We start from the raw sequence: 57,671 nt of genomic DNA, 5'->3' as shown, positions 1-57,671 counted from the left end.
TAAGCCTTCGCAAATAGTGTCTTGCAAAGCCATTAAATACGTTTTTACTTGTTCAAGCAGATTACTGTGCATGTTCATCCTCTAAATATTTTACCGGTCATTACGTCTTTAATAGTGCTTGGCTGAGTTCGGCCACCTAATGGCTCATCAACATAAAACGCAACCTGTTGATCAAATTCACTCTTCGCCATTTCAATGCTGGTTACTGTATCTTGCCCTGATAAATTAGCACTTGTTGACACTAAAGGCTTACCAAGTTCTTGGCATAAACGCTTAACCGTTGGGTGATTTGTTACACGTACCGCAATGGTATCAAACTGCCCTGTTAACCATTTTGGTGTATTTTTAGCTGCAGGCATTACCCACGTAATCGCCCCTGGCCAACTAGAAAAAATATCAGCGCGTTTATCCATAGGAATTTTTGCGTCATCAACATATTTTAGTAACTGACCATAATTATCAGCAATTAAAATTAAGCCCTTTTCGACTGGGCGTTGCTTGATCGCTAATAATTTTTCAACGGCGTGTTGGTCGTCTGGGTCGCAACCTAACCCATATACTGCTTCAGTTGGATAAACAATAACACCTCCTTGCTGCAAAGCAGTAAGGGCGGTTTTAGGCACAGAGGTTGAATCGGCCACAGGAATTCTCCACATACAAAAAGTTAAAGCTGCTAATTAGTCGCTCACCGTCAATTTATGCGAGCAGTTTTTCTGGGGGCATTGTAACACATCACTGTTCGCCATCTTCTTTTGTGTCATCACTGGCCACTGGCATTGTGGGCAAGTGTGTTCAATAGGTTTGTGATTTAAAGTGTACTTACAACTTGGGTAGCTGTTACATGAGTAAAAGATTTTTCCAAATTTATTACTACGTGCAACTAGCTGCCCTTTAGTACATTTAGGACATGCAGGTAATACGTCTTCATTTTCTTTAGGCTCGTCATGGGCAATATAATGACATTCAGGGTAGCCTGTACAACCAATAAACATGCCATAGCGACCATTTTTAACCACCAGCGGGTTTGCACATTCAGGGCAAGGGCTATCTTCTAGAACCTTGATTTGCTGAGTATCATGCTGTACTAAAGAGCGAATAAAGTCACATTTAGGGTAACTTGCACAGCCAAGAAAAGGACCTGACTTGCTATTACGAATAACTAACTCAGAACCACATTGAGGGCACACTTCGTACTCTTTTTCTAAGGCGTGTTGGTTTGCAGAGAAAAGTGAATGATCAATTTTGCTCATGTGTTTCCAAAGCGGTTGGTTAATTTTCGCCTAATATACCCAAACTAATTTAAGATACAAGCATACCCACCTAAATCCTCTAAAAGCACACGTATTGAAAAAGTCGATGTTTAATGTAAAACCTCAGCAGGCTCATTAAAAATAATTTTTTCCATTTGAGAATAAGCAAACTCGGAACCAGGCACATTAAATAGCACCATTAGTATTACCCATTTTAAATCATCAATCGTTATAAAAGGTTTATCTAAAGCACGTAAGCGATCCACGACCATTTCACGAACCGCACTATTTATAACCCCAATCTGCTCTATAAACATTAAAAAACCACGGCACTCAACACAAAGCATCTCACATTCACTCTCTGTAAAAATACGTACCGCATGTTGTGGATAAGCATTGAGATAAGGAATTTCATCACTGTGCTGTAGTTCAGCTAATTGCTCTAGCCAATTCAATGCTTTGTATATTTCGGGCTTATTGAAGCCCGCACGTAATAACTCATCTGTGAGTTCATTATGCTCAGCATAAATTTCAGCTTCACTATGAATATAATTTTCAAAGAGGTACATGAGGATATCGAACATGTTACTTCCCTTATATAAGTATCTATAATCTAGCGAACTCGGATATAGCCATCTAATACCCGCTCGACCCGGTCTTCAAGCTCAAGATCAAGTAAACGTGCTTGTACTTTATCTATCGGCCATTGGCTACGCTGAACAATTACATCGACTGCAGTCACTTCAAAACCTACACTACAAAGTACTTCGCATGTGGGTTCGTTAGTCTGCGCTTTCTCTATATTATATAGACTGTTTTGACAGGAAAAGCTTACTTCATCTAAAATATCACTGACATTTTCGACTAATTTTGCCCCTTGCTTTATTAAAAAGTGACTTGCTTCTGATAGCGGGTTTTTAATTGAACCTGGCACAGCAAACACTTCTTTATTTTGTTCCAGTGCATAGCGTACTGTAATGAGTGAGCCGCTTTTAATTTGCGCCTCGACAATTAATACACCGAGTGATAAACCCGATATTATGCGATTTCGGCGCGGAAAATTATTACCATTAGCGGCTGTGCCAGGTAAAAACTCACTCACTAATAAGCCATGTTCACATACTTTATCTGTAAGCAGCTTATGCCGTTTGGGATAATACACATCAACTCCTGTGCCAAGTACTGCAATCGTTTTACCGTTGCCCGCAAGCGCTCCTTTGTGGGCTGCACCATCAATGCCAAGTGCCATTCCTGAGGTAACAGTTAACCCTGCAAGAGTAAGCTGATGCGCAAACTCAGCCGCTATTTCTAGCCCTGATGGTGTAGCATGACGACTGCCAACAATCGCTATTTGTGGACTATTCAGTAGTTCTAAATTACCGCGGCAAAATAATAACAAGGGTGCACTAGCCACTTCTTTTAATAACGGGGGATATAAGGGGGAATCAAAATAATTAATTGCAGTTATATCTGACTGAGCAATTAATGTCTGATAGTAATCGACTTGCCGCCAATCAGTAGCAAGTAAGTTGCTAGCGATTTGTGAACTAAGGCCGCACTCTACTAACTGCTCGTGGTTAAGTTCAAATAAACACTCTAATGGCTGGTTTTGCGCTAGAGCCAGTAAAGTTTTAACACCCAAGCCTTTACATAAATAAAAGGCAAGCCAGTGTGCAAGCTTGCCTGAAGAATTTTCCATGCTCTCTCCTTAGAGCACTCAAACCTGATTTAATTTATAACTGCAAAATCACCGATGCGGATTGGGTGCTGGTTTTTTACGATTAAAGCGTAGCTAACTTTTTCATGTACTTTAAATACCATTAGCTCGCCAACTTTTTCTTTTGGCATATGCCACACTGTAGAGTTTTTATCTGGCTCAACCCCAAAAAATTCATCGCTCTTTTTCATGAATTTTTCAAGGCTATTAGAATCTTCTTCATAGCGAGGGCCATTACGTCCATCAAACACTGTAGGTGATTGACGTTCAATATCTAAAATATGGCCTGCTTTAATATTCTGCTCTAAACCTAAGTTTAGCACTACAATATCCATTGTGCTGAATTCTCTTAATCTACTTGTTGCTGCAATAATGTTACCTGTAATCGGCTCATCTGGGCGCTGCATTTTAAAATAGGCAGGTAAGGCTTGTCCTTGCATTGCTGGCATTAAGAAATCTGTGGCTCTGATCTCCTGTTTAGCCTCAGTCACTTTAACAGAGGAAGGCACTCCTTGTGATAAATCACCTTCTCTGAATACGCGGCCTATACCCACTAATTGTGATTTATATGCCAGTGCTTTATTCGTCTCAGGATCAATATACGCTTTGCCTTTACGATAAATTGCATAAGCTTCATGCAATTTAAGCTCGCCTTTAACATACACAATATGACCTTCGGTGTTCATTTTAGTGTTTACATTAGCACCTAAAATATAAGGTTTTTCCGCTATCTCTTTTCTACTTAGCGCTTGCTCATAAGTCAAATAAGGGCGTAATAGCTCAAGTGGCAAAGTTGGGATTGCATTACGACCTTTTGGTGTAATTCGTCCATGTGGGGACAATTTTTTATAACCTGAATTAATCACTAAGCGTGGATTTCCGTGCTCATCATAAATCAAAGAAAGGGCATCGCCGGGATAAATAAGGTGTGGGTTATCAATTTGCGGATTCATTTGCCAAAGCTCAGGCCACAACCACGGCTTATTTAGATAGATAGCTGAAATATCCCAAAGCGTATCACCTTTTTTTACAACATACTGTTTTGGCGCATCTTTTTTTATATTTAATACATCGGCTACCGATGGAAATGCAGTACTTAGTGCCAACACTGCTGCGAATAATGGGTATTTCATTGAGCTTCCTTGTGGTGTTTTTTCATTATTATCAACCAAAACCTGTTAAAGGTGAACGCGAATGGCTAAAATAAGAGCATACAATACCCTAAATTAAGCACAAGTGAAAAAGGTTACTATGGCTAGGTTAGAAGTTTTAAGATTTCCAGATGAACGTTTACGTACAATTGCAAAAGAAGTAACGCATGTTGACGACCAAATTCGTCAAATTGTAAAAGACATGCTAGAGACTATGTACGACGAGAACGGCATTGGATTAGCCGCAACCCAAGTTGACATTCATCAACGCATTGTCGTCATTGATGTATCAGAAGAACGCAATGAACCCTTGGTGTTGATCAACCCAACGATTATAACCCAAGCGGGTGAAACAGTCAGTGAAGAAGGTTGTTTATCTGTACCGTATTCTTACGCAAAAGTTGATCGCGCAGAAACAGTATCTGTAAAAGCCCTTAATGAGAAAGGTGAAGAGTTCACTTTAGATGCTGATGAACTTTTAGCTATTTGCATCCAACACGAGCTTGATCACTTAATTGGTAAGTTATTCATTGATTACTTATCCCCGTTAAAGCGTCAACGTATTCGTAAAAAACTTGAAAAAGAAGCCAAGCTTGCAGCGCAATAAGTACCTTAGAATTAATTAGGAAGTTCAGTGACACAACCATTACGCATTATTTTTGCCGGTACGCCCGATTTTGCTGCGCGCCATTTACAAGCTCTTATCGATTCAGAGCATCAAATTGTTGGCGTATACAGCCAACCTGATCGCCCTGCTGGTCGCGGAAAAAAACTCAAAGCCAGTGAAGTAAAAGAACTTGCGCTGGCGCATGAATTACCTGTTTTTCAACCGGCCTCATTAAAAAGTGACGACGCACTCACTGAACTAAACAACCTTAATGCCGACATTATGATTGTTGTTGCATATGGACTGCTGTTACCTAAAGCTATTTTAGATGCACCTCGCTTAGGCTGCTTAAACGTACATGGTTCAATTTTGCCACGCTGGCGCGGTGCTGCACCAATACAGCGTGCTATTTGGGCCGGGGATACTGAGACTGGCGTCACTATTATGCAAATGGATGAAGGCCTAGATACCGGCGACATGCTGCATATTAGCCGTTGCCCTATTGATGCGACTGAGACCAGTGCCAGCCTATACAATAAGCTTGCTGATTTAGGCCCAAGCGCACTTATCAACACCATCACTCAATTGGCTAATGGTGAAATTACACCACAAGTACAAGATGATGAACTGGCTAACTATGCTAAAAAGCTCTCTAAAGAAGAGGCAAACATTGATTGGACAATGGACGCTGCACAGATTGAACGTAACATTCGTTCATTCAATCCGTGGCCAGTGTGTTTTACCCAAATGGGCGAAAACACTGTAAAAGTATACCAAGCCAATGTTGTTGAACAAACAGGCCCTACAGGCACTGTTTTACAAAGCGATAAACACGGCATTGTGATTGCCTGTGGCACTAACGCACTTAATATCACGCAAGTACAACCACAAGGCAAAAAGCCAATGGCCATTACTGACTTTTTAAACGGCCGAGCAGACTGGGTAACTCCTGGTACAATATTAGGCGAAAACAATGAGTAAAGCTCCCAACATACGCGCGCTTGCCGCCGAAACTTTATATAACGTCGTAGATAAAGGCGCATCTCTAAATCAAGAGCTGCCTTTTGCAAGCCAAGGTTTACCCCCTAAAGATAAAGCCTTATTACAGCAAATTTGTTACGGTGTACTGCGTTATTTGCCAAGCTTAGAGAATTATTGCCAGCATTTAGTAGAACAACCTCTCAAGGGAAAGCGCCGTATATTCCAGTTTTTGCTGTATGTTGGCATTTACCAACTACAACATATGCGTGTTCCACCTCATGCAGCTATCAGTGAAACAGTAAATGCTTTAGAGCAGCTAAGAGCTCTGGGTCTAAAAGGTTTGATCAACGCTATATTACGCAGCTTTCAGCGCCAGCAAGAAGAGCTAGAAGAAAAAGCCAAACAAATTCCGGTCTGTTTATACAACCACCCAAACTGGTTTATCAAACAAGTTACCGAAGCGTACCCTGACTCTTGGCAAGCACTGTTAGAAGCCAACCAACAGCAAGCACCAATGTGGTTACGTGTTAATCAAGCGCAATATAACACAGCTGAATATAGCGAGATGCTTACAGCCAATGATATCGCACACACGTTAAATGCTGACTTTCCTGATGGCATTAAGCTAGATAAACCACGAGATGTTTTCTCATTACCCGAATTCGACACCGGCGCATGTTCAGTACAAGATGCTGCAGCACAGTTAGCGGCACGCTTTTTAGATCCAAAAGCTGAAGAGCACATTTTAGATGCATGTGCTGCCCCTGGTGGTAAAACATGTCATATTTTAGAGCTTGCTGATGCCGACGTACTTGCTCTTGATTGCGACGAAACACGCCTTGAGCGCGTAAAACAAAACCTTGTCCGTATTGGTCTAGGTGCTGATTTACAATGTGCTGATGCTTCTCAACCACACAAATGGTGGGACGAACAACAGTTTGATCGCATTTTATTAGATGTCCCTTGCTCTGCAACAGGCGTGATCCGCCGCCACCCTGACATAAAATGGTTGCGCCGTGCCTCTGATATCAATGATCTTGCAACATTACAAGGTGATATTCTAAATAACATTTGGCCGTTACTTAAGCCCGGTGGTACCTTAATTTATGCAACGTGCTCGGTATTACCACAAGAAAACCAATTACAAGTTGCTAAGTTTTTAACAAACAACAATGACGTTGAGCATATTCCGCTACATGATAACGACACGCCAGCAAACCCAGGTCTGCAATTGCTGCCCGGTGAAAGCGACGGTTTCTATTATGCCAAACTTGTAAAAAAACACTCATAAGAAGCTCAAGTAAACCATGAAAATAATCATACTCGGTGCTGGACAAGTAGGCGGAACGCTCGCTGAAAACCTCGTAGGTGAACAAAACGAAATCACGGTTGTTGATATTGATGGCAACCGTTTACGTGAGTTGCAAGATAAGTACGACCTGCAAGGTGTGACAGGACACAGTGCACACCCAGACGTACTACGCCGCGCCGGTGCGGAAGACGCCGATATGATAATAGCAGTGACCAGTTCAGATGAAGTGAACATGGTCGCTTGCCAAGTTGCTTACAGTATATTTAAAACGCCCACTAAAATTGCACGTATTCGCTCAGAGCAATACCTAAAGTACCGTGAAAAGTTATTTCAAAATGATGATTTACCGGTTGATCACTACATTGCACCCGAGCAATTGGTCACCAAGTATATTCGTCGCTTGATTGACTACCCAGGGGCTTTACAGGTTTTGCAGTTTGGTGATGGCATGCTCTCGTTAGTGGCTGTTAAAGCATACTACGGTGGCTTATTGGTTGGTTATGCGCTATCAGCCTTAAAAGAGCATATTCCTAACGTTGAAACGCGTGTTGCTGCCATTTATCGCCAAGGTAAAGCGATAAAGCCTCTCGGCACCACCGTTATTGAAGCTGATGATGAAGTATTCTTCCTCGCTGCAACTAAGCACATTCGAGCAGTAATGAATGAGCTACAGAAGCTCGAGCGTTCATACAAAAAAATTATGATCGCAGGTGGCGGTAATATCGGTGCAGGGCTTGCCCGTTCACTTGAAAAAAATCACAGTGTAAAGTTACTCGAACGCAGTAAAGAGCGTGCCGAGCAGCTGTCTGAAATGCTCGATAACACCGTGGTGTTTTGTGGGGATGCATCCGATCAAGAGCTGCTATCGGAAGAGCACATAGAACAAGTTGATGTGTTTATTGCGGTGACTAATGACGATGAAGCAAACATCATGTCGGCCATGCTTGCCAAACGCATGGGTGCACAAAAAACCATGGTGCTTATTCAGCGCGGTGCGTATGTTGATTTAGTGCAAGGTGGTGAAATTGATATTGCTATTTCACCGCAGCAAGCAACTATTTCAGCGCTGCTTACTCATGTTCGCCGTGGTGACATTGTAAATGTGTATTCTTTACGTAAAGGTGCGGCAGAAGCGATTGAGGCTGTTGCCCATGGCGACGAAAACACATCAAAGGTTGTAGGGCGTGCAATTGCTGATATCAAGCTTCCTGCAGGGACTACTATTGGTGCAATCGTTCGTAACGATGATGTATTAATTGCGCACGACGACACGGTTATTCACTCTGGTGATCACGTTATCATGTTTTTAATTGATAAAAAGCATATCAACGTCGTTGAAAAACTATTCCAAGTAAGTGCGATTTTCTTATAAGAAAATATGCTTTATATACCGGTTCAATTAAAAAAGCAGCTTAAGTTAAGCTGCTTTTTACGTATATGAAGTGAAGTGTTCATTTTATTTTCCGCTAAGGAAAGCTTATTGTGCCTTGGCGAATTCTTCTTTTGATAACTCACCGTTTTGATCAGTATCTAAGTCTGCAAATATCTCTACAAGGCGTGTATTTACCGATGCCTCTTCTTTGGAAATAGCACCATTACCATCGGTATCAAATGATTCAAAGGTAACCGCAGCAAATGCTGCTGATGAAGCTGCAAGGGCCAAAATAGCAAATGTTGTATTAATATGTTTCATCGTTTTATTCCTCATAAATAAAAAGTAGTATTTTTACTTTTCATTATATTGGTATCGAAAATCTCTTTAAGAAATCACTTTATAAAAATTAAGCTTTTGCAAACTCTTCTACAGAAAGCTCACCATTCCCATCGGTATCTAGTTCAGAGAATAAGCTCATTAGCTCTGCATCCACTGATGCTTCGCTTTGGCTGATTGCGCCACTGCCATCAACATCTAACGTGTCAAAGTCGGTTGCAGCGAATGCTGCTGAAGATGATGCTAATGCGATAAGTGCTAATGTTTTATTTAATGTATTCATCGTTATATTCCTTCAATATTTATGTTTACGAACGCTATATAAACTACCGAGGGCAATCTCATTTCGTTCAATACAAGCTAACTATTACAACTTCGGTGCCAACTCTAAATAGTTATTTAAAATCATGATGTTGATAGTTAAAAAGGAAGAATAAAAAGGTTTAACCACTCTTTTTTGTGGCCAATTAGCAACAAGTCACTTTACATAAAAATTAAATAAATAATAATCAATGGTTTAGGTTTTTAATAAATGACACAGTTTTATCTTTCATACGCTTTTTTAGCTCACTTTTAGAGTGTCTAAAATCGTATTGCAACTGAATAGCCATAGTTTAAAAAATAAACCTGTAAAACAACAAGCTTAAGCCTTTGATTTTAATTGATTTAAAAATATATTTTAACAGAAAAGAAAATAACGGAGCTGGTTTTTGCTTAAAAGTGTGGTTTGTTGCCATTGTGCGAAATCACAATGGCAAAGCGGTTAAATTTTGCTTATAACCGAGTGTCTCTAAAATAAACAATGTCAGTGACTATTTTAGTTTTTACTGAGTTGGCAATAAAACACAATTCATGCGCTTGGTGATGAAAAGATTCCAGTTGCTCAAAGCTCAACGCTTGCCCCTCTGACGGTGTTACCTTCGGCTTTAATGTAACCAGTTTCATAGCGACTTTACCCGCATCGTCTTTTTCCATCACGCCGACAGCATTATCAATATAACTATCAATTTTAATTTTATGTTTTGCAGCAATAGATAAAAAGAACAACATATGGCAGCTCGACAACGAAGCGATAAATGCCTCCTCTGGATCGACATTTTCAGCAACCGAATACGGTAGTGGCACTATATGCGGAGAAGATGATGCCGCCACGCTTAGACCACCATCAAACTCCCACTGATGAGATCGACTGTATTTGTTATCTATAAACAATTCATCTGCTTTACGCGTCCAGTCAATTTTCACTAGATACTCTGACATTTCAATTCCTCTTATTTAGATCACCCACGAAAATGCACTTAGCCACAATAGCTGAATACCATAAGATACACGCTGATAAACCCCTGCGTGCTTTCTTGCCTTAAACGCTTTAGCCAACAACACTAAAAAGTAAATTGTAAATCCGGCCGACACCGCTGAAAACCACCGAAAAATAACCGACACACTCTCACTAAAAACCACCAGCAACGGCGCAATTAGCAATGAAAGTAACATAATAAAACCAGCCCAAGAGTGGATATTACAACTCACAGTTGGCGTTTTTATATAAGGATCTGCATCCATAGGGAAATAACCAGCCACCCAAGTTCCTATACCATGAACAATGACTAGCCAAGCAACTAGATTAATGAGAATAGATGCATCATCAAATGCAAGAACATGCCAGCCAAATAGGCAAAAAAGTATGCCTAGTGGGTAATTGTTTATAAGGGGAGATAATTTTTCTGTAGGGCTACCAGTGGCACCAAGCTCACTGCAAAATTGTTTTCTATGACTGTAATTTGGGTAAAACCGACCAGCCACATAAACACCTACCACAATCCATATACTGGCTATAATTGCGGCGTACGAAGAAATTAGCGATAACATTATTCACCTCCATGTATGAATTAACGCCTTGATAATAAACTTATTTTCAAAACATGTATACCCAAGCCACCTCAATATGCGAGCGTCGCTTTTAAACTAACCCTCTGGGCGTTTCATAGGCGCTTACTCTCTACGTTGTTACTTCTTAAAAGGGACGACCATTATTGCAAAGTAACGCCTTGATATTAAGCCCCTGTGGAACGCTGAATTCTGCATCTTGAGGTGGTTTGGGTATAAACGTTCGATAAACAAACAAAAAAGCAGCCAGGAGGGTGGCTGCTTTAGAGTAAAATGATCAGGGAAGAATCAATTTTAAAAAATCATATTATGCTTTAGAGAACTCTTCTTTTGATAACTCACCGTTTTGGTCAATATCAAGCTCTGTAAATTTCCCCATAAGTTCGGCATCAACTGATGCTTCGCTTTGGCTTATTGCGCCATTGCCATCAACATCTAGCGTGTCAAAGTCGGTTGCAGCGAATGCTACTGAAGACGATGCTAGTGCGATAAGTGCTAATGCTTTATTTAATGTGTTCATAATTAATATTCCTTCAATGTACTATCAAAAAATTGGTTTCAATACTGGTTAAAGCCGTCCTTGCTATCCTTTATCATAGGTTCCTTTCCCATTTAGGTTGTCTTTGGCAACTCAGGATAAACTAAGTATTCAGGTATTAAGCTTGTGAAAACTCTTCTTTTGATAACTCACCGTTTTGGTCAGTATCAAGTTCTGCAAACTTTGCAGAAATAGTCGCATCAACTGATGCTTCCTGCTGGCTAATCACGCCATTACCATCAACATCTAGCGTGTCAAAGTCGGTTGCTGCAAATGCTGCTGAAGACGATGCGAATGCGATAAGTGCTAATGTTTTATTTAATGTGTTCATAATAAATATTCCTTGTAGATAAATTAAGAATGGAAGTCCTTTTCAGAGATCCCTTTAGTAAAAGAATGCCTATATTACGACTTTGAGAACTCGTCTTTAGACAACTCACCGTTACCGTCTGTATCTAGTTCAGCAAACTTTGCCATAAGCTCTGCATCAACTGACGCTTCGCTTTGGCTGATTGCGCCGCTACCATCAACATCTAACGTATCAAAGTCGGTTGCAGCAAATGCTGCTGAAGATGATGCTAATGCGATAAGTGCTAGTGTTTTATTTAATGTATTCATAATAAATATTCCTTCAATGTTTATGGTTTAGAACAAAGTAGTAATCATGTTTTCGTTCAGTACAACTAGACTATTACAACTTCGATGCCAACATTTATAAGCTCAACAAAATCAAAACCTTAAAGAGTTTAGCGCGGAATTTAGAGGTGTTTGTTGTGTTTTTTGTTGCTAAATAGCAACAAAATAAAGGAGGGTAAAATTAAAACTTAATTTATCAGTGACTTACGTAAAATGAAAAAGACACAAAACAGCATCAAAACGAAAAATCATTCTCTATGAGCATCTTTTGAAACACGGAAAAGCTTAATGTATATACAGATAGCTTGAAGTTAAATTTAATTTTAAAAATAAGCCATTGATAAGTAATGACTATTAAAATAATTAAACCGATTTTGAGAAGAGTTACATGATTTTCGCCATTTTGTTGCAAAATAGCGAAAATCATCAAATTTAAACAAGCGGCTCTAGCACTGAGAGGTCAATAAAGTGATCCTTCATGAAGGATTTCATTTCCTCTTCACTTGCCGTTAACTGAATACCAAACTGTGAGCCTGTAGCATGGGTTTTGATACTGCATATTTGTCCACTAAACTCTGTGACGCCTTTGTTATTTTTATCTAATACTATATTGCATTGTGTGTTCTTTAATTTAGTCAGGTCATCTTTGCCTTTTACATCAAACATCACACCCGTCACTGAGATATCCTTAATCACCCCATGTAATTCTCGCTCATCGCTGAGCTTTATTGTTGCAGGTAGTAATGTTGGAATACGCGTTTGTGAGCGTAACCTAAATAGCTGAACTTGGGTTGGGAAGTTTAAATAAATAAGTCGTGCTGGGTGCGATGATACCGACAGTATCTGTTGACGAAAAGCAATAACCTGCCCACCACCGCTTTCGAGCACAGCCCTAACAATGACAACAACACCGTCTTTTAAGTATTCACCAGCATTACTTAAACGCTTGGGCGAGGGATAATTTAATATAACGAATCTATCATTTAAAAAACCGACAAACTCCGTTTTAATACGCTTACTTGTGGTGGGTGTTAAAACCTCTACATCGACAATACTGCCAGCCGTTATGTGCGCTAAATTCTCTAAATTTAATTGTTGTTTTGTTTTTGGCATATCCTTTCCAACTACATATCAATGTTCTAATGCAACAAATGGCCTGAATACTTTTCAAGTCATAACTGATTAACCGCGCCAAAAGGTCGGGGTAAATAATACTAACAAGGTGAATATCTCTAAGCGCCCAAACACCATCGCAATCGTTAATAACCACTTGGCACCATCACTGATCGCGCCATAATGGGCAGCAACATCCCCCAAACCTGGGCCTAAATTATTTAAACATGCAGCCGTAGCTGAAAACGCCGTAATGTTATCCATACCAGTGCCCATTAAGGCTAACATGATTATTACGAACACTAGCGCATACGCAGAGAAAAACCCCCATACGGCCTCAACAACCTTATCAGGCAAGGCTTTACGACCCAGCTTGATAGAATAAATAGCCCGAGGATGAACCAAACGGTTTAACTCTCGCACGCCTTGCAGATAGAGTAAAAAGACTCTCACAACCTTCATACCGCCACCGGTCGAGCCTGCACAGCCACCAATAAAACTCGAAAAAACCAACAATATTGGCAAAAATAATGGCCACGCAGAGAAATTGTCCGTGGCAAACCCCGCGGTAGTACTAATCGACACTGCTTGAAAAAGTGCCTGATCGAGTGTTTCATCACCGTTAGCATAAACATTATTTGAAGACAGTACCGTAAAGCACACAACCACTAGCGCTAACTGTATAAATAAAAACACTTTAAACTCAGGGTCACGTAAATATACGTTGAGATTACGACTCGATACCGCAGCGTAGTGCAACGTAAAGTTAACAGCTGCGATAATTAAAAACACCACGCAGATAAAGTTAATTAATGGACTATCAAAGTGCCCCATAGACGCGTCATAAGTAGAAAATCCACCTATCGCAATTGTAGAGAAAGCATGACAAATCGCATCAAACCATTCCATGCCAGCGGCCCAATAAGCAAGCGTACAGGCAACTGTTAACGCGACATAAATATACCAAAGATGCTTGGCTGTATCGGCTATTCGCGGCGTCATTTTTGAATCTTTAACAGGCCCAGGTGTTTCTGCGCGATACAGCTGCATACCACCAACGCCAAGCATAGGTAAAACAGCCACTGCAAGTACGATTATCCCCATACCGCCCAACCACTGCAGCTGTTGGCGATAAAACAAAACTGATTTAGGAAGGTACTCAATACCAGTAAGCACCGTTGCCCCAGTTGTCGTTAGACCTGAGAATGCTTCAAACACAGCATCTGCTAAAGATAAATTTGGCTCTTGTAAAAAAATTAGCGGCAAGGATGCAAACGCACCTAGTACCAACCAAAATAGCACCACGATTAAAAAGCCTTCGCGAGCTTTTAAATCCCCTTGCTCATGTCTGTTTGGGTAGTACGCAAGTAAGCCAATAACAACACTAAATATAAAAGCGAGAACAAATGGCACACCGCCACCATCTTTATAAATAAGCGATACAATTGCCGGCGGCACCATGGTGATACTAAACAGTACAACGAGTTGGCCGAGAATTTTAATGATGGTACGAAATTGCATTGAGCGATCGCTTTTTATAGGGTAATGGTTAGTGAGTAATGGTTATTGTCTTACTCTTTAATACTTAACTCAACCGCACCATGGCTCAAATCATAAATATCTTTTATGGCTTGCTTAGCTTGGCGGCTATCAATAGTAATAACCCATTCAATATTAGCAGTAAATTGTTTTTCGATATTAAGTACTTGGTACTGTGTTTTCAGCAACTGCTCTATCGCTCCTTGCGCACTGTAATCACTATAACCAATCAGCTCCACACTGGGGACTTTTAAGATTGTTGTTAAATGCGCCAACGCATTATTGAGTGATCCACCATAGGCTCGCACTAAACCACCGGTTCCTAACTTTATACCACCAAAGTAGCGCGTAACCACAGCTGTGATCTCCCCTAAACCAGATCCTACCAGCACATTTAGCATTGGCTTACCCGCCGTGCCGTTAGGCTCGCCATCATCAGAAAATCCATACACATGACTACCGCCCGGGTTACCTGCTACATGTGCCCAACAGTTATGACGCGCATCACTGTACTTTTCTTCAATACTTTTAATGAATGCTTTTGCACAGGCTAAATCGGGCGTATGTGCAATGTGCACAATAAAGGTGCTTTTTTTAATTTCTTCTTGATGAAACACATCCGCTGCGGGGTATTTATATTCTGACATACTTTAGTTAACCAATATTCAACCAAAAAAATGGGGCCATATGGCCCCAATCATTCAAACTTAGAGAATTAAGCTAAGTTTAGATCACGCGTCATATTTTCTAAGCTGTCTTCGTGTACGATAATGTTATCTTCGATACGAATACCACCAAATGGTTTAAACGCTTCAACTTTTTCCCAGTTAATAAACTGTTTGTTGTCGGTTTGCGCTAAATCACCTAATAGTGAATCTATGAAATATAAACCAGGCTCAATGGTGAACACTTGGTTTTTCTCAATCAAACGAGTACAACGTAAGAAAGGATGCCCTTCTGGCGGCGCTTGATGCGCACCACTTTCATCAGCCATAAAGCCGCCCATGTCATGTACTTGCAAACCAAGATGATGGCCAAGTCCATGCGGGAAGAAAGTAGATGTAATGCCGCGCTCAACAATTTCAGCTGCGGGTAGTTTAACAATATTAAAGTCACTCAGTACTTGCGCTACACGCTGGTGGCAATCTAAGTGAAGCTCGCCATATAGCATACCCGGCTTTAACGCTTTCCCTAATGCAATTTGATGATCAGTCATTACATTGATTAAATCAGCAAATTCACCTGATTTTTTAAAATCGTAGGTACGGGTAATATCAGCAGCATAACCGTTAAAATTAGCACCAGCATCAATTAAGAATGAATGATGTGCGTGTGGCGCTTTAGGATCAAAATGCGTGTAATGCAAAATAGCGCAGTTTTCGTTAAGTGCCACAATATTGCCGTACGGCATTTCATTTTCACTTTGACGTGTAGCGATTAAGTAAGCTTGTTGAATATCAAACTCTGAGCCACCATTAAAGAAAGTGTCGCGCGCTGCTTTATGACCATCAACTGCAATACGGTTTGCTTGGCGTAAACATTCAAGCTCATATTGAGTTTTATACGCACGATGATAGTTAAAGTAATTAAGTACTGGCTCAGGGTTCATAATATTAAAACCGAGCGCTTGTGCAACTTCTAAGTACTCACCAATATAAGCATAATTTGCTTTATCGTACGGTAATAGCTTTTCAACTTGATCAGGCTTAAGTAACAGCTCAATATCAAAGTAGTCAGCCCAAAAATCACGCGGCTCATCAGGTACTTTATGCCAGAAATCAACAGGGCGATAAAATATTAACTTTGGCTTATCAGTCCCATTTATAACTATCCAACAATGTGGGTTATCGATTACAGGTAACCAAGCTTTAAAATGCGGGTTAACTTTAAACGGATAATACATGTCATCTAAAAATTGGCGCTTAGCTTGTCCTGAGTGGATCACTAAACCTTCTAATCCTTCACGCTCAACAATAGTTTGAGTACGCTGCTGCAGTGTTGCAATATGTTCGGCGTATAAAACGGCTAATTTATCCATAGTAAACCCATCTGTTAAATTTAACTTGCACTGAGTCTATCATAGACTCATATATCCCCAAACCACCAGCAGATGCACTAAAGCATCTGAGGGGATCTTTACCCACCCATTTTCATTTCTAAAATAGGCGCTAATATATTCCCCTCACGCCCCAAACGCGTGTGGTAAACCTGTCTATAAGCGAATACATTCTTAACATAGTCGCGTGTTTCTCGATACGGAATAAGCTCTACCCATAACTCCGCAGGCATCGCCTCTTTTGGTAACCAACGCTTTATGCGATGATACCCTGCATTATATGACGCTGTTGCAAGCACCTCGTTACCTTTATTTTTCTTTTTTAGATACTCTAAATACTCAGTACCTAAGCGAATATTGGTTTTGGGTTGATTTAAACGACTTCCTGACACCCTACTCTTATTTACATATTTAGCGGTACTAGGCAATAATTGCATTAACCCTCGTGCATTGGCATGCGAACGTGCGTCGGGCGCAAAGGAACTTTCTCGACGAGAAATCGCAATACTCCAGGTTACATCAATGTGGTTACGTTTACTGTAGCGCTCAAATAAATCTTGAAAGGCAAATGGAAAACGCAGCTCCACATAATCCCACGCTTTAATTTGCGCTAAGGTGTAAATAGTACTGTCGTACCAATCAAGTTCGGCAGCCAATTTTGACGCTGCCAATTTCTCTTCTTCACTTGATGTATTCGTTAAATAATTCCACTCTCGTCGTGCTGAAGTAAAGCGTTTTAACTCATACAACGCTTTTGCCCGTTTAAAACCTGGTGCATTAGCAACATTAAGCATCAACTTGTCACTCACTAGTAAAGGTTGATTATTCAACTGCACGGGTAATCCCAAGCGCGCAGCTGCTAAAAAGCCATAATAATCTCGCTCTTGCGCAACTCCCTGCCAAATTGTATTTGCTCTTTCCTTATCACCACGTTGTTCTAAACTATAGGCCAACCAATATTGCTGACCGAGGCTGAGATTTTCTTTACCAGTAAAAAACGCCACAATGCCCGACCAATCTTGAGTTTTGAGCATATTACCCAATTGCCATTGCATCAATTTACGGTCTTGGCGCTCTTTAGGTACTTTACTTAACCAAAAACGTGCTTCTTCATGGCCACTTGAAGCAAGCGCTAACGCAAATGTATAATAAACATCAGCTTTTTTCTCATCAGTGTAATCAAACATCGCGTCTAGTTTTTCCCACGCTTTAAGTGCTAAAGCCTTATCACGCCAAATTAGTCGCTTAATACCATAATGGGCTATTTCACCTTCTTTAACTGATTTGTGCTTATAACGATATAAACCCGCCGCAGAACTTGGATCACTGCGTACTTTACTGTACAGATCGGCCAAATATTGTTCTTTACGAGGCAGCAACGTCTTTAAATAAGGTAATAAGCTACGCGTACCACCTTGAGCAGACAAAGTTATACGTTGCCACACTAACTCTTCACTCATATAACCTTGCTTGCGCCATAGGCTAAATAATGAATCACACTCTTTGGGCTGTGACTTACCTACCACCCATAAATCGGTGACCTGATTAAAAATTGCTTTTTTTGGGGCACCCAAATCCAGCTGGTATTTTAGATAAGTACAAGTCAGCTCATTATTTCTAGTGGTACGGTAATTTTGTATATATGCAGCTTTACGATTATGCTTTTGTAAATGCTGTAACCATGCTTTACGTACTGGCCACTCCAATGGTGTGTGTTCGTAAATTGATAAATAATTTTCTATCTCAGATTGACGCTCAATACTTGGGTTTCGTTGCCAATACATTTTTTCAACGTACGGCTTAAGTGGATGATCGAGCTGTATTGCTGCTTCCTTAAACTCTTGATAACTTCCATTTTTAGCTATTTTTTCAGCGCTTAAAAATGCCTTATGGGCAGAATCGGCTTGGGCAGAAAAAAAAGGAAAGAGTAATGCAGCTGCCGTAAAACCTAACAATTGTTTTTTCATGATGACCTTAAATATTCAAAGGTAAATAAAAGACAAACACTTCACCTACACCTTAGCATCAAACAAGCTATATTTTAACCAGTAGAAAGTCCGCTTAGTAAATTTTTCGTTGCATTTTTAATTTAAAGCAAGCACACTGATTGAAATGCAAACTCATCGTACCAGTCTTAGTTCACTAACTAGGGAGAATAATAATGTTATATAAAAGCGATTCCTTTGAAGTTGCTTTCATCAAGGATAATATCGCCGAGTTCAAATTTTGTGTTGCAGGTTCTGTAAACACCTTGTCTCAGCAAACCTTGAAAGATTGCGCTTACGCATTAAAAGAATTAGCCGCCAACAGCGACATCAAAGGCATGATTTTTACCAGTGATAAAGACCACTTTATTATTGGTGCCGATATTTTCGAATTTTTACCGACATTCACTAAGCCAGAAGCTGAATTAGTTACCTGGATTAAAGATGCCACTGATGTTTTTGATGCGGTAGAAGATTTACCATTCCCAACTCTAAGCGCCATAAACGGCTTAGCACTTGGCGGTGGTTGTGAGTGGGTACTCGCTACCGATTATCGTGTTGCTAGTACAAACGCAAAAATTGGCCTACCAGAAGTTAAACTTGGCATAATGCCAGGATTTGGTGGCACGGTGCGCTTACCGCGCATTGTTGGCGCCGATAACGCCATGCTTTGGATCACTGCCGGTTCTGAAAATCGTGCAGCTGATGCCCTCAAAGTAGGCGCTGTTGACGCGGTAGTTAGTGCTGACAAACTTTTAGAGTCAAGTATATCAACACTTGAATTAGCGATTGCTGGCAAGCTAGATTGGCAAGCAAAACGTAATGTAAAACTCCAACCGCTTAAATTAAACCGCGTTGAGCAAGGCATGAGCTTTGCAATGGCAGAAGGTATGGTAATGGGTAAAACCAAAGGCCACTATCCTGCTCCTATCATGGCGGTTCGTACTATTAAAGCAGCTGCTAACTGTGAACGCGCCGAAGCAATGGCGATTGAAAATGCCAACTTTGCTAAATTAGCTCGTACACCAGAAGCTGCTGCGCAAACAGGTATATTCTTAGCTGATCAATACATCAAAGGTAAAGCGCGCAAACAAGCTAAAGCCAGTGATGTAGCCATTAAACAAGCAGCTGTACTTGGTGCTGGTATTATGGGCGGTGGTATTGCTTACCAATCGGCTTATAAAGGCACGCCAATCATAATGAAAGACATCCAGCAGGATGCGCTTGATTTAGGTATGACCGAAGCATCTAAGTTTTTAGGCCAAAAAGTTCAACGTGGTCATATGACGATGGACAAAATGGTTGCGACGTTAGGTAAAATCAAACCAACTCTTAACGATAGCGATTTACAAAGCGCTAATATCGTAGTTGAAGCCGTTGTTGAAAACCCTAAAGTTAAACAAGCGGTGCTTGCAGGTCTTGAAAAAGATATGCCAGCAGGTACGATTCTAACCTCAAACACATCAACAATTCGTATTGATGAGTTAGCGACTGCCCTTGAAAAGCCTGAAAACTTCTGTGGTATGCACTTCTTTAACCCTGTGCCTAAAATGCCATTAGTAGAGATTATCCGCGGCGAGAAAACCTCGGAAAAAACCATTAATGCCGTCGTTGATTACGCCTTAAAACTAGGTAAATCTCCAATTGTTGTAAATGACTGCCCAGGTTTCTTTGTAAACCGCGTTTTATTCCCATACTTTGCAGGCTTTAGTAAATTAGTTGTCGAAGGCGCTAACTTTGCCAAAGTAGATAAAGTAATGGAAAACGTGTTTGGTTGGCCAATGGGCCCGGCATACTTACTTGATGTTGTAGGTATTGATACTGCATATCATTGTACAGGTGTTATGGCTGATGGTTTCCCTGAGCGCATGTCACGAGCAGAAAAAGATCCAGTTTCAGTATTCGCTAACGAAAAACGTTTTGGTCAAAAGAACAAAGCGGGTTTCTACCAATATGCGCCAGATCGTCGTGGCCGCTTGAAAAAAGCCCAAGATCCACAAGCAGTTGAGCTACTGAGTTCAATCACTGATGCACCAAAAGAGTTTGATAAACAAGAAATTATCGATCGCTGTATGGTGCCAATGATCAACGAAGTGCTACTTTGTTTACAAGAAAACATTGTTGCTTCTCCACAAGAAGCTGACATGGCACTTATTTACGGCATCGGTTTCCCTCCATTTAGAGGCGGTGCGTTCCGTTACTTAGATCAAACTGGGCTAGCTAACTTTGTTGCAACCGCAGACAAATACGCTCACCTAGGTGCGATTTACCAAGTATCTGAGCAAACTCGCAAATGGGCTGAAGAAGGCCGTATTTTCTATAAGGTGGAAGGATAAGACCATGAATACTCCAGTAATTGTAGATTGTATTCGTACGCCAATGGGCCGTTCTAAAAACGGTGTATTTAAACACAAGCGTGCCGAAGATTTAAGTGCTCACCTAATGAAGGGTTTACTTGATCGCAACCCAGCCGTTGATCCAGCATCGATTGACGATATCTATTGGGGTTGCGTACAACAAACTTTAGAGCAAGGTTTTAACGTTGCACGTAATGCATCATTGCTTGCAGGCATTCCGCATTCAGTTCCTGCAACAACGGTGAATCGTTTATGTGGTTCATCAATGCAGGCATTACATGACGCTGCTCGCGCAATTATGACTGGCGCGGGTGACACCTACCTAATTGGTGGTGTTGAGCACATGGGTCACGTACCAATGACTCACGGTAATGATTTCCATCCAGGTCTTGCAACTTCAATCGCGCAAGCATCTGGTTCAATGGGTTTAACAGCAGAATACCTAGCAACAATTCACGGCATTAGCCGTGAGCAGCAAGACCAATTTGCATATCGTTCGCATCAGCGTGCTCATGCAGCAACAGTTGAAGGTCGTTTCCGTCGCGAAATCCTCGCAATGGAAGGTCATGATGATAATGGCTCACTGATTTTAGTTGAAGATGACGAAGTAATTCGCCCAGAAACAACAGTAGAAGGCTTATCACAGCTTCGCCCTGTGTTTAATCCTGCATCGGGCTCAGTAACTGCCGGTACGTCTTCAGCTCTTTCTGATGGTGCATCTGCGATGTTAGTAATGAGCGAAGAAAAAGCGAAAGCTCTTGGCCTGCCAATTCGTGCACGCGTAAAAGCGATGGCGGTTGCGGGTTGCGATCCATCAATTATGGGTTACGGCCCAGTACCAGCGAGTAAAAAAGCACTTGCACAAGCTGGTATCACTATTGATGACATCGACGTAGCTGAACTTAACGAAGCATTTGCCGCGCAATCACTACCGGTATTAAAAGACTTAGGTCTTGCTGATGTAGTTGATGAAAAAGTGAACCTAAACGGCGGTGCTATCGCTCTTGGTCACCCTCTGGGTTGTTCAGGCTCGCGTATTAGCACATCGCTTATTCACTTAATGGAAGATAAAAACGCAAGATACGGTTTAGCGACCATGTGTATTGGTTTAGGCCAAGGCATCGCGACTATATTTGAACGTGTTCAAGACTAATTAGTTTGAACACGTAAACCATCTCTTGGTGATTAAAAGCCGTACTGATTAATTCAGTGCGGCTTTTTTATGATTCGTTTCCCAGGTTGGCCTTGATATGTATCATTGAAGTGACTTTATTTATCGCGCTCAGGTCGTTAAACTAGCAGCCTTAAATTAACCATTAAATGCGACCGCATACGCTAAGGTAAATCAACCATGAGTTTTGATAACCCCGATCACCAATTAGACGCCATCGGCCTACGCTGCCCAGAGCCTGTCATGATGATCAGAAGCGCGGTACGCAAAATGGAAAATGGCGAAACCTTATTAATCACCGCAGACGACCCATCAACAACCCGCGACATCCCCAGCTTCTGCATGTTTATGGATCACACCCTAATAGCCAAAGAAGTCGATGCCGTGCCGTATCGGTATTTAGTGAAGAAAGGGTTATAGGTTGGGTTGAGTGAAACGAAACCCAACAAAAAATTATTCTGCGTCTATACTGATATTTACAGCATCAATTCCCCAATCAACAGCTAATGCCCCTGAATTTACATATTTATGAAAGCTAGAGTATGGCCAATCAACAGCTCTGGTTACATATTTATGTTTCACAGGATTATAATGAATGTAGTTAATATGGTTTTGCAGATCATTATCGTCTCTAATTTTATGCTCCCAGTAACGACGTTGCCATATGCCACGCTCAGATTTAGCAATTCGGCTTGTGCTGCGAAACTCATCTATCGGCAGCGACCTTGAAAAATAGCTTTTAATTAATCGCCACCGCAAAGCATAGTCTCTATCATTTACAGGAAGTTGCCATAGTGCATGTAGGTGATCGGGCATGATAACAATTGCAATTGTTTTTACTGGATACCTTTTAATAACTTTTGAATAAGCACTACGCAATGAGTCAATATTTTGTGTTAGGTATTCTTTATTTCTGTTTTCTAGAGTCAATGTGAAAAAATAACAAGCCCCAGAGTCTAAAACCCGCCTATATTGCATCTATATTCATCCATGAACAATTTTAATTTTTTAACTATAGAGCACAAAGTATATTAGGTACATGTAGGTTGGGTTGAGTCTTGCGAAACCCAACAATATACAAATTCTCCCAACGGTTCATACAAGAACCTTTTCTACAATTACCTCGCTAGGAATTGATCTCCCATTAATTTCTCTTATTGATACTTCCTTTTCGTCTGGATAAAACTCATTCTCTAGCTTTTTCATTATTATGTTGTATTTTTCAAATAGCTCGGAATCCAAAACATACACATACCCTTCACAATTATTAAATTTTGCGAATTTCTTAGCTATTTCAAAGCTTGTAGTGGTCGAAACCCAAGAAAACTCATATATGGCTGAATCATACTGATGATAAAAATACATGAGTTATTATCACTAAATCCAGACTCAAAACCGGCTCCAGACTGTCCAGCTAGCTCTCCTGCACTCAGTACTACATCAATTTTATTACTCTTAGGTATAAATATTTCCTTTATTTATTTTGTCTAATCCTATATTAACCCCGCGGTATAACTTCATGGTCTTCCTTAAACTTATTTCTATTAATAGTTATATAAGCCTTATAATGTGGATAAGCTTATGCCATGTTGGGTTTCGTTTCACTCTACCCAACCTACTTCTGACAGCTCTTACTTCTTAGTTATCGTCACTTTCGGTTGATCATAGTCACTATAATCAATACTGACGATATAACTGCCTTTAATTGCTGGTGTGAAGCTTAAGTAGTTATAGGTAGTATCGCAATCGGCTAAAACGCTTTGCCCTAGCGTTAGTGCTTGACCCGTTGGGTCTTGTTCACTGAATCCGCAATTATAACCTGCGCTCCAATCCATATCGGCAATTTTAAATTCGTACACTTTACCTGGCGTTGAGAATTTCACGTTCGCTTGATAAAGCGCAGGCGCGACTTGAGTAAATGCATATTGCGTTTCTGCGTCCCATAAATTGAAGTCACCCCGTAAGTACATAGTACGGTCAAGCTCTTTACTTGGTAGTACATCGCTAATATCAGGCATTTGTATTTGGCTTGAACATGCGGTTAATAAGCTTGCGAGCGCAAGCGTAATAATTCGTTTCATTAGTTAACCTCTTATACAAAAAAGCCAGCATAGCTGCTGGCTTTTTAATCTACGCTTAATTTACTTCTGCAGTACAGAAATATCAGCAATATCTAAAAATAGACCGCTAAGTTGACTTAGTAATGCTAAACGATTTTGCTTAACGGCTTCATCGTCTGCCATTACCATTACGTTATCAAAGAAGTTATCAACACTTTCACGGATACCCGCAAGTTGTGCTAATGCTTCTTGATAATCGCCCGCAGCATAAAGCGGAGCAAGGTCAGTGGCAAATTTTGCGACTTGTGCTGCAAGCGCTTTTTCAGCGTCGTCGCTTAATAAACTCTCATCAACAGTGCCTTGTGCTGTAATGTTATTCTTAGCAAGAATATTACTTACACGTTTATTTGCTGCTGCAAGCGCTTCTGCCGCGTCTAACGTACGGAAGTGGCTTACGGCTTTAACACGACGGTCAAAATCAACTGGTTTAGTTGGGCGGCGTACTAACACAGCTTGAATAACATCAACTTCAATGCCTTCGTCTTGATACCAAGCGCGGAAGCGCCCTAGCATAAATTCAAATACATCGTTTGATACATTTGCGTTTGTTAGCTTTTCGCCAAACAAACTTTGCGACTTAGCAACCAGATCAAGAATGTCTAATGACAACTCTTTCTCAACCATAATACGCAGTGCACCAATAGCAGCACGACGAAGAGCAAATGGGTCTTTATCGCCTTTTGGCGCTTGGCCAATACCAAATATACCCACCAGCGTGTCAAACTTATCTGCAATCGCAACAGCGCAACTGATCAAGTTTGTTGGTAAGCTATCGCCGGCAAAGCGTGGCATGTACTGCTCGTTTTGTGCCATGGCTACATCTTCAGCTTCACCGTCATGACGTGCATAGTGCATCCCCATAACACCTTGAACGTCAGTAAACTCCATGACCATTTCAGTCATTAGGTCAGTTTTACTTAACAAACCAGCGCGCTCTGCAAGGGCTTTATCTGCACCAAGTTGTTCAGCAATATAACCGGCAAGTTGTGCAATACGCTCAGACTTGTCTTTAAGCGTGCCCAATTGCTTTTGGAACAATACGCTATCAAGTGATTCTAGGCGGCTTTCAAGTGTTTTCTTTTTATCTGTTTCAAAAAAGAACTGCGCATCAGCCAAACGTGGGCGCACTACTTTTTCATTACCAGAAATTACAACGGCTGGGTTTTTACTTTCAATGTTTGACACAAACAAAAACTTGTTAAGTAATTTGCCATCTTGATCTAGTAACGGGAAATATTTTTGATCGTCTTTCATGGTGTAGATCAGCGCTTCGGCTGGTACATCTAAAAATGCTTCTTCAAATGTTGCGGTCAAGGTAACTGGCCATTCAACAAGTGAAGTTACTTCTTCAAGTAAATCTTCATCCATTGCAACAACGGCATTAACTGCTTTTGCTGCCGCTTCAATTTGGCTACGTATTTGCGCTTTGCGCTCCTCGTAATCAGCAACAACATGTGCAGACTTAAGCACCTCAAAAACATCATCAGCATGGTTAATGCTAATTTTTTCTGGGTGATGAAAACGATGGCCTTGTAGTTGGTTGCTAATTACTTTACCAAGCACTTCGCCTTCGATTAATTGATCACCAAACAAAATAGTTGCAGTATGAACCGGACGAATAAATTGAGTTTTATTCGAGCCCCAGCGCATTGGTTTCGGTATAGGTAATTTAGCCAATGCTTTATTTACTACATCATTCATTAACGCAGTAGTGTCTTTACCTGCAACTTTGGCAATATGTAGTAACCATGCGCCTTTATCGGTTTCAAGTGTTTGTGCTTCACTTACTTCGATACCACAACCACGAGCCCAACCCATTGCCGCTTTAGTTGGGTTACCTTCTGCATCAAATGCAGCTTTAGTTGCAGGGCCGCGTTTTTCAACTTCTTTGTCTTGTTGCTTAGCTTCTAATGCTGTTACTTGTAAACCTAAACGACGAGGCGATGCATACCAACTAACACCTTGGTGAGTAAGCTCTAAGCTCGCAAGTTCAGCGGTTAAGTTTACAGCAAATGCTTCTGCAAGTTTACGCAGTGATTTTGGTGGCAACTCTTCAGTGCCAATTTCGACTAATAAATTTTTTGCTGACATGCTACTTATCCTTACACAGCGGGAAACCAAGCGCTTCGCGTGCATCATAATAACTTTGTGCACATGCTTTAGATAACGCTCGAACGCGTAAAATATAACGTTGGCGCTCTGTCACTGAAATTGCATGACGTGCATCAAGCAAGTTAAATGCATGCGATGCTTTCATTACCTGCTCATACGCTGGTAATGGTAAGCCAGCTTCAATTAGCTTTTGGCTTTGCGCTTCACATTTATCAAACTGTGCAAACTGATCTTCAACGTTAGCATGTTCAAAATTATACTTTGATTGCTCAACTTCGTTTTGGTGAAAAACATCGCCATAGGTAACACGACCCATTGGACCATCAGCCCAAACAAGATCGTAAATACTGTCAACGCCTTGAATGTACATTGCTAGGCGCTCAAGTCCGTAGGTGATTTCACCCGTTACAGGAGAGCACTCTAAGCCACCCACTTGTTGAAAGTAAGTAAACTGTGTTACTTCCATGCCGTTTAACCAAATCTCCCAACCAAGACCCCATGCACCTAATGTAGGTGACTCCCAGTTGTCTTCTACAAAGCGAACTTCGTCAGTAAGTGTATCAATGCCTACAGCAGCTAAAGAGCCTAAATAAAGCTCTTGAATATTCTCTGGTGATGGTTTTAAAACCACTTGGAATTGATAGTAATGCTGTAAGCGATTTGGATTTTCACCATAACGGCCATCGGTAGGACGGCGACATGGTTGTACATACGCGCTCGACATTGGCTCTGGACCAATAGATTTTAAGAATGTTTGCGGGTGAAATGTCCCTGCGCCTACTTCCATATCGAGTGGCTGAATAATGACACAGCCTTGCTGTGCCCAGTAATCCTGTAAAGCCAGGATCAAACCTTGAAAGGTTTTAACGTCATATTTTTGCATATTTGGCTTTTAGTATCTGCTGTGATGTAGCGTGAAAATTACACTCAGTATACCTTGTGCGAAGTCAGGTTTTAAGCAGTTTGTGCAATTGCAGTCAATAAAAAAGGAGCCCAAGGGCTCCTTTTTTGATTCTCAAAGAGAATTAAACATCGAGGTTAACTACGCGTAATGCGTTCGTTTCGATAAACTCACGGCGCGGTTCAACTTGGTCACCCATTAACGTAGCGAATAATTGGTCTGCACCAACGGCATCTTCAATGGTTACTTGCAGCATACGACGAGCTGAAGGATCCATAGTAGTTTCCCATAGCTGACTTGGATTCATTTCACCCAGTCCTTTATAGCGTTGGATGTATAGACCACGCTTAGATTCAGTGATTAACCACTCTAATGCATCTACAAAATTATCTACGGCTAGGGTCTTCTCGCCACGTTGAATATAAGCACCTTCACTTAGGATATTGGCAATGTTAGTGCCCGTCACTGCGATGCGCTTATAGTCACGTGAAGAGATAAAGTCATGGCTTAGTACATGTGCTTTATCAACACCATGTTGGCGAATATTGATCACTGGGTAATACAAGTTACGCTCAGTATCGTGCTCAGTTGCAGCAGCAAAGATTGTCGCATCTTCATCACGCTCAACTAAATCGGCAACAAGGGTATTAGTCCATGCAATGACTTTGGCTTCGTCAGACAAATCAGCTTCGTTTAGTTCTGTTTGATAAATTAAACGTTCCATCACTGTGTTCGGGTATTTACGCTTTAAGCGCTCAATAACTTTTACAGTATTTTGGTAATCATGAACAATCGATTCTAAAGCTTCACCTTCAAGTGCCGATGCATCTGCGCTGGTATACAATGCAGCACCATTTAATGCTAATGAAGTTAGGTAGTCGACAAGCGCTGGATCATCTTTAATGTAACGCTCTTGCTTACCTTTTTTCACTTTATAAAGTGGTGGTTGTGCAATATAAATATAGCCGCGTTCTACGATTTCTGGCATTTGACGATAGAAGAAGGTCAATAGTAGTGTACGAATGTGCGAACCATCGACGTCAGCATCGGTCATGATAATAATACGATGATAGCGTAACTTTTCAGGGTTATACTCATCACGGCCAATACCACAACCAAGTGCAGTGATAAGGGTTGCTACTTCTTGTGAAGAAAGCATCTTATCAAAACGCGCTTTTTCTACGTTTAGTATTTTACCTTTAAGCGGAAGAATCGCTTGATTCTTACGGTTACGACCCTGCTTGGCTGATCCGCCAGCAGAGTCCCCTTCCACTATATATAGTTCAGACTGTGCTGGATCTTTTTCTTGGCAATCTGCTAACTTACCTGGTAAACCAGCTAAATCCATAGCGCCTTTGCGACGAGTCATTTCACGGGCTTTACGCGCGGCTTCACGGGCACGCGAAGCATCAATGATCTTACCAACAACTATCTTCGCATCCACTGGATTCTCTAGTAAGAATTCAGTGAATTTTTCAGCCATTGCTTGTTCTACCGCGGATTTAACTTCGCTCGAAACTAGCTTATCTTTCGTTTGTGATGAGAACTTAGGATCAGGAACTTTAACGCTTACAACTGCAGTCAAGCCTTCACGGGCATCATCACCGGTGGCATTACTGGTTGTTTTAGCTTTTTTGTTAAAGCCTTCTTTTTCCATATAGTTGTTAAGTGTACGTGTTAGCGCAGATCTGAAACCGGCTAAATGAGTACCACCATCACGTTGTGGAATGTTATTTGTAAAACAGTAAATGTTTTCTTGGTAAGCATCATTCCACTGCATTGACACTTCAACGCTAATTCCATCTTCTTCACGTTCGTGGGTAAAGTGGAATACACCTTTATGGATAGGTGTTTTGTTACGATTTAAGTATTCTACAAACGCTTGAATACCCCCTTCATATTTGAAGTGGTCACTTTTATTCTCTTCGCGTTCATCATTTAAAATAATACTCACACCTGAATTCAGGAATGATAATTCGCGTAAACGCTTAGCTAGAATATCGTAATGAAAATCTAAGTTAGTAAATGTTTCAGCACTTGGCCAAAAACGCAGTTCAGTACCTGTTGTTTCTGAATCGCCAATTACAGCTAATGGCGCGTCAGGAACACCCATTGTATAAAACTGCTCATGCAATTTGCCTTCACGGCGAACTGTTAACTTTAATTTTTCTGAAAGCGCATTAACTACTGAAACACCAACACCGTGCAAGCCACCTGATACTTTATATGAGTTATCATCAAACTTACCACCAGCATGCAGTACTGTCATAATTACTTCAGCAGCTGATACACCTTCTTCTTCATGAATAGACGTTGGAATACCACGGCCGTTATCTCGAACAGAGACTGAACCATCTAAATGAATTGTCACATAGATGTCATCACAATGACCTGCTAAGGCTTCATCGATAGAGTTATCAACGACCTCAAACACCATGTGGTGTAAGCCTGTGCCATCATCGGTGTCCCCTATATACATTCCAGGACGCTTTCTTACTGCGTCTAATCCTTTTAGTACTTTAATACTCGACGAATCGTAATTCTCAGACATGGTTAATCCCACTTATCTTGTTATTAGGTTGCCATGTTTCACGTGGAACATTTGTAGTTCTCGTTGCATGGGTTCCACCACAGCAGAAATACTTTCGGATTCAATAGCAGAGATAAATATTTGAGAGCGACAGTGCGACAGTAATTGGCCGACCTTCTCTTTCGTATCTTCCCCTAACTCCGAAGGTAAATCATCTATTAGCAATATTGATTGCTTTTCTGTCTCTGACTCAATCAAACTATTTTGCGTTACTTTTAACGCATAAAGCAATAGTTTGAGTTGACCGCGTGAGAATGTATTCTCAACACTGTTGCCAGCGACACTAAAACTAAAATCAGCTTTATGTGGCCCTTTATTTGTAAAGCCTTGGCGACTATCGCGCTCAAAACTTTGCTCAAGAGCATCGGCTAGAGATTCACTCTCTTTCCATCCAGCATAAAAGCTTATTTCTAAATCGCGTATAAGCGTTAATTCTGCACACATTTTACCAAAAAACTGCTGCTTAAACCTACTTATATACGCAATTCGTAAATTATTTATTTGTTCTGCCAGTCTAACAAATTCTTTATCCCAAAACTTGATTTGGTCAAAATAATTCTTTGGCTTACTTTTCAGTAGTGCATTACGTTGTTTCAATACTTTATTGAACGATTGCCAGAGATAAAAAAAGTCTTGTTCCACGTGGAACAACCCTAAATCTAAAAACCTTCTCCGTTCTTTAGGTCCGCCAAAAAACAGTGAATAGCTTTCAGGAGTAATTACCTGCACAGGCATTAACTGAGCAAGTTCAGACACTCGACGGCTAGATTTACCCTGTATTTTTAATTCTGTTTCACCACTGAGTGTTTTACTAATACCAATTGGTATCGATAAATTGTAAAGAGACTTACGACCATGAATGGTAAATTTTTCTTGATGGTGAGTAATGATACTTCGGTGTTTAGGCGTGCGAAATGATTTGCCATGAGAAAGGAAATATATCGCCTCTAAAAGGCTCGTTTTACCACTACCGTTTTCACCATATATTACATTTATTCCATCAATTGGCTCTAATGTGAGAGCCTCAATATTACGAAAATGACTGAGGCTCAAATGACTTAAACTCATAAGTGACTATAAGCGCATAGGCATAACAACGTACATGGCTTCTTCATCACCCGCACCTTCGATCAATGCACTGCTATTCGAATCGGCAAGCGTAAATAATACATCTTCTGTTTTAAGTGTATTCAATACATCAAGTACATAGGAAACGTTAAAGCCTATTTCTAAATCATCACCTTGATACCCAACTTCAACAATTTCTTCTGCTTGCTCTTGCTCTGGGTTATTGGCTGTAATTTTTAATAGCCCATTCGATAAGTTTAAACGTACGCCTCTAAACTTTTCGTTCGACAATATTGATACTCGTTGAAACGCACTGCGTAACCACTCGCGGTTTGCAGTAATCACTTTATCTCCGCCACGAGGTAAAACACGACGGTAATCAGGAAAGCGTCCATCAACTAATTTACTGGTAAAAGTAAATTCAGTGTCAATAATACGAATGTGGTTAGCACCAAACTGAATTGTTACTAACTCATCATCAGCAACCATCAATCGCATAATTTCTTGCACGCCTTTACGCGGAATAATTAACTGGCGCTGAGTATTTAATGACTGCGGCAACTGCTTTTGTGCGATTGCTAAACGGTGACCATCTGTTGCGACTGTTTTAATGTCTGCATTATCTACTTCAAACGACATGCCATTTAAGTAATAACGTACATCTTGGTTTGCCATTGAGAAATGGGTGCTTTCAAGTAATTTTCGCAGCTCAAGTCGGGTTAGCTGAAACTCAACCTCGCCGTCCCACTGCTCTAAATTAGGGAAGTCTTCAGCAGCAAGCGTTGTTAATGAAAAACGACTTTTACCACTGGTCAGTAGTAACTGATGATCTTGACTTGCTAATGTCAGCTCTGAACCGTCTGGCAAGCTTTTACAAATATCGAGTAATTTTTTAGCTGGCAAAGTCAATTTTGTATCATCAACATCGTCGCCAACAAACACGTTTGCGACGAGCTCAATTTCTAGGTCTGTACCTGTCATTGAAAGCAGACCATCTTCAACCTCTAACAAAACGTTAGATAGAATCGGCAAAGTATGTTTGCGCTCGATTGCACCCGATACTTGCACTAAAGGTTTTAAGAATTGATCTCTTGATATGGTTATTTGCATAATAAAGTCAGCCTTAAGATGACAATGTTCTTATTAGGTTTTGATAATCTTCTTTCACTTCGTGGCTTTCGTCACGTAGTGATTTAATTTTACGACATGCATGTAACACAGTCGTGTGATCACGCCCGCCAAATGCATCGCCAATCTCCGGTAAGCTGTGATTAGTCAACTCTTTAGACAATGCCATTGCTACTTGGCGAGGCCTCGCTATAGAACGACTACGGCGCTTTGACAGAAGATCTGAAATTCGAATACGGTAATACTCTGCAACTGTGCGTTGAATATTATCTATTGTTACTAGCTTGTCCTGCAAGGCGAGTAAATCACGTAATGCTTCTTTTACAAAATCGATAGAAATTGGACGACCAGTAAAGTTTGCATTGGCAATAACACGGTTAAGTGCCCCTTCTAATTCACGTACATTTGAACGTAATTTTTTTGCGATAAAAAAGGCAACTTCATGCGGTAAATTAATTTTACTCTGCTGCGCTTTTTTCATCAAAATTGCAACTCGCGTCTCAAGCTCTGGCGGCTCTATTGCGATAGTTAAACCCCAACCAAAACGCGATTTAAGGCGATCTTCAACCCCTTCAATCTCTTTTGGATAACGATCAGAGGTTAAAATAATTTGTTGATTACCTTCAAGTAACGCATTGAAAGTATGGAAAAATTCTTCCTGTGAACGCTCTTTATTAGCAAAAAACTGAATATCATCGATCATTAAAGCATCAACGCTACGATAATAACGTTTAAATTCTTCGATAGCGTTATTTTGCAGTGCTTTAACCATATCTTGCACAAAACGTTCTGAGTGCATGTAAACAATTTTTGCATCTGGCTTATTTGCCAAAATACCATTACCAACCGCATGTAATAAATGCGTTTTACCTAAGCCAGTGCCACCATATATAAATACAGGGTTAAAAGCAGCGCCTGGATTATCGGCTACTTGCGTTGCCGCAGCTTTAGCTAACTGATTAGATTTACCTTCTACAAAGCTGTCAAAAGTATAGTTTTCTTTAATATTCGATTTATAAGCAGATTTAGGCGCAGGCTCTACAACAGCTTTAGCTTCTTTAGGTTGCTGACGACTTGCTGGTTGCGAAAAAGTAACCGATGAATTATCAACTACAGGTGCAGTCGCTGCCTGAGTATTCAAAATTGGTTTACTGCCTACATCAAAACGTAACTCTGGTGCTTCGTCTTTACAGATTTCTACAAGTAGTTCATTAATCCGGTTTAAATATTTTTCTCTCACCCAATCAAGAACAAAACGATTAGGCGCATAAATCGTCAGGGTATCTTCGGTACTTTCTGCTTGAAGTGGTCTTACCCACATACTGAACTGCTGCGAAGGCAGTTCATCTTGCAATACATATAAACAACTTTGCCAAACCGACAGATACACAGTTAAACTCCCAAAGATTCAGTTTCATTCCCGGTCATCAATAATGATGGAAAATTAAACATTTACGACTACAAATTAGGCATTTATTTCACCCAAGACCGAGTATTATGAAGGGACTTTATCCACAAGTACAAGATTGATTTCTTTTAAAAAGATGATCTCTGCACAAAAAACATTTAAAACACTGATTTTAAATGAATATTATTTTCCCAACCAAAGGATGATCATAACAAAAAACACGTTAGATCGCGATTAAAACCTACGATCTATTTTAGTTACCCCAAGCTTTTATGCACTTTTTATACAGTGGCTGTGGAAAACTTCTTTATTATAAGGATCCTAATAGATCCCCAGCTTAGATCTATTATACCTTTATACTATTAATGTAATTATGATTGACTTTATGGGCCTTCATCTATAATATCTCGCGCTCGCAATGGCACCTGTGCCAGGATCGCGACCTGCATAGGATGTTTTAACCTTTAACCGATCGGATGGAATTGTTATGAAGAGAACTTTTCAACCTAGCGTTTTAAAACGCAAACGTGCACACGGTTTCCGTGCTCGCATGGCAACTGTAAATGGCCGTAAAGTATTAGCTCGTCGCCGCGCTAAAGGCCGTAAAGTTCTTTCTGCTTAATATATAAGTGGAAGACTTTAACTTTGGCAGGGAGTTACGTCTGTTAACTCCCTCGCATTACTCTCGCATCTTTAATGAACCTGCTCGGGCCGCAACTCCTTTTTTTACCTTATTAGCAAAACCCAATGACCAAGCAAAACCTCGCTTAGGACTCACTGTCGCTAAAAAACGGGTTAAAAAAGCTTGCCAACGAAACCGTATTAAACGTCTTGCTCGCGAAAGTTTTCGTTTAAACCAACACACTATTGATAATATCGATATTGTTTTGATGGTTAAAAGTGGTATTGATGAACAGTCAAATGAAGAGCTAACTAAACAACTCGGTAAGTTATGGCGTAAAATTAATGAACGCTGTAAACCTGATGCGCCTAAACCACCACCCTTTAAAAAACGCCCTAACAAATCGGCTAAATCCAATAAACAAAGCCAATAGCAATAGAATTATAGGGTTAATTAAGGTATCTTTAGCTCACCTTTTAATCATGCATTTAAAATTCCATTTAGGGTGTTTAAATTCATGGTATCCACCCACTAAATATTACGCAGAGGCATGAACATCATGAGGTTAATCAAACCACTTGTTGCTTTTCCAAAGCGCTGTTTAGTGTTATTAATTCGGGGTTATCAAAAGTGGATTAGTCCGCTATTAGGTCCGCATTGTCGCTTTAATCCAACCTGCTCCACTTATGCTATTCAAGCAATTAATTTGCATGGATTAATAAAAGGGGGTTGGTTAGCGATTAAACGCATATTAAAATGCCATCCTTTACATTCAGGCGGGGATGATCCCGTGCCTGAAAAAATAACCCATATTAACCACCAACACGAGAAATAAGAGCTGTTATGGAATCGCAACGCACGTTTTTATTCATCGGCTTGATGCTTGTATCATTTTTATTATTCCAAGAATGGAATAGTGATTACAATGCACCAAAAGTCGATCCTAGTGCCAACACACAAACACTAAAATCTAATTCGCTTAATTCTGATGATTATATTCCATCATCAGCAGATGGTGAGTTACCAACTGCAGCAACCAGTGCAAAACGCTCTGTAATCGAAGTTACAACTGACGTATTCACTGTAAAAATTGATACCCGCGGTGGTGATATTGTTGAATCAGACCTACTCCAATATGAAGAAGTAAAAGGTGAAGAAACACCATTTATGCTTTTAGGTGAGTTTGATGGCAACCAATACTTCTCGCAAAGTGGTTTAGCAGGTTTAAATGGCCCAGATGCTTCAACAGAAGGTCGCCCTGTTTATAGCACCGAACAAAAAAGCTTTACCTTAAAGGGTGATGAACTTCGCGTTCCTTTAACATTTACTGATAGCAACGGTGTGACGTTTACTAAAACCTATGTATTCAAAAAAGGCCAATATGATGTTGCCCTTGAGTACACTGTTAACAACGTAACTAACTCACCTATTCAAGTACAACTTTACACACAAGTAGAACGTACAATACAAGAAAAAGGCAGCTTAGTTGATCAAAACTACCTTGGTGCCGCTTACGGTAGTGCCGATGAACCATATGAAAAATACAGCTTTTCAGATATGGCAGATAAAAACCTCAGCATTAATACGACTGGTGGTTACATTGCCTTTATTCAGCATTACTTTGTAAGTGCCTGGGTGCCTGCACAAGACCAACAAAATACCCTTTACAGCGTAATAAAAAATGGCACCGCAGCCATTATTGGTACTAAAGCAGAACCTGTTAATATTCAAGCTGGTACGCAAGCTAAAATTAGTGCTACTTATTATATGGGCCCGAAAGAGTCTGATAAATTAGAAGCGCTTCACCCAAATTTAGATTTAACAGTCGATTACGGTTGGTTATTTTTTATCTCACAGCCTTTATTCGAACTACTTAAATTTTTATACTCGGGTGAAGGTTCGTTTTTTGGATTATTTGATATCAGCATTGGTGGTTTAGGTAACTGGGGACTGGCTATTATCGCCATTACTATTATTGTTAAATCATTAATGTACCCACTAACTAAAGCGCAATACACGTCAATGGCGAAGATGCGTGCCCTTCAGCCTAAAATGGCTGCGCTTAAAGAAAAATATGGTGACGACCGTCAAAAGTTCGGCCAAGCGACCATGGAAATGTACAAAAAAGAGAAAGTAAACCCAATGGGTGGCTGCTTCCCTATTTTGCTACAAATGCCAATCTTCTTAGCGTTGTTTTATGTATTTTTAGAATCTACAGAACTTCGCCATGCTGAGTTTTTCTTATGGTTAACTGACTTATCAGCGAAAGACCCATACTACGTATTACCAATCTTGTTTGGTGCGAGTATGTTTATAACGCAGAAGCTACAACCAATGACGGTTACCGATCCAATGCAACAAAAGATGATGACCTTTATGCCGGTTATCTTCTCAGTGTTCTTCCTTTGGTTCCCATCAGGTCTAGTACTTTACTGGTTAGTATCAAACCTTATCTCTATCGCACAAATGCTCTATATTTATCGCGGTATGGAAAAACAAGGAATAAAAGTAAGGGGCTAATTGCTCGTTTACTTAGATAAAGGCGACTTAGGTCGCCTTTTTTATTGCCTGCTTATCTCTTTAACTATTCTAGCGAGTTAAAAAAGGTGCAAACAGCGCTAGAAAACATTCATTTAGGGCGTGCTAAAGCAGGAGCAAAAAGTAAATCAGGTACTGTGCGAACACTAAAACTGACACTGGTCACAATCACAGAAGCTACAACCAATACTGTAGCAGCACCACCGGCAACGCCTAATCATTTAGTCAATGTAACTTTGCGCTTAACTCTAAGCCAGCTCATATACATGCCAGTGGCACTAATAAAGCTCATAGCCAAACCAAAAATAGTCCAAATTAATTTTGTGCCAATTCCTGCAAAATTACCAAAGTGAAGAGGATCGGCCGTATCTTTAATACGCGCAATGATTGGTAGGTTTTCTCCTTTTTGAATCCCGAGTACAACTCCTGTTGTTGGATGTAAATAAACTCGATTAGCACGGAGCCTAAGTAATATATCATTGTTATACCCTCTAACTTCTACAGCTTGATTTGCCTTTTTCCCGTAGCGAATATAACGAATATCCAAACTTGAAAAAGCTTGCAGCGCTTTGTGCGTTAAGGTAGCTACGTGTAATGGGGCACTTGACTCTTGAACAGGCACTTTTCGCAAATCACGCAATGCGCTGGGTTCGGCTACATAATAATCAATTCTAGCCGTTTGCAAGCCATGTTCAATCAAGTACCATGTGCCTGTTATCGACATTACAGCGATAAACCACAAACTCCATAGCCCGAGTAACTTATGCCAATCAGCCCAACTGCTGCGCTTGGTTTTTAATAGCTGACTTGGCTTTTTAAAGAACCCAAGCCACCACTGACGGTAAACATAAAAGCTAGATATAAATAAAACCAACAATAGCAAACTTAAAGAGGTGACAATTAACTTACCGATCCAGCCTAATGAAAGGTTCATGTGCCAATTGCGCAAAAAACGCGATACACGTGCCCATTTCCCCTCTCCTAACCACGCACCTGTCGCACCATCAAGGTAAACAAATAAAAATTCATCATGATATTTTAAAGCAACTTCAGTAGCTAAATAATCTTGCTTATGTCTGTGAATATAGAGAATTTGCGCACTGGGGTATGTCTTATTTAATGTGTGCTCAATAGCTATATAATTGGTTTCACCCGAATTGCTAATTGCCCGAAATTTTTTATCACTTAAGTACTCTATCTCATGACTTAACGTTGCTAATGTTCCTGAAAAACAAATAACAAAAAGCAGAACCCCTACAAAGAGTCCTGCCCAGGAGTGTAAATTAAACCAACTTTTTGCTTTCACACAGCACGATTAAAAGTTGTATTTAGCGCTCAAATAAATACGACGTGGCTCACCAGGAAAATGCCCTGTACGTTCAATAAACCCACTTGACGCATATTCTTTATCAAACAGGTTTTTAACTGATAATTGCCATTGCCAATTATCTATGGTGGTTTGCCATGCCATATTATAAACAGTGTATGATTTAACCGCTTGCCCGCCTAAACTTAATTGTTCATCTACATAGTTTAAACCAGCAGAAATAGAAGAATATAAGGTCGGTAGCTCATAACGAGTCCAGATACCTGTCGTATTTTGTGGTGCGTTAGCAAACTTGTCACTGTTAGGTATTTGATTACGAATACTATCGCTTGCTTCGGTAATACGGGTATCATTATAAGCATAATTGGCAGTTACAACCCAATATTCTGTAATATCACCCACCACTTCAACTTCAAAACCTTTACTTTGCACTTCACCAATAGCGACTAAATCGTCAACGCCATCTTTAGCTACGTCACCTAATAAGCTTGGTTGAAGAATATTCTCACGAACAATATCGTAAACAGCCATATTTACGGCAAGGCTATCATTCAGCAATTTAGTGCGTAGGCCTAGCTCGTTAATGCGACTTTCTTCCGGTGAAAAAGGGCCGCCTTTAGCGGTATCTTGATTACTGGCACTTTGAGGGACAAACCCAGTTCCATGCAATGCATATGGAAAAAAGACATCGTTAATATTGTAGCTAGTACCAATGCGATAAGTTACGTCACTGTCTGAAAACTCAGTTTGATTAAGCTCATCCTTATCTTCAAAGCGATCGTATCTTAAGCCCGCAGTAATACTCCAGTTATCCGTTACATCTAATTGATCTTGGGTATAAAAGCCTAAGCGAGAGCTATTTGTGCGGCCAAGTCTGGGAGTAATGGTATCGAGTGCATAATCAGCCCCTGAGGTTAAACCGTACTCAGAATTAAGTAAGCTTAAACCAGTAACTGGGCCGCCTCGACTTTGTTGCGTTGCAGTGCGATAGGTACTATTAAAATCATGCTCATAAAAATCACTGCCAAATAACATTTGATGCTGCATATCAGCAAGTTCAAATTCAACAACAGCATTGGCTGTTAAGCTAAAACCCTTATTTTCCCTAACTTGATCTCGAAACTCACGGTGAGTCCAATCAACAACACCATCTTCGTCAGTATCTACTAAGCCCCTAGGCTCATGGTAGTTTTGCACTTCTTCATTATCAAAATAACGTGCAGTTATATCGGTACGCCAAATATCATTAATTTCATGTTTAAGTGTTGCTTGGTAAACATGAGCTTCTACATTTTGAAAATCGGTTGCTTCATTATGATTCCAACTTATATCGGCAAGAAAATTACCTTCATCATCCGCAGGTACACCACGTAAACGGGCCCCACCTAATTCTTGTTCTATGTAAGTGTACTGCGCCGTCAACTCTGTAGCACCACTAATTAACCAGGTATAACCAAGATCAACAATGGTATTGTCACTACTCGTATTATTGCGAAACGGCTTTTCTGAGTCACGATAAAGGCCGACACGATAAGCATGATTATCTAAATTATCGTTAAGCGTGCCTGTGCTTTCTAATGCGCCACTAAAAAAGTCATCGTTGCCAACTTCAAACTCAATACTATGCTTATCGGTAAATTTTGGTTTTTTAGTTACATAATTGATGATTCCACCTGGATTACCACTGCCATAAACGGCCCCTGCAGGGCCTTTTAATACCGCGATTTGTTCAATATTAAATAACTGAGGAACAGCAAAACCATTAAATGGATCACCTTTTACACCATCATATAAAATTTCATCTTGGCGAAAACCACGAAACGTCACGCCTGAGTAACTAAATGCATTTACACCGGCTATATTGCTATATAAATCGGTAATTTGACGGGCTGCCTGATCATTTATTAACTCTTGCGGAAGTATTTGAATAGATTGTGGGATCTTTTCAATCTCTGTGTTTGTTCGAGTGCCAAAACTTGAATCCATAGGCCGATATAAAGAAAATGCTCGCCCGATAACAGAGATTTTTTCAATATCTGTTATTTTTTCTTGTTCTGTTGTTGTTTGTTCTGAAGCAATAGATGAAGCTGAAAAACCTGTAATTATAGCCAGTACTAAAGGTGATAAACGCATAAAATAATAATAATAATGATGAAATGATAATTAATACATGATAATAAATGCGATTATCATTTGCAATGAGGTTGCTATGTCTTAAATTTAAATAAATATAAACCTTACACAGCGTTTAAGTTTCTACCACCAAGAAGTTTTAACCGATTCTTTAATTGGCTTTTTATTGCCCTGCTATTCGCATGCTATAAAGCCATAGGTTACAATACGCACATATCGTTATTCATAAAATTGGCAAATTATTAGCATGATCAATCAAGACACTATTGCAGCACAGGCGACCGCTCCCGGAAGAGGTGGCGTAGGTATTATTCGCGTTTCTGGCAGTTTAGTAAAAACCGTTGCTGAAAAAATCATTGGTCGTTGTCCTAAAGTACGTTATGCCGATTATGTACCCTTTAAAAACCTTGCTGGCGAACAACTTGATCAGGGAATTGCAATTTACTTTGCGGGCCCTAACTCATTCACAGGCGAAGACGTACTTGAACTACAAGGCCACGGCGGCCCTGTTGTGCTTGATATGCTACTAAAAGAGATAAGCCAAATAGAAGGTGTGCGATTAGCCAAGCCTGGTGAGTTTTCTGAACGTGCATTTATGAACGATAAAATGGATTTAACTCAAGCAGAAGCCATCGCCGACTTAATCAATGCCACCAGCGAACAAGCTGCTAAAAGCGCCCTGCACTCGCTACAAGGTGAGTTCTCTAAGCGTATCGACACTTTGGTAGAAAAAGTCATTCATTTGCGTATGTACGTAGAAGCTGCCATTGACTTTCCAGATGAAGAAATCGATTTTTTATCTGATGGTAAAGTCTCTGGTGATTTAAACGGCATTATTGAACAGTTAAATAACGTCACTAATCAAGCCAAGCAGGGCAGTATCATGCGAGAAGGTATGCGTGTCGTTATTGCTGGTCGCCCTAATGCGGGGAAATCTAGCTTGCTCAATGCCCTTGCTGGACGTGAAGCCGCCATCGTAACTGAGATAGCAGGCACCACCCGTGATGTACTACGTGAACATATCCATATTGATGGCATGCCGCTGCATATTATTGATACAGCAGGCCTGCGCGAAAGCCCTGATAAAGTTGAGCAAATAGGTATTGAGCGCGCATGGGATGAAATAAAACAAGCCGATCGCGTGTTGTTTATGCTTGATGGCACTGATACGAAAGACACCGACCCGCATACTATTTGGCCTGAATTTATGGCTAAGCTTCCTGAGGGCATGGGCGTTACAGTGATCAGAAATAAAGCCGATTTATCTGGCGATACGGTTGGTATGGCAGAAGAACAACAATATCCAGTGATCAGCTTAAGCGCTAAAAATGCTGATGGTATAGAGTTAGTTCGTACTCACTTAAAGGCATGTATAGGCTTTCAAGGCGCAACAGAAGGTGGTTTTATGGCACGCCGTCGTCATTTAGATGCTTTAGAAAGCGCGGCACATCATTTGCACGTAGGTAAAGATCAATTAGAAATGCACATAGCCGGAGAAATACTCGCTGAAGAACTACGTTTAACACAAAATTATTTAAACGAGATCACCGGAGAGTTTACCTCTGACGACTTACTTGGAAAGATATTTAGCTCATTTTGTATCGGTAAGTAAAAGCCTAATAAACGTAAATGGAGTGTATTTTCACTCTATTTACGTTCAGTTTTTGATTCCATCAGTCATATACCCAAGCCACCTCAAGATGCGAGCGTCGTTGGAATTAAAAGCGATTTAGGCATCACTATTATACTAACCAACGCCATTTTATTACTTATTTCAGCTGAGGTTCGCGGATAATACAATACCAAACAATGTTACTTTTCTTCGTCTATAAACCAATTAACTTTCCTATTAATGCGGTAAAAAATCAATATCACGTCAATATACCAATCGTGTTAAGTTAATGACCATTTATAGCGAAAGATAAATGCAGTGATAACAGGCAGAAACTTTGACATGTAGTTGCTCTCGGCAATTGCTCTACCTCCTTTATTAGAGTCAATCATTTCTCGAGCATGGCATTCTGTAATAGCCTTTTGGTGATGTGCTAATAGACCAATGGATTGATGCAGGCAAGCCATAAATTAAACATTGCAGTCACTGTAATCTATATATTTAGCTCAGCATATGATCATTGCGTAATGACAAAAGCCCTTTAGTATTGTTAAAACCTCCTTATATTAATCAATAAATGCTGGTGGCTGGCTTGGAAAAATAACTATTCCTTATCAATAAAACAGGTATTGATCACAAATTTATGTCAAAAAAAGCACTTTAATTAAGCCTACTTTTATCTATTAAATCCTACTTAACCACAGTAATCGATTTAAAAATCCCCTTCCCTCACTCATAAACCTAACGGTTACCCGTGAAGATTTACTGTAGTAATAGGCAAATATTCAAAAACTGTCATCAATATCACTTCTCAATTATTCAAAATTTAGATTTTAAATTTATAAGTTATCCACAATTACGATTTTTTTGGACATTTCTCCAAATTAATCGCTAGAAATATAACGATCCCTTGGAAAAAATTTGCAGGATCATCTAATTTCCAACCCTTTTTTACTGCTTTTTATAAAAATAAATCTACCTAACCGATAAAGATCGAAAAATTATAAATATTTATTAACCCTAAACGATCGTTATCAACAGAAGATCTATCCACAATCAGATCTCCGGTGTTAAATCATTTTTATAATCGCAGAACACACTGTATAAAATTTTATGATCAATAACTTAGCTACAAACGATGAATTAACCTATGCATTCAACCATAGCTTTCCCACTATTTATCAACAACTTGATCAGATGATTACAATTTGTAATAAGTTATTATATTCATTAAAAACAAAAGCTTAGGTTAATAAAATGATATTGGAATAAAAAAGTAGCAAAAATACTTATACAAAGATCCATTCTGTACTTTACTGATGAGTAAACTCAGTTATCATAAACGGTATCTTAATAAGTAGGCGATCATCAAAAGTTATGGATTCAGTTAATATCATTATTGGCAGTCAGATGGGATCTGCAGAGTACGTGGGCGAACAACTTGCAGAGCAATTAATAAGCCAAGGGATCGATACTGAAGTTCATGATCAACCTAACTTTTCTAGTATAAATAAAGAAAACACGATCTGGTTACTTTGCACTTCAACTTATGGCGCAGGTGACTACCCTGAAAACCTGCTAGCTTTCATTGATAATGTAAATCAAGCAGCTGATTTAAAAGGCTTAAAGTTTAGTGTTATTGGTTTAGGCGATACAAGTTATGACACTTACAACCTTGCGGGACGTAATTTAGAGCAGCTTTTACTCAGTAAAGGTGCTAACTGTGTTGCAGAACGCCTAGAGCTCAATATCCTTGATGAAGAATTACCAGAAGATACTGCTTTGGCTTGGTTACCAAGCTGGATCGATAAATGCGGTATTGCTAAATAGCCGATCTTAATAATGATCATAAATATAAAGTTACCCACAATTTACTGAGAATTTAGATCGGATTGTGGATAAGCTATGATCTAACTGCGTTTTAAAGGTATGTTATCCATGGGATAAGATCTATTCGATCACCCCCTGTGCATAAAGTGCCTTTTTGATCAGAGCTTATACGGAGCTTGATCCGATCATATAAACACCTTTAGATCCGATCTAACTTTATGTTTTTAATTATAAACTAGACCTTATCAACAGAAATAGCGATCAGTAGTAGTAATAGTAATAAAAGATCTCTTTAAAAGATCCTTTATATTATTAGAGATCACTTACTTAGATCTTGAGCACAGTTTAATCATTTATCTTCTGTAAATTTATAGGTAGAATACGCTCCCCTTGGAAGTTTGCTGGTTGATTTAAGTAGGATCCCTAAATGATTTTTCACGAAAGTTTTGATGTTATCGTTGTTGGTGGTGGCCATGCAGGTACTGAAGCCGCATTAGCTGCTGCTCGAATGGGTATGAATACCCTACTGCTGACTCACAACATGGATACCCTTGGTCAAATGTCATGCAACCCAGCAATTGGCGGTATTGGCAAAGGCCACTTAGTAAAAGAAATAGACGCGCTAGGTGGTGCAATGGCACAAGCCATCGATAAAGGCGGGATCCAGTTTCGTACTCTAAATTCTTCAAAAGGCCCAGCAGTTCGTGCAACTCGTGCACAAGCAGATCGCGCACTTTACAAAGCAGCAATTCAAGACATTTTACAAAAACAAGATAACTTAAAAATCTTCCAACAATCATGTGATGATCTTGTGGTTGAAAATAATCAAGTAATCGGTGTTGTTACCCAAATGGGTTTACGCTTCAGTGCACCTTCAGTTGTATTAACCGTTGGTACTTTTTTGGGTGGCCAAATCCATATTGGCTTAGAAAACTTTAAAGGTGGCCGTGCTGGTGATCCACCTTCTATTGCATTAGCAAATCGTTTACGTGAATTACCATTTCGTGTTGATCGTTTAAAAACAGGCACACCTCCACGTATTGATGCCCGGACTGTTGATTTTAGTAAAATGGAAGCGCAGCCGGGAGATACTGCTACGCCTGTATTTTCATTTATGGGTAATGAGTCAGATCATCCACAACAAATAGCGTGTTATATTACATATACAAATGAAAAAACCCATGAAGTGATCCGTAATAACCTACACCGCTCTCCAATGTACTCTGGTGTTATTGAAGGGATAGGCCCACGTTATTGCCCTTCTATTGAAGATAAAATTGTACGTTTTGCTGACAAAGACAAGCATCAAATATTTGTAGAGCCTGAAGGCCTAACCTCTTATGAGCTTTACCCTAATGGTATTTCAACAAGTCTACCTTTTGATGTGCAGTTAGAAATAGTGCAGTCAATCACTGGTTTTGAAAATGCCCATATTTGTCGTCCTGGTTACGCTATAGAATATGATTACTTTGATCCACGTGATTTAAAGAAATCATTAGAAACTAAATTTATTGATGGTTTGTTCTTTGCTGGACAAATCAATGGTACTACAGGTTATGAAGAAGCTGGCGCTCAAGGCTTAATTGCAGGTATGAATGCTGCATTACAAGTACAGGGTAAAGAACCTTGGACACCGCGCCGTGATGAAGCCTATGTAGGCGTATTAATCGACGATTTAACCACGTTAGGTACTAAAGAGCCGTACCGTATGTTTACGAGTCGTGCTGAATACCGTTTATTATTACGTGAAGATAATGCGGATATTCGCTTAACTGCAAAAGGTCGTGAACTTGGTTTAGTTAACGATGATCGTTGGCAAGCATTTAATGAAAAAATGGATATCATTGCAAAAGAATCTCAACGGATCAAAGAAACGTGGATCCATAAAGATCACGTAGCTATTGATCAAGTTAATGGGTTACTAAAAACACCATTAACTCGAGAAGCAAGTTTAGAAGAATTGTTACGCCGACCTGAGATCCGCTATAACGATCTAATGGCGATCGAAGGGTTGGGATCTGAATTTGATCACGAAACTGCATTAGAGCAAGTTGAGATCCATACTAAGTACGCAGGGTATATTGCTCGTCAACAAGATGAGATCAATAAGCAACTTCGTCATGAGTTAACTATTTTGCCTAAAGATTATGATTACTCGACAGTTTCGGGTTTATCAAATGAAGTGGTTGCTAAATTAACCGAGGCGCGTCCAGATACAATCGGTCAAGCATCGCGTATTTCAGGTATCACGCCAGCAGCGATTTCGCTATTATTAGTTTATCTGAAGAAGCAAGGCCTACTACGTAAAATTGCGTAGCTATTAAGGAATACTGTGTTACAGCAACAATTAACTACTTTGTTAGCGCAAACTGATATTGCGCTAACCGAAAAACAACAGCAACAATTGGTTCAGTATGTTGAGTTACTCAATAAATGGAACAAAGCTTATAATTTAACCTCAGTGCGTTTACCTGAGGATATGATGATTAAGCATATTATGGATAGTTTAGTTGTTGCACCTCACCTACCCGGTCATCATTATATTGATGTGGGTACGGGTCCTGGCCTTCCGGGTATCGTATTGGCTATTGCATTACCTAATACTCAATTTACTTTATTGGATAGTTTAGGCAAGCGAGTGCGTTTTTTAATGCAGGTAAAGCATGAGCTTGGACTTGATAATGTGACCCCTGTGCAGTCTAGAGTTGAAGATTATCAACCAAGTGTTAAATTAGATGGTGTATTAAGCCGAGCTTTTGCATCTTTACAAGATATGGTTGACTGGTGTTCGCACTTAATTGATCATTCAGGTAAATTTATAGCCTTAAAAGGCGTATTTCCAAGTGACGAGCTAGAATCTTTACCTAAAGGTATTAAGTTCGAAGAAAAAATAGCCTTGGAAGTACCAAAATTAGATGCTCAAAGGCATTTAATTATTCTATCTAAAGACTAGGGATCAGAAACACTGTGGCAAAAGTCATTGCAATAGCAAACCAAAAAGGTGGTGTGGGTAAAACCACCACAGCGGTAAATCTCGCAGCATCAATGGCAGCAACAAAACGTAAAGTGCTGCTTATTGATCTGGATCCGCAAGGCAATGCGACAATGGGCAGCGGTGTAGATAAATACAGCGATGTAGCAACAATTTATGACCTTTTAATCGAAGATAAACCGATTGAAGAAGTGGTTACTAAAGAAACATCAGGTGAATATCATTTAATTGCCGCCAATGGTGATGTTACCGCCGCCGAAGTTAAATTAATGGAGCTTTTTGCTCGCGAAGTTCGACTTCGTAATGCGCTTGAAAAAATATCAGATCAATATGAATTTATTTTTATTGATTGTCCACCATCACTGAATATGTTGACTGTTAATGCAATGGCGGCCGCAGACTCAATTTTAGTGCCTATGCAATGTGAGTATTATGCGCTTGAAGGCTTAACTGCATTGATGGACACAATTACCCAACTCGCTAAACTGGTTAACCCTAAATTACAAATTGAAGGGATTTTACGTACTATGTACGATCCGCGTAATCGTTTGGCTAATGATGTATCAGAACAACTAAAGCAACATTTTGGTGATAAAGTGTACCGCACTGTGATCCCGCGAAATGTTCGTTTAGCTGAGGCGCCTAGTTTTGGTGCGCCAGCAATGTACTATGACCGGACATCAAGTGGCGCAAAAGCGTATTTAGCACTTGCTGGTGAAATGTTGCGCAGAAAAGAAAAAACATCCCCAATCGTCGCCTAAATTTGAGGTAAAAATAACATGTCTGCAAAAAAACGCGGTTTAGGCCGAGGGCTTGATGCATTATTAAGCTCATCAAAACCAGCACCTAGTGCAATGCAAGTGCAAGCGGATAGCACACATATTTTGCAGGTAGAAGAAACGCAATTAGATAATACAAGTGAACTACAAAAGTTACCGATTGAATTTCTTCAATCGGGTAAATATCAGCCACGTAAAGACATGTCTGAAGAAGCCCTTGAAGAACTTGCCAGTTCTATTCGTTCACAAGGCATTATTCAACCAATTGTTGTTCGCCCTATAGGTGAAAAAAGTTATGAAATTATCGCAGGTGAACGTCGTTGGCGAGCAGCTCAACTAGCTAAGCTTGATACTGTTCCTTGCATCATAAAAAATGTTGCTGATGAAGCTGCTGTTGCGATTGCGTTGATTGAAAATATACAACGTGAAGATTTAAATGCGATGGAAGAAGCGGTTGCGTTAAATCGTTTATTAACTGAATTTGAATTAACACATCAACAAGTCGCGGATGCGGTGGGTAAATCACGCACTACTGTAACAAATTTATTGCGTCTGAATAATTTAAATGACGATGTTAAAATTTTGTTAGAACATGGCGATATTGAAATGGGCCATGCACGTTGTTTATTAGCTCTTGAAGGCGAGGCGCAATCAGATGCTGCACGTCTTGCTGTCGCAAAGGCATTAACCGTACGAGAAACTGAAAAGTTAGTACGGTCGATTCTAGAGCCCGTACCAAAAAAAGAGACTGCAGAAAAAGATCCTGATGTCAAGCAGTTAGAGCAACAATTGGCTGATAATTTAGGCGCGAAAGTCGAAATTAATTACAACAAAAAAGGTAAAGGAAATTTGGTTATTTCCTACACTAACTTAGATGAATTGGACGGGATTTTAAACCGTATAAACCAAGACTATTCCCAGCATTAATTAATATCATGTCTAAAACGAGACATTTATAGCGATTTTGCACCACAAAGCACCGACTCAAGTTGCAAAACTGGCAGGATTAAGTATAATTTCGCCAGTTTTCATGCCATGACAAATAGAATGCCAGTAAGGTTAACTAAACGTGAATAATAAGTTAGCAGCACCTTATCAATTGGCTGCATTTAAATTAATCTGTTTGCAAGGTAGTGTAGCCTTAGTAGCTGCCATAATTGTTTTTTTAGGTTGGGGAGTAAGTGCCGGTCTCTCAGCATTAGCTGGAGGCGTTGTAGCCGTACTTCCTCACTGTGTATTTGCCGTTTATGCATTTCGTTATATGGGTGCAAGCCGAGCAAATCAAGCGTATACCTCGTTAAAGCGCGGTAACGGATTAAAATTTATGCTTACAATCATATTGTTTGCGCTAGTGCTAAAGCATTTCCCGGTAATTTTGTTACCTTTCTTTAGTAGTTATGTACTGGCGTTATTTACTGGATTGTTTGCACCCGTTTTTTTTAAACATTAACTTTTGGGATATAACATGGCTGCAGAAGAAGTTACTCTATCTAGCCATATTCAGCACCACTTGACCAATGCGAAGATGTGCTCGACCGATACCGGTCTTGCCTTCAATAAAGCATGTGCGGACAGTGGATTCTGGACATGGCATGTGGATACCCTCGCATGGTCTATCGGTTTAGGTCTTTTATTTTTATGGATCTTCCGTAGTGCCGCTAAAAAATCAACACTGGGTGTACCTGGTAAGTTTCAGTGCTTTATTGAAATGATCGTTGAGTTCGTTGGTGATAATGTACGCGATACCTTCCATGGTAAAAGCAAACTAATAGCACCTCTAGCCCTAACAATTTTTGTTTGGGTGTTCTTGATGAACTTAATGGATTTAATACCGGTTGATTTCTTACCTGCATTTGCTGGTTTAGTTGGTGAAACTGCCTTCGGTATGGATTCACACGACGTGTACATGAAAATTGTACCTACTACTGATATCAACTTAACCGCTGCGCTTGCGTTGGGTGTGTTTATTTTGATGATCGGTTACTCAATCAAAATTAAAGGTGTGCTTGGCTTTGTTAAAGAGCTGACGCTTCACCCATTTAGTTCTAATAATAAGCTAGCAATGGTGTTTCTAATCCCGTGTAACTTATTACTAGAATTAATCGCGTTAGTTGCTAAGCCTTTCTCGTTAGCGCTACGTTTGTTCGGTAATTTATACGCTGGTGAGTTGATTTTCATCTTGATCGGCGCGGTAGGTTTAATGCAGTTACCACTGCACTTTATTTGGGCTGTATTCCATATCTTGGTAATCGTACTACAAGCATTCGTATTTATGATGCTGACAGTTGTATACCTAAGCATGGCAAGCTCGGATAATCATTAATTTTTATATTTACAATTTTACTTTTAACTTTAATTTACAATTGAAACTTTGGAGAAAAAAATGGAACAAGTATTATCAATGCCTGAAGCAATTAAGTTTATCGCTGTTGCTCTACTAATTGGTTTTGGTGCTATCGGTACAGCTATCGGCTTCGGTAACATGGGTGGTAAATTCCTTGAAGCATGTGCGCGTCAACCTGAGCTTGCACCTTCACTACAAGTTAAGATGTTCATCCTAGCTGGTCTAATCGATGCTGTAGCAATGATTGGTGTTGGTATCGCGATGGTATTGTTGTTCGTACTTTAATTTTATTTTTTGAACAGCTTACTATTTAAGGAGGAGCGGTTGTGAACTTAAACGCCACTCTTATCGGTGAATTAATTGCATTTACGGTGTTCGTATTATTTTGTATGAAATACGTATGGCCACCACTAAACGGTGCAATTGAAGCTCGCCAGAAAAAAATCGAAGATGGTTTAGCTGCCTCTGATAGAGCCGAAAAAGACTTAGAACTAGCGCAAAAGAAAGCTGCAGAACAGCTTAAAGATGCAAAAGTTCAAGCGGCAGACATCATTGAACAAGCTAAAAAGCGTGCAGTGCTAATTGTTGACGAAGAAACAGTTCGTGGTCAGCAAGAGCGTGAAAAAATTATTGCTCAAGGGCATTCTGAAATTGAATCTGAGCGTAACCGTGTAACAGAAGAGCTACGTAAGCAAGTAGCTACTCTTGCAGTGGTTGGCGCAGAACGAATTTTAGAGCGCGAAATCAATCAAGCCACACATAGTGACATCGTTGAAAAACTTGTCGCTGAGCTGTAACTAGGAGGGTATGAGCATGTCTGAATTGACTACTATCGCTCGCCCATACGCTAAAGCGGCTTTTGAACTTGCCGTTGAAAAAGGCACTATTGACAGTTGGAATGAGATGCTGTTTTTTGCTGGCCACGTTGCCAGTGATGAACAAGCATCTGCTATTTTAGCTGGGTTGCCTAATGCTACTGCACAAGCTGAGTTATTTATTAAAATTTGTGCAGAGCAGCTCAACGAACAAGGTCAGAACCTAGTGAAGGTGATGGCTGAAAATGGACGTTTAGTCGCTTTACCAGCGGTTGCTAAGTTATTTGCTAATTTTAAAGCAGAGTACGAAAAAGAAATCGAAGTAGATGTGATTTCGGCAACCCCTCTTGTTGCAGCGCAGCAAGAGACATTGGTAGCGGCACTTGAAAAACGTTTCGCACGCAAAGTTAAGCTGAATTGTAGTGAAGACGCTGCAGTGGTTGGTGGTCTTATCATTAAGGCTGGTGACACTGTAATCGACGGCTCAGTTCGCGGTAAATTAAACCGCTTAGCCACAACACTACAATCGTAATTGGGAAAAAGAGCATGCAACTTAATTCCACTGAAATTTCAGATCTGATCAAACAACGTATTGAGAAGTTCGAAGTTGTAAGTGAAGCTCGTAACGAAGGTACTATCGTATCTGTTACTGACGGTATCATCCGCATCCACGGTCTAGCTGACTGTATGCAAGGTGAGATGATTGAGCTTCCAGGCAACCGTTATGCTATCGCACTAAACCTTGAGCGCGACTCAATTGGTGCAGTAGTAATGGGTCCGTACGCGGATCTTACTGAAGGCGTAAAAGTATACACAACTGGTCGTATCCTAGAAGTTCCTGTTGGTGCTGGTTTACTTGGTCGTGTTGTAAACACACTAGGTGCACCTATCGATGGTAAAGGCGCTTTAGATAACGACGGGTTTGAACCTGTAGAAAAAATTGCACCAGGTGTAATCGAGCGTAAATCTGTAGATGAGCCAGTGCAAACTGGTTATAAATCTATTGATGCGATGATTCCAGTTGGTCGTGGTCAACGTGAACTTGTGATCGGTGACCGCCAAACAGGTAAAACTGCACTAGCAATCGATGCAATCATCAATCAAAAAGACACAGGCGTTAAGTGTGTGTATGTAGCGATTGGTCAAAAAGCATCTACTATTGCTAACGTAGTACGTAAATTAGAAGAGCACGGTGCACTAGCAAATACTATCGTAGTTGTTGCATCTGCCTCTGAATCAGCGGCACTTCAGTACTTAGCACCGTTCGCGGGCTGTACTATGGGTGAATACTTCCGTGACCGTGGTGAAAACGCATTAATCGTATATGATGATTTGTCTAAGCAAGCAGTTGCTTACCGTCAAATTTCATTGCTACTTAAGCGTCCACCAGGTCGTGAAGCATACCCAGGTGACGTATTTTATCTTCACTCTCGTCTTCTTGAGCGTGCATCGCGTGTAAACGCTGATTACGTTGAAAAGTTCACCAATGGTGAAGTGAAAGGTCAAACTGGTTCATTGACGGCATTGCCAATCATTGAAACTCAAGGCGGCGACGTTTCTGCGTTCGTACCGACTAACGTTATCTCTATCACCGATGGTCAGATCTTCTTAGAAACTGACTTATTCAACTCAGGTATCCGTCCGGCAGTAAATGCTGGTATCTCGGTATCGCGTGTTGGTGGTGCTGCACAAACTAAAATCGTTAAGAAACTAGGTGGCGGTATTCGTCTAGCCCTAGCTCAGTACCGTGAATTAGCTGCGTTCTCGCAGTTCGCGTCTGACCTTGATGATGCAACACGTGCTCAACTTGAGCATGGTGAGCGTGTAACAGAGTTAATGAAGCAGAAACAGTACGCACCAATGTCTGTTGCTGAAATGTCTTTGTCGTTATTTGCAGCTGAGAAAGGTTTCCTTCAAGATATCGAGATCGTTAAGATCATGGATTTTGAAGCGGCTTTACTTTCTTATGCAAATAGCACATACGCAGAGCTTATGGCTCAAATCAATGAAACTGGTAACTACAACGCCGAGATCGAAGCGCAGCTTAAAGACCTTCTAACGAAGTTCAAGTCTACGCAAACTTGGTAATTTAGTTATTAATGGTGCGCTTTAGGTAACTAAAGCACACCTTGATTCGGAGAGAGAGTCATGGCCAGCGGAAAAGAGATTAAAAGCAAGATCGGTAGTATTAAAAATACTCAAAAGATCACTAGCGCAATGGAAATGGTTGCTGCGTCTAAAATGAAAAAGGCGCAAGAACGTGTGGCTTCAAGCCGTCCATACGCTGAAAAATTACGTAAAGTGATTGGTCGTGTTGCTCAAGCAAATCTTGATTTTACTCACCCTTTTTTAGAAGAGCGTGAAGTAAAACGAGTTGGTTATATTGTTATCTCTACAGACCGTGGTCTGTGTGGCGGTCTTAACTCAAATGAGTTTAAGCAAGTTGCACTAGATGTTAAAGCGTGGAAAGAAAAAGGTGTAGACGCAGAGTTTGCAACTTTAGGCAGTAAAGCTGCTGGTTTCTTCCAACGTTTTGGTGGTCAACTACTCGCTAAAAAAGCGGGCTTAGGAGATAAACCTTCTATTCAGGATATTATTGGTCCTGTAAAGATCATGCTAGATGCATTTTCTGAAGGGAAGATTGACCGTTTATTCTTGGTATATAACAACTTCGTTAATACCATGAAGCAAGAGCCAATTATAGATCAGTTACTCCCTTTGCCAAAAGCTGAAAAAGAAGTATCTGCCCACTCGTGGGATTACTTGTATGAGCCAAACCCAGACGCGATTTTAGAAGCGCTGTTAGTACGCTTTATTGAATCTCAAGTATACCAAGGTGTGGTTGAAAACGCTGCTTCTGAACAGGCTGCCCGTATGGTTGCAATGAAAGCTGCAACTGATAACGCTGGTGACCTTATGGATGATTTACAGCTTATTTATAACAAAGCTCGCCAAGCAGCAATCACACAAGAAATTAGTGAGATTTGTTCTGGTTCAGCTGCAGTTTAATGCTTCAGGCAAAGATTAAAGAGAGGAATAGACATGAGTTTAGGTAAGGTCGTCCAAATTATCGGTGCCGTTGTGGATATTGAATTTTCACAAGACAACGTGCCAGCCGTATATGACGCGCTAAAAGTATCAGATGGCGATTTAGCTGGTTTGACTCTAGAAGTCCAACAACAGCTAGGTGGCGGTGTGGTACGTACTATCGCACTAGGTACTACAGACGGTTTACGTCGTGGTGCTGCTGTATCAAACACAGGTGAAGCGATTCAAGTTCCAGTTGGTAAAGCAACACTTGGTCGTATCATGAACGTACTTGGTGAGCCAATCGATGAAGCTGGTCCAATCGGCGAAGAAGACCGTATGTCTATTCACCGTGCAGCGCCTTCATACGAAGAGCAATCAAGTTCAGTTGAGCTTTTAGAAACTGGTATCAAGGTAATCGACCTTGTATGTCCGTTCGCTAAAGGTGGTAAAGTTGGTTTATTCGGTGGTGCCGGTGTTGGTAAAACCGTAAACATGATGGAACTTATCCGTAACATCGCAATCGAGCACAGCGGCTACTCAGTATTCGCAGGTGTTGGTGAGCGTACACGTGAGGGTAACGATTTCTACCATGAGATGAACGATTCAAACGTACTTGATAAAGTATCGCTTGTATACGGTCAGATGAACGAGCCTCCAGGTAACCGTTTACGCGTAGCGTTAACAGGTCTTACTATGGCTGAAAAGTTCCGTGACGAAGGTCGCGATGTACTTTTCTTCGTAGATAACATCTACCGTTATACACTTGCTGGTACAGAAGTATCTGCACTACTTGGTCGTATGCCATCAGCGGTAGGTTACCAGCCTACACTTGCTGAAGAAATGGGTGTACTGCAAGAGCGTATCGCTTCTACTAAGACTGGTTCAATTACTTCAATTCAAGCGGTATACGTACCTGCGGATGATTTAACGGATCCATCTCCAGCAACTACCTTTGCTCACTTAGATGCAACTGTAGTACTTTCGCGTGATATCGCATCACTTGGTATTTACCCTGCGGTAGATCCACTTGATTCATCTTCACGTCAACTTGATCCATTAGTAATTGGTCAAGAGCACTACGATACAGCACGTGGCGTTCAAACAGTTCTTCAGCGTTATAAAGAACTTAAAGACATCATTGCAATCCTAGGTATGGACGAGCTTTCTGATGAAGATAAGCAACTAGTATCTCGTGCACGTAAAATCCAGCGCTTCCTATCTCAGCCATTCTTCGTGGCAGAGGTGTTTACAGGTGCATCTGGTAAATACGTATCACTAAAAGATACAATTGCTGGCTTTAAAGGTATTTTAAGTGGTGAATTCGACCACATGCCAGAGCAAGCGTTCTACATGGTTGGCTCTATTGAAGAAGCTCAAGAAAAAGCCAAAAGCATGTAACTAGGAGGGTAGTATGGCAGCTATGACTGTACATCTTGATGTAGTAAGCGCAGAGGGTAAAATATTCTCTGGTCTTGTTGAATCTATTCAAGTAAGTGGTAGTGAAGGTGAGCTAGGTGTTAACGCCGGCCACGCTCCACTACTCACTGCCCTAAAACCTGGTATGGTACGTTTAGTTAAGCAATTTGGTGAAGAAGAATTCATCTACATTGCAGGTGGTACGCTAGAAGTTCAACCGAACATTGTATCTGTACTTGCAGATACAGCCGTTCGTGGTGAAGACCTAGACGAACAAGCTGCAGAGCAAGCTAAACGTGACGCTGAGAAACAAATGGCACAAGGTGGTACATCTGCGGAGCTAGATTATAGCCAAGCAGCTGTACAGCTAGCTGAAGCAATCGCTCAGCTACGTGTTATTCAGCAATTACGTAAAAAGTAAGCCAATCTGGTTTTTTAAAAGCCCACTTTATGTGGGCTTTTTTGTGCCTGTTATTATTTTTAATACAATGAAAAACTAAATATATGACTGCGTTGTCATCATATGAAACAGGCGATGTAAATTAATTTAACTTGCATTAACAGTTAATAACCTATGTTTTTACTTATATCCTTCATCAATCCCCGTTACAATATGACAATAATAAAGCGATTTGTAATTTCAGCTTAGATTCAGTGGCTACTGCTAGATTGCCATTGAGTATGTGCACATGATGTGACTTACGTAATCTTTTTGAATTTACACATGGTTACTCATTCCAATAAAACAAAGAAAGAAGGATATTGTTTTAATGTCTCTGACTACAGTAATTCTTGCTGCGGGTAAAGGTACTCGTATGCGTTCAGCTCTACCTAAGGTTCTTCATAAAGTGGCTGGTAAACCAATGGTGCAACATGTCATTGATAACGCCAATGCATTAGGAGCGACTTCAACGAATTTAGTTTATGGTCATGGCGGCGAATTATTACAACAACAACTTGCCGATAACGACGTAAACTGGGTACTGCAAGAAGAGCAACTTGGCACCGGTCATGCTGTTGCCCAAGCAAACCAACATATTAATGATAACGATACTGTTTTAGTTTTATATGGTGATGTGCCGTTAACAAAACAATCAACGCTTGAACGTTTACTTGCCGCTACTCCTAAAAATGGCTTAGCTGTATTAACAGTGGATTTGGTTAACCCAAATGGCTACGGTCGTATGCTTCGAGTTAATGGCAAGCTAGTAGGTATTGTTGAACAAAAAGATTCAACACCTGAACAGTTGCTTATTACAGAAGTTAATACCGGTATTATGGCTGTTAATGGTGGATTACTAAAAAGCTGGCTAGGCAATCTTTCAAACAATAACGCTCAAGGTGAATACTATCTAACAGACATTGTAGCTATGGCGCACAGCGAAGGTGTTGAAATAAGTTCAGCACAGCCTGATCATCCAATGGAAGTTGAAGGCGCGAACAATCGTGTGCAACTAGCTGGCCTTGAGCGTGCTTATCAAGCATGGCAAGCCGAAGAGCTAATGCTAAATGGTGCAACACTTGCCGATCCTGCCCGCATTGATGTTCGTGGTGAAGTCACCACCGGTGAAGATGTACTAATTGATGTAAACGTTATCTTTGAAGGTAAAGTGACAATCGGTAATAATGTTGAAATTGGTCCTAACTGCGTACTTAAAAATTGTACCATTGGCGATAATGTCATTATTAAAGCTAATACCTTAATTGAAGAGGCAAGTGTTGCAGCTAAATGCACACTTGGTCCATTTGCACGTTTACGCCCAGGTGCAATCATGGAAGAGGACTCTCACATTGGTAACTTTGTTGAGATGAAAAAAACGCGCCTAGGAAAAGGTTCTAAAGCAAATCACCTTTCTTATTTAGGTGATGCTGAAATTGGCGAAAAAGTGAATATTGGCGCTGGTACTATTACCTGTAACTACGATGGTGTGAATAAAGCAAAAACTATAATTGGCGATAATGCGTTCATTGGTTCTAATTCATCACTTGTGGCACCAGTAAATATTGGTTCGACGGCAACCATTGGAGCTGGCTCCGTGATTACTAATACTGTCGCTGATGAACAATTGGCCGTTGCTCGAGGTAAACAACGCAATCTCGATGGCTGGAAAAGACCAACTAAAAAATAGTATTATTTAAAAGGCTACCTCGGTAGCCTTTTTTATCTCATGTTTGCTTGATTAATATACCAAAAAAGCCCCGCAAGCACTTGTTTGTATATGTTTTGTACAAAAGTAAAGTTGATTTAATAAAACTGAAATAAAGCATTGACCGCCTCTAAATAATCCCTATAATGCGCATCCACTGACCCAGTAGGCAGCAATGAAAAGCGCTGAACAAACGGTAAGTGAGTCGAGTAAAACTTAACTTTGAAATTCTTTAAAAGAAACTAAAATTTAAGTGTTGACAAAAAAATAGGAAAGCGTAACATGCGCAGCCCTAGCGAGATAAAGTTTAACTTTAATCGCAACGTTCTTTAACAATATAAAGCAATCATCTGTGTGGGCACTCGTACAGATTGAGTTCTAACAGCCAAGCTTAACTTTCTTTTTAGATAGGTAAGCAAGGCAAAAAATTTAGAGTCTCAATGTGATTTCTCGAAAGAGAAACTGAGTGACCAACAGAATAGTTATTTTTAATAATTATTCAGCACAGTCAATTCAATATCGAAAGATATTAAATAAATTCAGAATTCATTGAGCAGGTTCTTCATTCTTTATTGGATGAGAACAGAAAAAACTTTTAATTGAAGAGTTTGATCATGGCTCAGATTGAACGCTGGCGGCAGGCCTAACACATGCAAGTCGAGCGGTAACAGAGAGTAGCTTGCTACTTTGCTGACGAGCGGCGGACGGGTGAGTAATGCTTGGGAATATGCCTTTTGGTGGGGGACAA

General features: G+C 40.3%; 56 protein-coding genes and 1 rRNA gene (1 of these 57 running past the window's edge). 28 read left to right on the top strand and 29 right to left on the bottom strand.

Translation table 11 applies throughout. From position 1 onward, the window contains the following. The 6 genes from hemF to ACJJVX_RS21390 all read right to left on the bottom strand — a co-directional run. Positions 1 to 72 carry the start of an oxygen-dependent coproporphyrinogen oxidase gene (gene hemF / locus ACJJVX_RS21415; RefSeq protein ID WP_405633468.1) on the bottom strand. The gene continues 879 nt to the left of window position 1, outside the view, so the window shows 72 of its 951 coding nt (coding positions 1-72); the start codon lies at positions 70 to 72; the stop codon falls past the left edge of the window. A 2-nt stretch (positions 73 to 74) separates the two neighbouring features. Continuing rightward, entirely contained in the window at positions 75 to 656 is a 582-nt protein-coding gene (locus tag ACJJVX_RS21410; RefSeq protein WP_054206558.1) for an L-threonylcarbamoyladenylate synthase, read from the bottom strand. 21 nt (positions 657 to 677) lie between these two features. Beyond that, complete coding sequence (locus tag ACJJVX_RS21405; protein ID WP_054206559.1) at positions 678 to 1,250, bottom strand: type I DNA topoisomerase; 573 nt, start codon at positions 1,248 to 1,250, stop codon at positions 678 to 680. 110 nt (positions 1,251 to 1,360) lie between these two features. Beyond that, positions 1,361 to 1,834, bottom strand: a complete 474-nt coding sequence (locus tag ACJJVX_RS21400) for a DUF494 family protein (RefSeq protein WP_054206560.1) — start codon at positions 1,832 to 1,834, stop codon at positions 1,361 to 1,363. 29 nt (positions 1,835 to 1,863) lie between these two features. Then, on the bottom strand, positions 1,864 to 2,949 hold the full coding sequence (gene dprA, locus ACJJVX_RS21395; protein WP_405633463.1) for a DNA-processing protein DprA: 1,086 nt from the start codon (positions 2,947 to 2,949) through the stop codon (positions 1,864 to 1,866). A gap of 29 nt (positions 2,950 to 2,978) precedes the next feature. Beyond that, entirely contained in the window at positions 2,979 to 4,100 is a 1,122-nt protein-coding gene (locus ACJJVX_RS21390) for a LysM peptidoglycan-binding domain-containing protein (RefSeq protein ID WP_064435992.1), read from the bottom strand. A gap of 118 nt (positions 4,101 to 4,218) precedes the next feature. Here ACJJVX_RS21390 and def point away from each other — a divergent pair, with 118 nt between their 5' ends. The 4 genes from def to trkA are packed head-to-tail and all read left to right on the top strand — an operon-like array spanning position 4,219 to position 8,390. After that, positions 4,219 to 4,725 (top strand): peptide deformylase, encoded by a 507-nt coding sequence (gene def / locus ACJJVX_RS21385; protein ID WP_054455816.1) that lies wholly within the window; start codon positions 4,219 to 4,221, stop codon positions 4,723 to 4,725. Between the two features lie 27 nt (positions 4,726 to 4,752). Then, positions 4,753 to 5,706 carry a methionyl-tRNA formyltransferase gene (gene fmt / locus ACJJVX_RS21380; RefSeq protein WP_170174404.1) on the top strand — a complete coding sequence of 318 codons (954 nt, stop codon included), beginning with the start codon at positions 4,753 to 4,755 and terminating at the stop codon, positions 5,704 to 5,706. Continuing rightward, entirely contained in the window at positions 5,699 to 6,997 is a 1,299-nt protein-coding gene (rsmB, locus tag ACJJVX_RS21375) for a 16S rRNA (cytosine(967)-C(5))-methyltransferase RsmB (protein ID WP_405633461.1), read from the top strand. Before fmt ends, rsmB begins: the two co-directional genes overlap by 8 nt. A gap of 16 nt (positions 6,998 to 7,013) precedes the next feature. Continuing rightward, positions 7,014 to 8,390: a Trk system potassium transporter TrkA gene (trkA, locus tag ACJJVX_RS21370; RefSeq protein WP_054206566.1), complete on the top strand. Its 1,377-nt coding sequence runs from the start codon at positions 7,014 to 7,016 to the stop codon at positions 8,388 to 8,390. Positions 8,391 to 8,495: 105 nt separating this feature from the next. Here the strand turns inward: trkA and ACJJVX_RS21365 are convergent, their stop codons facing one another. The 12 genes from ACJJVX_RS21365 to ACJJVX_RS21310 form a co-directional block, all read right to left on the bottom strand. After that, on the bottom strand, positions 8,496 to 8,711 hold the full coding sequence (locus tag ACJJVX_RS21365) for an EF-hand domain-containing protein (protein WP_054206567.1): 216 nt from the start codon (positions 8,709 to 8,711) through the stop codon (positions 8,496 to 8,498). An 88-nt stretch (positions 8,712 to 8,799) separates the two neighbouring features. Next, entirely contained in the window at positions 8,800 to 9,012 is a 213-nt protein-coding gene (locus tag ACJJVX_RS21360) for an EF-hand domain-containing protein (protein ID WP_054206568.1), read from the bottom strand. 491 nt (positions 9,013 to 9,503) lie between these two features. After that, complete coding sequence (locus tag ACJJVX_RS21355) at positions 9,504 to 9,989, bottom strand: OsmC family protein (protein ID WP_405633457.1); 486 nt, start codon at positions 9,987 to 9,989, stop codon at positions 9,504 to 9,506. A 15-nt stretch (positions 9,990 to 10,004) separates the two neighbouring features. After that, positions 10,005 to 10,598: a DUF998 domain-containing protein gene (locus ACJJVX_RS21350; RefSeq protein ID WP_054206571.1), complete on the bottom strand. Its 594-nt coding sequence runs from the start codon at positions 10,596 to 10,598 to the stop codon at positions 10,005 to 10,007. Between the two features lie 325 nt (positions 10,599 to 10,923). Continuing rightward, positions 10,924 to 11,136, bottom strand: a complete 213-nt coding sequence (locus ACJJVX_RS21345) for a calmodulin (RefSeq protein ID WP_054206572.1) — start codon at positions 11,134 to 11,136, stop codon at positions 10,924 to 10,926. 136 nt (positions 11,137 to 11,272) lie between these two features. Continuing rightward, a complete protein-coding gene (locus ACJJVX_RS21340; protein ID WP_054206573.1) occupies positions 11,273 to 11,485 on the bottom strand; it encodes a calmodulin in 213 nt (70 codons plus the stop codon). 74 nt (positions 11,486 to 11,559) lie between these two features. After that, positions 11,560 to 11,772 carry a calmodulin gene (locus tag ACJJVX_RS21335; RefSeq protein WP_054455827.1) on the bottom strand — a complete coding sequence of 71 codons (213 nt, stop codon included), beginning with the start codon at positions 11,770 to 11,772 and terminating at the stop codon, positions 11,560 to 11,562. A gap of 450 nt (positions 11,773 to 12,222) precedes the next feature. Beyond that, complete coding sequence (locus tag ACJJVX_RS21330; RefSeq protein ID WP_054206575.1) at positions 12,223 to 12,903, bottom strand: flagellar brake protein; 681 nt, start codon at positions 12,901 to 12,903, stop codon at positions 12,223 to 12,225. Between the two features lie 69 nt (positions 12,904 to 12,972). Beyond that, the gene (locus tag ACJJVX_RS21325) at positions 12,973 to 14,424 is read right to left on the bottom strand and encodes a TrkH family potassium uptake protein (protein ID WP_054206576.1); all 1,452 of its coding nucleotides are present in this window, start codon (positions 14,422 to 14,424) and stop codon (positions 12,973 to 12,975) included. Positions 14,425 to 14,474: 50 nt separating this feature from the next. Then, positions 14,475 to 15,089: a YigZ family protein gene (locus ACJJVX_RS21320; protein ID WP_405633452.1), complete on the bottom strand. Its 615-nt coding sequence runs from the start codon at positions 15,087 to 15,089 to the stop codon at positions 14,475 to 14,477. A 68-nt stretch (positions 15,090 to 15,157) separates the two neighbouring features. Continuing rightward, positions 15,158 to 16,480 carry a Xaa-Pro dipeptidase gene (gene pepQ / locus ACJJVX_RS21315; protein ID WP_054206578.1) on the bottom strand — a complete coding sequence of 441 codons (1,323 nt, stop codon included), beginning with the start codon at positions 16,478 to 16,480 and terminating at the stop codon, positions 15,158 to 15,160. A gap of 98 nt (positions 16,481 to 16,578) precedes the next feature. Next, positions 16,579 to 18,465, bottom strand: coding sequence for a transglycosylase SLT domain-containing protein (locus tag ACJJVX_RS21310; protein WP_405633450.1), 1,887 nt, complete (start codon positions 18,463 to 18,465; stop codon positions 16,579 to 16,581). A 194-nt stretch (positions 18,466 to 18,659) separates the two neighbouring features. Between ACJJVX_RS21310 and fadB the strand changes: the two genes are divergently transcribed. The 3 genes from fadB to tusA all read left to right on the top strand — a co-directional run bounded on the left by fadB (position 18,660) and on the right by tusA (position 22,431). Beyond that, positions 18,660 to 20,819 carry a fatty acid oxidation complex subunit alpha FadB gene (fadB, locus tag ACJJVX_RS21305; RefSeq protein ID WP_405633448.1) on the top strand — a complete coding sequence of 720 codons (2,160 nt, stop codon included), beginning with the start codon at positions 18,660 to 18,662 and terminating at the stop codon, positions 20,817 to 20,819. A 4-nt stretch (positions 20,820 to 20,823) separates the two neighbouring features. Next, positions 20,824 to 21,993 (top strand): acetyl-CoA C-acyltransferase FadA, encoded by a 1,170-nt coding sequence (fadA, locus tag ACJJVX_RS21300; RefSeq protein ID WP_054206581.1) that lies wholly within the window; start codon positions 20,824 to 20,826, stop codon positions 21,991 to 21,993. A gap of 198 nt (positions 21,994 to 22,191) precedes the next feature. After that, positions 22,192 to 22,431 carry a sulfurtransferase TusA gene (gene tusA, locus ACJJVX_RS21295; protein ID WP_054206582.1) on the top strand — a complete coding sequence of 80 codons (240 nt, stop codon included), beginning with the start codon at positions 22,192 to 22,194 and terminating at the stop codon, positions 22,429 to 22,431. Between the two features lie 33 nt (positions 22,432 to 22,464). Here the strand turns inward: tusA and ACJJVX_RS21290 are convergent, their stop codons facing one another. The 9 genes from ACJJVX_RS21290 to dnaA form a co-directional block, all read right to left on the bottom strand. Beyond that, positions 22,465 to 22,989: an REP-associated tyrosine transposase gene (locus tag ACJJVX_RS21290; RefSeq protein WP_054206583.1), complete on the bottom strand. Its 525-nt coding sequence runs from the start codon at positions 22,987 to 22,989 to the stop codon at positions 22,465 to 22,467. Positions 22,990 to 23,106: 117 nt separating this feature from the next. After that, entirely contained in the window at positions 23,107 to 23,376 is a 270-nt protein-coding gene (locus ACJJVX_RS21285) for a hypothetical protein (protein WP_405633445.1), read from the bottom strand. 266 nt (positions 23,377 to 23,642) lie between these two features. Next, complete coding sequence (locus ACJJVX_RS21280) at positions 23,643 to 24,092, bottom strand: hypothetical protein (RefSeq protein ID WP_054455838.1); 450 nt, start codon at positions 24,090 to 24,092, stop codon at positions 23,643 to 23,645. Positions 24,093 to 24,152: 60 nt separating this feature from the next. After that, complete coding sequence (gene glyS, locus ACJJVX_RS21275; RefSeq protein WP_405633443.1) at positions 24,153 to 26,222, bottom strand: glycine--tRNA ligase subunit beta; 2,070 nt, start codon at positions 26,220 to 26,222, stop codon at positions 24,153 to 24,155. 1 nt (position 26,223) lies between these two features. After that, positions 26,224 to 27,126, bottom strand: coding sequence for a glycine--tRNA ligase subunit alpha (gene glyQ / locus ACJJVX_RS21270; RefSeq protein ID WP_054206587.1), 903 nt, complete (start codon positions 27,124 to 27,126; stop codon positions 26,224 to 26,226). Positions 27,127 to 27,268: 142 nt separating this feature from the next. Further along, complete coding sequence (gene gyrB / locus ACJJVX_RS21265; RefSeq protein WP_054206588.1) at positions 27,269 to 29,695, bottom strand: DNA topoisomerase (ATP-hydrolyzing) subunit B; 2,427 nt, start codon at positions 29,693 to 29,695, stop codon at positions 27,269 to 27,271. Between the two features lie 12 nt (positions 29,696 to 29,707). Continuing rightward, on the bottom strand, positions 29,708 to 30,802 hold the full coding sequence (gene recF / locus ACJJVX_RS21260) for a DNA replication/repair protein RecF (protein ID WP_405633440.1): 1,095 nt from the start codon (positions 30,800 to 30,802) through the stop codon (positions 29,708 to 29,710). A 6-nt stretch (positions 30,803 to 30,808) separates the two neighbouring features. Next, positions 30,809 to 31,912, bottom strand: coding sequence for a DNA polymerase III subunit beta (dnaN, locus tag ACJJVX_RS21255; protein ID WP_054206590.1), 1,104 nt, complete (start codon positions 31,910 to 31,912; stop codon positions 30,809 to 30,811). A 13-nt stretch (positions 31,913 to 31,925) separates the two neighbouring features. Next, positions 31,926 to 33,320, bottom strand: a complete 1,395-nt coding sequence (gene dnaA / locus ACJJVX_RS21250; RefSeq protein WP_054206591.1) for a chromosomal replication initiator protein DnaA — start codon at positions 33,318 to 33,320, stop codon at positions 31,926 to 31,928. 505 nt (positions 33,321 to 33,825) lie between these two features. Between dnaA and rpmH the strand changes: the two genes are divergently transcribed. The 4 genes from rpmH to yidC all read left to right on the top strand — a co-directional run bounded on the left by rpmH (position 33,826) and on the right by yidC (position 36,480). Further along, complete coding sequence (rpmH, locus tag ACJJVX_RS21245; RefSeq protein WP_004335215.1) at positions 33,826 to 33,960, top strand: 50S ribosomal protein L34; 135 nt, start codon at positions 33,826 to 33,828, stop codon at positions 33,958 to 33,960. A 7-nt stretch (positions 33,961 to 33,967) separates the two neighbouring features. Then, positions 33,968 to 34,393, top strand: coding sequence for a ribonuclease P protein component (gene rnpA / locus ACJJVX_RS21240; RefSeq protein ID WP_054206592.1), 426 nt, complete (start codon positions 33,968 to 33,970; stop codon positions 34,391 to 34,393). A 126-nt stretch (positions 34,394 to 34,519) separates the two neighbouring features. Continuing rightward, positions 34,520 to 34,795, top strand: a complete 276-nt coding sequence (gene yidD, locus ACJJVX_RS21235; protein ID WP_054206593.1) for a membrane protein insertion efficiency factor YidD — start codon at positions 34,520 to 34,522, stop codon at positions 34,793 to 34,795. 8 nt (positions 34,796 to 34,803) lie between these two features. Beyond that, positions 34,804 to 36,480, top strand: coding sequence for a membrane protein insertase YidC (gene yidC / locus ACJJVX_RS21230; RefSeq protein WP_054206594.1), 1,677 nt, complete (start codon positions 34,804 to 34,806; stop codon positions 36,478 to 36,480). Positions 36,481 to 36,715: 235 nt separating this feature from the next. Here the strand turns inward: yidC and ACJJVX_RS21225 are convergent, their stop codons facing one another. Both ACJJVX_RS21225 and ACJJVX_RS21220 read right to left on the bottom strand, forming a co-directional pair. Further along, a complete protein-coding gene (locus tag ACJJVX_RS21225) occupies positions 36,716 to 37,804 on the bottom strand; it encodes a PepSY-associated TM helix domain-containing protein (RefSeq protein ID WP_405633436.1) in 1,089 nt (362 codons plus the stop codon). Between the two features lie 9 nt (positions 37,805 to 37,813). Then, a complete protein-coding gene (locus ACJJVX_RS21220; protein WP_405633433.1) occupies positions 37,814 to 39,958 on the bottom strand; it encodes a TonB-dependent siderophore receptor in 2,145 nt (714 codons plus the stop codon). A gap of 247 nt (positions 39,959 to 40,205) precedes the next feature. Here ACJJVX_RS21220 and mnmE point away from each other — a divergent pair, with 247 nt between their 5' ends. From mnmE to ACJJVX_RS21135, 17 genes are all read left to right on the top strand, one after another. Next, the gene (gene mnmE, locus ACJJVX_RS21215) at positions 40,206 to 41,570 is read left to right on the top strand and encodes a tRNA uridine-5-carboxymethylaminomethyl(34) synthesis GTPase MnmE (protein WP_054206596.1); all 1,365 of its coding nucleotides are present in this window, start codon (positions 40,206 to 40,208) and stop codon (positions 41,568 to 41,570) included. A 1,377-nt stretch (positions 41,571 to 42,947) separates the two neighbouring features. Next, on the top strand, positions 42,948 to 43,400 hold the full coding sequence (locus tag ACJJVX_RS21210; RefSeq protein ID WP_054455842.1) for a flavodoxin domain-containing protein: 453 nt from the start codon (positions 42,948 to 42,950) through the stop codon (positions 43,398 to 43,400). A gap of 427 nt (positions 43,401 to 43,827) precedes the next feature. Further along, entirely contained in the window at positions 43,828 to 45,717 is a 1,890-nt protein-coding gene (mnmG, locus tag ACJJVX_RS21205; RefSeq protein WP_405633430.1) for a tRNA uridine-5-carboxymethylaminomethyl(34) synthesis enzyme MnmG, read from the top strand. Between the two features lie 15 nt (positions 45,718 to 45,732). Beyond that, positions 45,733 to 46,353 carry a 16S rRNA (guanine(527)-N(7))-methyltransferase RsmG gene (gene rsmG, locus ACJJVX_RS21200; RefSeq protein WP_054206599.1) on the top strand — a complete coding sequence of 207 codons (621 nt, stop codon included), beginning with the start codon at positions 45,733 to 45,735 and terminating at the stop codon, positions 46,351 to 46,353. Between the two features lie 14 nt (positions 46,354 to 46,367). Further along, positions 46,368 to 47,153 (top strand): ParA family protein, encoded by a 786-nt coding sequence (locus ACJJVX_RS21195; RefSeq protein WP_054206600.1) that lies wholly within the window; start codon positions 46,368 to 46,370, stop codon positions 47,151 to 47,153. Between the two features lie 18 nt (positions 47,154 to 47,171). After that, a complete protein-coding gene (locus tag ACJJVX_RS21190; RefSeq protein WP_054206601.1) occupies positions 47,172 to 48,098 on the top strand; it encodes a ParB/RepB/Spo0J family partition protein in 927 nt (308 codons plus the stop codon). A gap of 142 nt (positions 48,099 to 48,240) precedes the next feature. After that, entirely contained in the window at positions 48,241 to 48,621 is a 381-nt protein-coding gene (locus tag ACJJVX_RS21185; RefSeq protein ID WP_054206602.1) for an ATP synthase subunit I, read from the top strand. A gap of 15 nt (positions 48,622 to 48,636) precedes the next feature. Then, positions 48,637 to 49,494: a F0F1 ATP synthase subunit A gene (atpB, locus tag ACJJVX_RS21180; RefSeq protein WP_054206603.1), complete on the top strand. Its 858-nt coding sequence runs from the start codon at positions 48,637 to 48,639 to the stop codon at positions 49,492 to 49,494. Positions 49,495 to 49,572: 78 nt separating this feature from the next. Beyond that, complete coding sequence (atpE, locus tag ACJJVX_RS21175) at positions 49,573 to 49,800, top strand: F0F1 ATP synthase subunit C (protein ID WP_086745850.1); 228 nt, start codon at positions 49,573 to 49,575, stop codon at positions 49,798 to 49,800. 41 nt (positions 49,801 to 49,841) lie between these two features. Further along, positions 49,842 to 50,312, top strand: coding sequence for a F0F1 ATP synthase subunit B (gene atpF / locus ACJJVX_RS21170; protein WP_054206605.1), 471 nt, complete (start codon positions 49,842 to 49,844; stop codon positions 50,310 to 50,312). A 16-nt stretch (positions 50,313 to 50,328) separates the two neighbouring features. Beyond that, complete coding sequence (gene atpH / locus ACJJVX_RS21165) at positions 50,329 to 50,862, top strand: F0F1 ATP synthase subunit delta (protein ID WP_054206606.1); 534 nt, start codon at positions 50,329 to 50,331, stop codon at positions 50,860 to 50,862. Between the two features lie 14 nt (positions 50,863 to 50,876). Next, positions 50,877 to 52,418 carry a F0F1 ATP synthase subunit alpha gene (gene atpA, locus ACJJVX_RS21160; protein ID WP_054206607.1) on the top strand — a complete coding sequence of 514 codons (1,542 nt, stop codon included), beginning with the start codon at positions 50,877 to 50,879 and terminating at the stop codon, positions 52,416 to 52,418. A 60-nt stretch (positions 52,419 to 52,478) separates the two neighbouring features. After that, positions 52,479 to 53,339, top strand: a complete 861-nt coding sequence (gene atpG, locus ACJJVX_RS21155; RefSeq protein WP_054206608.1) for a F0F1 ATP synthase subunit gamma — start codon at positions 52,479 to 52,481, stop codon at positions 53,337 to 53,339. A 33-nt stretch (positions 53,340 to 53,372) separates the two neighbouring features. Beyond that, positions 53,373 to 54,758 carry a F0F1 ATP synthase subunit beta gene (gene atpD / locus ACJJVX_RS21150; RefSeq protein WP_054206609.1) on the top strand — a complete coding sequence of 462 codons (1,386 nt, stop codon included), beginning with the start codon at positions 53,373 to 53,375 and terminating at the stop codon, positions 54,756 to 54,758. Between the two features lie 13 nt (positions 54,759 to 54,771). After that, a complete protein-coding gene (locus ACJJVX_RS21145) occupies positions 54,772 to 55,197 on the top strand; it encodes a F0F1 ATP synthase subunit epsilon (protein WP_054206610.1) in 426 nt (141 codons plus the stop codon). Between the two features lie 349 nt (positions 55,198 to 55,546). After that, a complete protein-coding gene (gene glmU / locus ACJJVX_RS21140) occupies positions 55,547 to 56,905 on the top strand; it encodes a bifunctional UDP-N-acetylglucosamine diphosphorylase/glucosamine-1-phosphate N-acetyltransferase GlmU (RefSeq protein WP_054206611.1) in 1,359 nt (452 codons plus the stop codon). Positions 56,906 to 57,519: 614 nt separating this feature from the next. Then, a 16S ribosomal RNA gene (locus ACJJVX_RS21135) occupies positions 57,520 to 57,671 on the top strand; the annotation flags it as partial.

The sequence above is a fragment of the Pseudoalteromonas sp. Ld20 genome, from assembly GCF_045064175.1.
GTDB lineage: Bacteria > Pseudomonadota > Gammaproteobacteria > Enterobacterales > Alteromonadaceae > Pseudoalteromonas > Pseudoalteromonas neustonica.
This window is presented reverse-complemented; position numbering and strand designations above follow the sequence as displayed.

Coding starts and splice junctions, on each gene's coding strand:
- fadB (WP_405633448.1), top strand. CDS start 18,660: ATGTTATATAAAAGCGATTCCTTTGAAGTTGCTTTCATCAAGGATAAT.
- ACJJVX_RS21310 (WP_405633450.1), bottom strand. CDS start 18,465: ATGAAAAAACAATTGTTAGGTTTTACGGCAGCTGCATTACTCTTTCCT.
- fadA (WP_054206581.1), top strand. CDS start 20,824: ATGAATACTCCAGTAATTGTAGATTGTATTCGTACGCCAATGGGCCGT.
- ACJJVX_RS21290 (WP_054206583.1), bottom strand. CDS start 22,989: ATGCAATATAGGCGGGTTTTAGACTCTGGGGCTTGTTATTTTTTCACA.
- atpD (WP_054206609.1), top strand. CDS start 53,373: ATGAGTTTAGGTAAGGTCGTCCAAATTATCGGTGCCGTTGTGGATATT.
- ACJJVX_RS21390 (WP_064435992.1), bottom strand. CDS start 4,100: ATGAAATACCCATTATTCGCAGCAGTGTTGGCACTAAGTACTGCATTT.
- ACJJVX_RS21340 (WP_054206573.1), bottom strand. CDS start 11,485: ATGAACACATTAAATAAAACATTAGCACTTATCGCATTCGCATCGTCT.
- ACJJVX_RS21355 (WP_405633457.1), bottom strand. CDS start 9,989: ATGTCAGAGTATCTAGTGAAAATTGACTGGACGCGTAAAGCAGATGAA.
- ACJJVX_RS21350 (WP_054206571.1), bottom strand. CDS start 10,598: ATGTTATCGCTAATTTCTTCGTACGCCGCAATTATAGCCAGTATATGG.
- ACJJVX_RS21320 (WP_405633452.1), bottom strand. CDS start 15,089: ATGTCAGAATATAAATACCCCGCAGCGGATGTGTTTCATCAAGAAGAA.
- ACJJVX_RS21410 (WP_054206558.1), bottom strand. CDS start 656: ATGTGGAGAATTCCTGTGGCCGATTCAACCTCTGTGCCTAAAACCGCC.
- ACJJVX_RS21360 (WP_054206568.1), bottom strand. CDS start 9,012: ATGAATACATTAAATAAAACATTAGCACTTATCGCATTAGCATCATCT.
- ACJJVX_RS21220 (WP_405633433.1), bottom strand. CDS start 39,958: ATGCGTTTATCACCTTTAGTACTGGCTATAATTACAGGTTTTTCAGCT.
- atpB (WP_054206603.1), top strand. CDS start 48,637: ATGGCTGCAGAAGAAGTTACTCTATCTAGCCATATTCAGCACCACTTG.
- glmU (WP_054206611.1), top strand. CDS start 55,547: ATGTCTCTGACTACAGTAATTCTTGCTGCGGGTAAAGGTACTCGTATG.
- glyQ (WP_054206587.1), bottom strand. CDS start 27,126: ATGCAAAAATATGACGTTAAAACCTTTCAAGGTTTGATCCTGGCTTTA.
- ACJJVX_RS21365 (WP_054206567.1), bottom strand. CDS start 8,711: ATGAAACATATTAATACAACATTTGCTATTTTGGCCCTTGCAGCTTCA.
- ACJJVX_RS21280 (WP_054455838.1), bottom strand. CDS start 24,092: ATGAAACGAATTATTACGCTTGCGCTCGCAAGCTTATTAACCGCATGT.
- dnaN (WP_054206590.1), bottom strand. CDS start 31,912: ATGCAAATAACCATATCAAGAGATCAATTCTTAAAACCTTTAGTGCAA.
- ACJJVX_RS21400 (WP_054206560.1), bottom strand. CDS start 1,834: ATGTTCGATATCCTCATGTACCTCTTTGAAAATTATATTCATAGTGAA.
- rsmB (WP_405633461.1), top strand. CDS start 5,699: ATGAGTAAAGCTCCCAACATACGCGCGCTTGCCGCCGAAACTTTATAT.
- ACJJVX_RS21210 (WP_054455842.1), top strand. CDS start 42,948: ATGGATTCAGTTAATATCATTATTGGCAGTCAGATGGGATCTGCAGAG.
- glyS (WP_405633443.1), bottom strand. CDS start 26,222: ATGTCAGCAAAAAATTTATTAGTCGAAATTGGCACTGAAGAGTTGCCA.
- ACJJVX_RS21325 (WP_054206576.1), bottom strand. CDS start 14,424: ATGCAATTTCGTACCATCATTAAAATTCTCGGCCAACTCGTTGTACTG.
- def (WP_054455816.1), top strand. CDS start 4,219: ATGGCTAGGTTAGAAGTTTTAAGATTTCCAGATGAACGTTTACGTACA.
- ACJJVX_RS21285 (WP_405633445.1), bottom strand. CDS start 23,376: ATGTATTTTTATCATCAGTATGATTCAGCCATATATGAGTTTTCTTGG.
- atpA (WP_054206607.1), top strand. CDS start 50,877: ATGCAACTTAATTCCACTGAAATTTCAGATCTGATCAAACAACGTATT.
- ACJJVX_RS21190 (WP_054206601.1), top strand. CDS start 47,172: ATGTCTGCAAAAAAACGCGGTTTAGGCCGAGGGCTTGATGCATTATTA.
- rpmH (WP_004335215.1), top strand. CDS start 33,826: ATGAAGAGAACTTTTCAACCTAGCGTTTTAAAACGCAAACGTGCACAC.
- ACJJVX_RS21405 (WP_054206559.1), bottom strand. CDS start 1,250: ATGAGCAAAATTGATCATTCACTTTTCTCTGCAAACCAACACGCCTTA.
- gyrB (WP_054206588.1), bottom strand. CDS start 29,695: ATGTCTGAGAATTACGATTCGTCGAGTATTAAAGTACTAAAAGGATTA.
- ACJJVX_RS21345 (WP_054206572.1), bottom strand. CDS start 11,136: ATGAACACATTAAATAAAGCATTAGCACTTATCGCACTAGCATCGTCT.
- atpG (WP_054206608.1), top strand. CDS start 52,479: ATGGCCAGCGGAAAAGAGATTAAAAGCAAGATCGGTAGTATTAAAAAT.
- tusA (WP_054206582.1), top strand. CDS start 22,192: ATGAGTTTTGATAACCCCGATCACCAATTAGACGCCATCGGCCTACGC.
- ACJJVX_RS21330 (WP_054206575.1), bottom strand. CDS start 12,903: ATGCCAAAAACAAAACAACAATTAAATTTAGAGAATTTAGCGCACATA.
- dprA (WP_405633463.1), bottom strand. CDS start 2,949: ATGGAAAATTCTTCAGGCAAGCTTGCACACTGGCTTGCCTTTTATTTA.
- mnmG (WP_405633430.1), top strand. CDS start 43,828: ATGATTTTTCACGAAAGTTTTGATGTTATCGTTGTTGGTGGTGGCCAT.
- ACJJVX_RS21145 (WP_054206610.1), top strand. CDS start 54,772: ATGGCAGCTATGACTGTACATCTTGATGTAGTAAGCGCAGAGGGTAAA.
- pepQ (WP_054206578.1), bottom strand. CDS start 16,480: ATGGATAAATTAGCCGTTTTATACGCCGAACATATTGCAACACTGCAG.
- trkA (WP_054206566.1), top strand. CDS start 7,014: ATGAAAATAATCATACTCGGTGCTGGACAAGTAGGCGGAACGCTCGCT.
- mnmE (WP_054206596.1), top strand. CDS start 40,206: ATGATCAATCAAGACACTATTGCAGCACAGGCGACCGCTCCCGGAAGA.
- ACJJVX_RS21335 (WP_054455827.1), bottom strand. CDS start 11,772: ATGAATACATTAAATAAAACACTAGCACTTATCGCATTAGCATCATCT.
- atpH (WP_054206606.1), top strand. CDS start 50,329: ATGTCTGAATTGACTACTATCGCTCGCCCATACGCTAAAGCGGCTTTT.
- recF (WP_405633440.1), bottom strand. CDS start 30,802: ATGAGTTTAAGTCATTTGAGCCTCAGTCATTTTCGTAATATTGAGGCT.
- yidC (WP_054206594.1), top strand. CDS start 34,804: ATGGAATCGCAACGCACGTTTTTATTCATCGGCTTGATGCTTGTATCA.
- yidD (WP_054206593.1), top strand. CDS start 34,520: ATGAGGTTAATCAAACCACTTGTTGCTTTTCCAAAGCGCTGTTTAGTG.
- atpE (WP_086745850.1), top strand. CDS start 49,573: ATGCCTGAAGCAATTAAGTTTATCGCTGTTGCTCTACTAATTGGTTTT.